The sequence below is a fragment of the Paraburkholderia sp. CNPSo 3272 genome, from assembly GCF_024206495.1.
Classification (GTDB): domain Bacteria; phylum Pseudomonadota; class Gammaproteobacteria; order Burkholderiales; family Burkholderiaceae; genus Paraburkholderia.
Window position 1 is genome coordinate 115,344 of sequence record NZ_JAMBPQ010000014.1, and the last position, 57,671, is coordinate 173,014.

At 63.1% G+C, this 57,671-nt stretch carries 47 protein-coding genes and 4 pseudogenes (1 of these 51 only partly in view); 26 read left to right on the forward strand and 25 right to left on the reverse strand.

The genetic code is table 11. From position 1 onward, the window contains the following. Window positions 1-167: 167 nt before the first annotated feature. The 3 genes from M3I53_RS18965 to M3I53_RS18975 all read left to right on the forward strand — a co-directional run bounded on the left by M3I53_RS18965 (window position 168) and on the right by M3I53_RS18975 (window position 3,198). Complete coding sequence (locus tag M3I53_RS18965; RefSeq protein ID WP_254317419.1) at window positions 168-575, forward strand: CidA/LrgA family protein; 408 nt, start codon at window positions 168-170, stop codon at window positions 573-575. Next, the gene (locus M3I53_RS18970) at window positions 575-1,291 is read left to right on the forward strand and encodes an LrgB family protein (protein ID WP_254317420.1); all 717 of its coding nucleotides are present in this window, start codon (window positions 575-577) and stop codon (window positions 1,289-1,291) included. Before M3I53_RS18965 ends, M3I53_RS18970 begins: the two co-directional genes overlap by 1 nt. 248 nt (window positions 1,292-1,539) lie before the next feature. Continuing rightward, on the forward strand, window positions 1,540-3,198 hold the full coding sequence (locus tag M3I53_RS18975; protein ID WP_254317421.1) for a penicillin-binding protein 2: 1,659 nt from the start codon (window positions 1,540-1,542) through the stop codon (window positions 3,196-3,198). A gap of 21 nt (window positions 3,199-3,219) precedes the next feature. Here the strand turns inward: M3I53_RS18975 and thiM are convergent, their stop codons facing one another. The 7 genes from thiM to M3I53_RS19010 all read right to left on the reverse strand — a co-directional run bounded on the left by thiM (window position 3,220) and on the right by M3I53_RS19010 (window position 9,765). Beyond that, window positions 3,220-4,005 carry a hydroxyethylthiazole kinase gene (gene thiM / locus M3I53_RS18980; RefSeq protein ID WP_254317422.1) on the reverse strand — a complete coding sequence of 262 codons (786 nt, stop codon included), beginning with the start codon at window positions 4,003-4,005 and terminating at the stop codon, window positions 3,220-3,222. 71 nt (window positions 4,006-4,076) lie between these two features. Then, the gene (locus M3I53_RS18985) at window positions 4,077-4,274 is read right to left on the reverse strand and encodes a rubredoxin (RefSeq protein ID WP_254317423.1); all 198 of its coding nucleotides are present in this window, start codon (window positions 4,272-4,274) and stop codon (window positions 4,077-4,079) included. A 173-nt stretch (window positions 4,275-4,447) separates the two neighbouring features. Next, window positions 4,448-5,377 carry an NAD(P)-dependent oxidoreductase gene (locus M3I53_RS18990; RefSeq protein ID WP_254317424.1) on the reverse strand — a complete coding sequence of 310 codons (930 nt, stop codon included), beginning with the start codon at window positions 5,375-5,377 and terminating at the stop codon, window positions 4,448-4,450. 214 nt (window positions 5,378-5,591) lie between these two features. After that, window positions 5,592-6,935 (reverse strand): chloride channel protein, encoded by a 1,344-nt coding sequence (locus tag M3I53_RS18995; RefSeq protein WP_254317425.1) that lies wholly within the window; start codon window positions 6,933-6,935, stop codon window positions 5,592-5,594. 122 nt (window positions 6,936-7,057) lie between these two features. Next, window positions 7,058-8,005: a cupin domain-containing protein gene (locus M3I53_RS19000; protein ID WP_254317426.1), complete on the reverse strand. Its 948-nt coding sequence runs from the start codon at window positions 8,003-8,005 to the stop codon at window positions 7,058-7,060. A gap of 362 nt (window positions 8,006-8,367) precedes the next feature. Beyond that, complete coding sequence (locus tag M3I53_RS19005) at window positions 8,368-9,294, reverse strand: LysR family transcriptional regulator (protein WP_254317427.1); 927 nt, start codon at window positions 9,292-9,294, stop codon at window positions 8,368-8,370. Window positions 9,295-9,498: 204 nt separating this feature from the next. Further along, on the reverse strand, window positions 9,499-9,765 hold the full coding sequence (locus M3I53_RS19010) for a LysR family transcriptional regulator (protein WP_254317428.1): 267 nt from the start codon (window positions 9,763-9,765) through the stop codon (window positions 9,499-9,501). A gap of 481 nt (window positions 9,766-10,246) precedes the next feature. Between M3I53_RS19010 and M3I53_RS38220 the strand changes: the two genes are divergently transcribed. Then, a complete protein-coding gene (locus M3I53_RS38220; RefSeq protein ID WP_302057731.1) occupies window positions 10,247-11,785 on the forward strand; it encodes a methyl-accepting chemotaxis protein in 1,539 nt (512 codons plus the stop codon). A gap of 78 nt (window positions 11,786-11,863) precedes the next feature. On the opposite strand, the gene M3I53_RS19025 is transcribed toward M3I53_RS38220, so the two are convergent. Then, window positions 11,864-12,109 (reverse strand): hypothetical protein, encoded by a 246-nt coding sequence (locus tag M3I53_RS19025; RefSeq protein ID WP_254317429.1) that lies wholly within the window; start codon window positions 12,107-12,109, stop codon window positions 11,864-11,866. Window positions 12,110-12,429: 320 nt separating this feature from the next. On the opposite strand from M3I53_RS19025, the gene M3I53_RS19030 reads away from it, so the two are divergent. The 7 genes from M3I53_RS19030 (at window position 12,430) to M3I53_RS19060 (ending at window position 21,071) form a co-directional block, all read left to right on the forward strand. Next, window positions 12,430-13,851: a cytochrome ubiquinol oxidase subunit I gene (locus M3I53_RS19030; RefSeq protein ID WP_254317430.1), complete on the forward strand. Its 1,422-nt coding sequence runs from the start codon at window positions 12,430-12,432 to the stop codon at window positions 13,849-13,851. A 13-nt stretch (window positions 13,852-13,864) separates the two neighbouring features. Further along, window positions 13,865-14,854 carry a cytochrome d ubiquinol oxidase subunit II gene (gene cydB, locus M3I53_RS19035; protein ID WP_254317431.1) on the forward strand — a complete coding sequence of 330 codons (990 nt, stop codon included), beginning with the start codon at window positions 13,865-13,867 and terminating at the stop codon, window positions 14,852-14,854. 31 nt (window positions 14,855-14,885) lie between these two features. Further along, window positions 14,886-15,629 (forward strand): (Fe-S)-binding protein, encoded by a 744-nt coding sequence (locus M3I53_RS19040; RefSeq protein ID WP_254317432.1) that lies wholly within the window; start codon window positions 14,886-14,888, stop codon window positions 15,627-15,629. Beyond that, a complete protein-coding gene (locus M3I53_RS19045; RefSeq protein WP_254317433.1) occupies window positions 15,626-16,999 on the forward strand; it encodes a lactate utilization protein B in 1,374 nt (457 codons plus the stop codon). Before M3I53_RS19040 ends, M3I53_RS19045 begins: the two co-directional genes overlap by 4 nt. Further along, window positions 16,996-17,595: an LUD domain-containing protein gene (locus M3I53_RS19050; protein WP_254317434.1), complete on the forward strand. Its 600-nt coding sequence runs from the start codon at window positions 16,996-16,998 to the stop codon at window positions 17,593-17,595. Before M3I53_RS19045 ends, M3I53_RS19050 begins: the two co-directional genes overlap by 4 nt. A 13-nt stretch (window positions 17,596-17,608) precedes the next feature. Further along, window positions 17,609-19,705, forward strand: coding sequence for an FUSC family protein (locus tag M3I53_RS19055; protein ID WP_254317435.1), 2,097 nt, complete (start codon window positions 17,609-17,611; stop codon window positions 19,703-19,705). Window positions 19,706-20,069: 364 nt separating this feature from the next. After that, window positions 20,070-21,071 (forward strand): LysR family transcriptional regulator, encoded by a 1,002-nt coding sequence (locus M3I53_RS19060; protein ID WP_254317436.1) that lies wholly within the window; start codon window positions 20,070-20,072, stop codon window positions 21,069-21,071. Window positions 21,072-21,158: 87 nt separating this feature from the next. Here M3I53_RS19060 and M3I53_RS19065 read toward each other — a convergent pair whose 3' ends face one another. From M3I53_RS19065 to M3I53_RS19085, 5 genes are all read right to left on the reverse strand, one after another. Next, the gene (locus M3I53_RS19065) at window positions 21,159-21,926 is read right to left on the reverse strand and encodes a response regulator (protein ID WP_254317437.1); all 768 of its coding nucleotides are present in this window, start codon (window positions 21,924-21,926) and stop codon (window positions 21,159-21,161) included. 232 nt (window positions 21,927-22,158) lie between these two features. Next, window positions 22,159-24,597 (reverse strand): PAS domain-containing sensor histidine kinase, encoded by a 2,439-nt coding sequence (locus M3I53_RS19070; protein WP_254317438.1) that lies wholly within the window; start codon window positions 24,595-24,597, stop codon window positions 22,159-22,161. Further along, window positions 24,594-24,992 (reverse strand): response regulator, encoded by a 399-nt coding sequence (locus M3I53_RS19075; protein ID WP_309249529.1) that lies wholly within the window; start codon window positions 24,990-24,992, stop codon window positions 24,594-24,596. Before M3I53_RS19075 ends, M3I53_RS19070 begins: the two co-directional genes overlap by 4 nt. 190 nt (window positions 24,993-25,182) lie before the next feature. After that, on the reverse strand, window positions 25,183-25,410 hold the full coding sequence (locus M3I53_RS19080) for a hypothetical protein (protein ID WP_254317440.1): 228 nt from the start codon (window positions 25,408-25,410) through the stop codon (window positions 25,183-25,185). A gap of 135 nt (window positions 25,411-25,545) precedes the next feature. Continuing rightward, the gene (locus M3I53_RS19085; protein WP_254317441.1) at window positions 25,546-27,645 is read right to left on the reverse strand and encodes an FUSC family protein; all 2,100 of its coding nucleotides are present in this window, start codon (window positions 27,643-27,645) and stop codon (window positions 25,546-25,548) included. Between the two features lie 417 nt (window positions 27,646-28,062). Here M3I53_RS19085 and M3I53_RS19090 point away from each other — a divergent pair, with 417 nt between their 5' ends. Further along, window positions 28,063-29,025 (forward strand): LysR family transcriptional regulator, encoded by a 963-nt coding sequence (locus M3I53_RS19090; protein ID WP_254317442.1) that lies wholly within the window; start codon window positions 28,063-28,065, stop codon window positions 29,023-29,025. 35 nt (window positions 29,026-29,060) lie between these two features. On the opposite strand, the gene M3I53_RS19095 is transcribed toward M3I53_RS19090, so the two are convergent. Continuing rightward, entirely contained in the window at window positions 29,061-29,981 is a 921-nt protein-coding gene (locus M3I53_RS19095; RefSeq protein WP_254317443.1) for a LysR family transcriptional regulator, read from the reverse strand. A 96-nt stretch (window positions 29,982-30,077) separates the two neighbouring features. Here M3I53_RS19095 and budA point away from each other — a divergent pair, with 96 nt between their 5' ends. From budA to M3I53_RS19115, 4 genes and pseudogenes are all read left to right on the forward strand, one after another. Then, window positions 30,078-30,860, forward strand: coding sequence for an acetolactate decarboxylase (gene budA, locus M3I53_RS19100; RefSeq protein ID WP_254317444.1), 783 nt, complete (start codon window positions 30,078-30,080; stop codon window positions 30,858-30,860). A gap of 71 nt (window positions 30,861-30,931) precedes the next feature. Then, complete coding sequence (alsS, locus tag M3I53_RS19105; protein WP_254317445.1) at window positions 30,932-32,617, forward strand: acetolactate synthase AlsS; 1,686 nt, start codon at window positions 30,932-30,934, stop codon at window positions 32,615-32,617. A gap of 90 nt (window positions 32,618-32,707) precedes the next feature. After that, window positions 32,708-33,325: an NAD(P)-dependent oxidoreductase gene (locus M3I53_RS19110; protein WP_254317446.1), complete on the forward strand. Its 618-nt coding sequence runs from the start codon at window positions 32,708-32,710 to the stop codon at window positions 33,323-33,325. A gap of 343 nt (window positions 33,326-33,668) precedes the next feature. After that, a pseudogene (locus M3I53_RS19115) lies at window positions 33,669-33,848 on the forward strand (IS6 family transposase); the annotation flags it as partial. A 140-nt stretch (window positions 33,849-33,988) separates the two neighbouring features. Here the strand turns inward: M3I53_RS19115 and M3I53_RS19120 are convergent. Next, window positions 33,989-34,165 (reverse strand): rubredoxin, encoded by a 177-nt coding sequence (locus M3I53_RS19120; protein ID WP_309249530.1) that lies wholly within the window; start codon window positions 34,163-34,165, stop codon window positions 33,989-33,991. 514 nt (window positions 34,166-34,679) lie between these two features. On the opposite strand from M3I53_RS19120, the gene M3I53_RS19125 reads away from it, so the two are divergent. Both M3I53_RS19125 and M3I53_RS19130 read left to right on the forward strand, forming a co-directional pair. Continuing rightward, complete coding sequence (locus tag M3I53_RS19125) at window positions 34,680-35,696, forward strand: beta-propeller fold lactonase family protein (protein WP_254317448.1); 1,017 nt, start codon at window positions 34,680-34,682, stop codon at window positions 35,694-35,696. Window positions 35,697-35,704: 8 nt separating this feature from the next. Further along, window positions 35,705-36,667: a sterol desaturase family protein gene (locus tag M3I53_RS19130; protein WP_254317449.1), complete on the forward strand. Its 963-nt coding sequence runs from the start codon at window positions 35,705-35,707 to the stop codon at window positions 36,665-36,667. A gap of 64 nt (window positions 36,668-36,731) precedes the next feature. Here M3I53_RS19130 and M3I53_RS19135 read toward each other — a convergent pair whose 3' ends face one another. From M3I53_RS19135 to M3I53_RS19160, 6 genes are all read right to left on the reverse strand, one after another. Continuing rightward, the gene (locus M3I53_RS19135; RefSeq protein ID WP_254317476.1) at window positions 36,732-37,658 is read right to left on the reverse strand and encodes a LysR family transcriptional regulator; all 927 of its coding nucleotides are present in this window, start codon (window positions 37,656-37,658) and stop codon (window positions 36,732-36,734) included. Between the two features lie 853 nt (window positions 37,659-38,511). After that, window positions 38,512-39,267 carry an OmpW family protein gene (locus M3I53_RS19140; protein WP_254317450.1) on the reverse strand — a complete coding sequence of 252 codons (756 nt, stop codon included), beginning with the start codon at window positions 39,265-39,267 and terminating at the stop codon, window positions 38,512-38,514. Between the two features lie 118 nt (window positions 39,268-39,385). Continuing rightward, a complete protein-coding gene (locus M3I53_RS19145) occupies window positions 39,386-40,990 on the reverse strand; it encodes an AMP-binding protein (RefSeq protein ID WP_254317451.1) in 1,605 nt (534 codons plus the stop codon). Window positions 40,991-41,064: 74 nt separating this feature from the next. Beyond that, window positions 41,065-42,306, reverse strand: coding sequence for a thiolase family protein (locus tag M3I53_RS19150; RefSeq protein WP_254317452.1), 1,242 nt, complete (start codon window positions 42,304-42,306; stop codon window positions 41,065-41,067). Window positions 42,307-42,382: 76 nt separating this feature from the next. Further along, window positions 42,383-43,498 (reverse strand): trans-acting enoyl reductase family protein, encoded by a 1,116-nt coding sequence (locus M3I53_RS19155; protein WP_254317453.1) that lies wholly within the window; start codon window positions 43,496-43,498, stop codon window positions 42,383-42,385. Window positions 43,499-43,546: 48 nt separating this feature from the next. Then, the gene (locus M3I53_RS19160; protein WP_254317454.1) at window positions 43,547-44,803 is read right to left on the reverse strand and encodes an acyl-CoA dehydrogenase family protein; all 1,257 of its coding nucleotides are present in this window, start codon (window positions 44,801-44,803) and stop codon (window positions 43,547-43,549) included. A 277-nt stretch (window positions 44,804-45,080) separates the two neighbouring features. Here M3I53_RS19160 and M3I53_RS19165 point away from each other — a divergent pair, with 277 nt between their 5' ends. Next, a complete protein-coding gene (locus M3I53_RS19165; RefSeq protein ID WP_254317455.1) occupies window positions 45,081-47,801 on the forward strand; it encodes a LuxR C-terminal-related transcriptional regulator in 2,721 nt (906 codons plus the stop codon). Window positions 47,802-47,988: 187 nt separating this feature from the next. Continuing rightward, a pseudogene (locus tag M3I53_RS19170) lies at window positions 47,989-48,126 on the forward strand (transposase); the annotation flags it as partial. 42 nt (window positions 48,127-48,168) lie between these two features. On the opposite strand, the pseudogene M3I53_RS19175 reads toward M3I53_RS19170, so the two are convergent. Further along, a pseudogene (locus M3I53_RS19175) lies at window positions 48,169-48,339 on the reverse strand (aminotransferase class I/II-fold pyridoxal phosphate-dependent enzyme); the annotation flags it as partial. Between the two features lie 114 nt (window positions 48,340-48,453). Between M3I53_RS19175 and M3I53_RS19180 the strand changes: the two are divergent. Both M3I53_RS19180 and M3I53_RS19185 read left to right on the forward strand, forming a co-directional pair. Then, window positions 48,454-49,524: an SDR family NAD(P)-dependent oxidoreductase gene (locus tag M3I53_RS19180; protein WP_254317456.1), complete on the forward strand. Its 1,071-nt coding sequence runs from the start codon at window positions 48,454-48,456 to the stop codon at window positions 49,522-49,524. Between the two features lie 595 nt (window positions 49,525-50,119). Next, window positions 50,120-50,695, forward strand: coding sequence for a GNAT family N-acetyltransferase (locus tag M3I53_RS19185; protein WP_254317457.1), 576 nt, complete (start codon window positions 50,120-50,122; stop codon window positions 50,693-50,695). A 405-nt stretch (window positions 50,696-51,100) separates the two neighbouring features. On the opposite strand, the gene M3I53_RS19190 is transcribed toward M3I53_RS19185, so the two are convergent. Next, window positions 51,101-52,489: an aldehyde dehydrogenase family protein gene (locus M3I53_RS19190; RefSeq protein WP_254317458.1), complete on the reverse strand. Its 1,389-nt coding sequence runs from the start codon at window positions 52,487-52,489 to the stop codon at window positions 51,101-51,103. A 90-nt stretch (window positions 52,490-52,579) separates the two neighbouring features. After that, a complete protein-coding gene (locus tag M3I53_RS19195; RefSeq protein ID WP_254317459.1) occupies window positions 52,580-53,500 on the reverse strand; it encodes a LysR family transcriptional regulator in 921 nt (306 codons plus the stop codon). 112 nt (window positions 53,501-53,612) lie between these two features. Here M3I53_RS19195 and M3I53_RS19200 point away from each other — a divergent pair, with 112 nt between their 5' ends. Continuing rightward, window positions 53,613-54,464, forward strand: a complete 852-nt coding sequence (locus M3I53_RS19200; protein WP_254317460.1) for an alpha/beta fold hydrolase — start codon at window positions 53,613-53,615, stop codon at window positions 54,462-54,464. 165 nt (window positions 54,465-54,629) lie between these two features. Here M3I53_RS19200 and tatA read toward each other — a convergent pair whose 3' ends face one another. After that, the gene (gene tatA, locus M3I53_RS19205; RefSeq protein WP_254317461.1) at window positions 54,630-54,860 is read right to left on the reverse strand and encodes a Sec-independent protein translocase subunit TatA; all 231 of its coding nucleotides are present in this window, start codon (window positions 54,858-54,860) and stop codon (window positions 54,630-54,632) included. Between tatA and M3I53_RS19210 the strand changes: the two genes are divergently transcribed. The 3 genes and pseudogenes from M3I53_RS19210 to M3I53_RS19220 form a co-directional block, all read left to right on the forward strand. Beyond that, window positions 54,837-55,094, forward strand: a complete 258-nt coding sequence (locus M3I53_RS19210; protein WP_254317462.1) for a hypothetical protein — start codon at window positions 54,837-54,839, stop codon at window positions 55,092-55,094. The two genes, tatA and M3I53_RS19210, sit on opposite strands and share 24 nt — an antisense overlap. A 196-nt stretch (window positions 55,095-55,290) precedes the next feature. Next, window positions 55,291-55,758, forward strand: a pseudogene (locus tag M3I53_RS19215) (transposase); the annotation flags it as partial. Between the two features lie 1,541 nt (window positions 55,759-57,299). Continuing rightward, on the forward strand, window positions 57,300-57,671 hold the 5' portion of the coding sequence (locus M3I53_RS19220) for a PilZ domain-containing protein (RefSeq protein ID WP_254317463.1). Its footprint extends 321 nt past the window's final position; only the first 372 of its 693 coding nucleotides appear in the window; it begins with the start codon at window positions 57,300-57,302; the stop codon falls past the right edge of the window.

Here is a 57,671-nt window from a genome sequence, read left to right on the forward strand (position 1 = left end):
CTATGGCCGCTTGCGGCAACGCTTCCGGATCCGTCAAGCCCCTTTGCGCAAAGGTCAATTCGACGGTCCGGCTTTCGGATGACTTCGTCGCGCCATACGTTGGAGCTTGCAATCCGGAAATCCACGAGCAATGCCATTCCCGCTACCTTGAACGGAAGAGCCCACTCATGCCATTCGCACTGACCATCCTGGTCGGAACGCAACTCATAGCCGAAGTGCTGCGACGTGTTCTGCATTTGCCCTTGCCGGGCCCGGTAATCGGCATGTTCCTCCTCGCACTCGCGCTCATCGGCCCGGCGCGCCGGTGGCTGGCCCCCACCGCGGACAAGCCATCCGCCCTCGAGCAAACGGCGACGACATTGATTTCGAATATGGGGCTGCTGTTCGTGCCGGCGGGAGTTGGCATCGTCGCGGAGCTGGGCGTGCTGCGACGCGAATGGTTTCCGATCGTGGCGGGACTCATTGTCTCGACGGTGCTTGGGCTCGTCGTGACGGGAGTCGTCATGCACCGGATCATGCGCCGCTCGGAAATGCGCGAGCTGAGCACCGCCGGCAGTCAGGAGGAGGCCAACTGATGTTCCGCAACCTATGGACCCCGCTCGCCCTGACGCCGCTGCTGTGGCTGACGCTGACGCTGGCCGCCTACGCGATCGGCCTCCTCGTCCAGCGCGTATGCCGGAAATCGCCGCTCGCCAATCCAGTCCTGATTGCGATCGTCATTGTTGTCGCGATACTCGAATCGACGAACACTCACTACGAGGCGTACTTTGCCGGCGCCCAGTTCATCAACTTCCTCCTCGGCCCGGCAACGGTGGCGCTCGCGATCCCCCTTGCACTCAATCTGGCTCATATCCGCCGCAGCCTCCATGGCCTCGGCCTCGCCTTGCTCGCCGGATCGCTCACGTCGACGGTGAGCGGCGTCGCCATCGTATGGTTCCTCGGCGGCGGCCGGGAGGTGGCGCTTTCGATGGCGCCCAAGTCCGTCACGACGCCCATCGCGATGGCCCTCGCCCAGGAAGTGGGCGGCGTGCCCGCGCTCACGGCTGCCCTCGCTATCGCAGGCGGCATCGTTGCCGCCGTGATCGGCGGCACGGTGCTGCGCTGGTTCCGCGTTGACGACTGGCGTTCGCACGGTCTCGCCGCCGGCGTCGCGGGCAGCGGCGTCGCCGCTGCTCAGGTTGCGCCGCTGAGCGGGCTCGCCGCCGCCTTTGCGGCCATCGGCATCGGCCTCAATGGTCTCGTCACCGCACTCGTCGTGCCGCTCCTCGTCATGCTTTGGCCGATGAAGTGACATTCATTCGTTATCCATATCAGTAGGACGGGCTGGCCACATTTCGCAAAGCTGATTTCCCGCATCGGCCATTGCGCCCCACGCGTTGCGCCAGTAATTTCGCATCCACGCCCGGGCTTCGCACCGGGCGGGCGTATTGCCCAATGCACGCCCAACTGGCCTACCGATCACGCATGCCCCGCCACCTCCCCTTTGATCAAAGCCCGGTGCTCAATCGCACCACCCACCGCGGACGCTCTACGATTGTGATGGCGCTCATCACTGTGGCGTTTGCAGCCTGCATCGTGCGCGCGTTCTGGATTCAGGTCGCCGCCAATGGCTTCTATCGCCGGCAGGGAGACTCGCGCGTCGATCACGTGATCGACGTGCCCGCGCAGCGCGGGCGCATCCTGGACCGTAACGGCGCTGTTCTGGCGGCGAGCGTACCCGTCAAGGCGATCTGGATCGACGCAACGGCAGTGCCCGACGACCTGCCGCCCGGCAAGCTTGCAACGCTTGCCCGCCTGCTGGACCTCGCACCGCAGCGGATCAACGCAGCCATCGACCATGACCGTTCATTCTTTTACCTGAAGCACGACGTTCCGTTGAGCGTCGCCGATCAGGTCGAGTCGCTGCGCATTCCTGGCATCCATGCGAGCCCCGAATACCAACGCGTTTATCCGGAAGGCGAGGTCACGGCGCAGGACGTGGGTTTCACAGGACTCTCCGGCAACGGAGAAGACGGCATCGAACTCGCGGCCGATGCCACGCTGCGCGCCGAGGATGGGCAAAAGCTGGTCGTGCGCGACCGCGTGGGTCACGTCGTGATGGATCTCGGCGATATCACGCCGGTGCGTCCGGGAACGGATATCCGCCTCGCACTAAATAGCCACATCCAGAGCGCCACGTGGTTGGCCTTGCGCGATGCGGTCACGCAAAGCGGTGCCGAAAACGCTTCGGCCGTGGTGGTGGACGGCAAGACCGGCGAGATCCTCGCGCTCGCAAATTACCCGAGCTACGACCCCAACGACCGGACCGCACTGCGCGGCGCGGCGCTGCGCAATCGCGCCGTGACCGACGTCTTCGAACCGGGGTCCATCATGAAACCGTTCACGGTATCGCTTGCGCTCGATTTGCAGCGCGTGAGCCCGGATTCGCTCGTGCAGACCAATCGCAGCTTGCTGCTCGACGGCGCAACGATCACCGATGATGCGAACTTCGGCACGCTCACGGTTGCCGGCGTGATCCAGAAGTCGAGCAATATCGGCGCCACGAAGATCTCGCTGACGATGAAGCCTGAGGAAATCTGGGGCATGTACGACTCGCTGGGCCTCGGTCATCGTCCGGCGCTGGGATTCCCCGGTGCCGCCCCCGGAATCGTGAGGCCATGGCGGCACTGGCGGCGCATCGAGCAGGCGACCATGTCGTACGGCTACGGGCTTTCCGTCTCGCTGGTCCAGCTGGCCCAGGCCTATACGGTCTTCGTCGATGACGGCACCATGATGCCGCTCTCGATATACAAGCGTTCAGGCCTGTTGCCCGCCGGCACGCGCGTTTTCACGCAGCGCACGGCCGACGAGATGCGCGCCATGCTGGAGAGCGTCGTCGCGAAGGGGGGCACCGCCCCGCAGGCACAGGTGCCGGGCTACAGTGTCGGCGGCAAGACGGGCACGGCGTACACCGCCACGGCCCATGGCTACGACCACAGCGCCTACCGCGCGTCGTTCGTCGGGATTCTTCCCATTCGAGAGCCCCGGCTCATCATCGCCGTGTCGGTCAACAAGCCGAAGGGCGCGCGGCACTTTGGCGGCGACGTATCGGGCCCGGTGTTCGCGCGCATCGCGCAGATAGCGGTCCAGGTGCTCGGTCTCGCGCCCGACAAGCCAGTGAGCCAGGTCATGAAAGACGGGAAACGTCAGGACACGTAGCCGCAAGCGCGCGCCGCACACTCAGGCTGCGTGAGGGTCGAGTTCGGAGAGCGCGTCGAGAAAGGCCACGCCAAAGCTGCCGGTGCCGCGCACCCCAGCCGCACGCTCTGCCGCAACGGCATAGATCGCGTGAGCCGCGCTCGCGGCCTGGATGGCGGCAGGCGTCACGGGAAGCAGCGCGGCGATCAGCGCACCGAGGCTACAACCCGCGCCGGTGACACGGGCAAGTCGAGCGTCGCCACCACCGATCGCAACCACTTCGCTGCCATCCGTCACGTAGTCGGTTTCGCCGCTGACCGCGACGACCGCGCAGGTCTGCTGCGCGAGCCGCTGGATGTAAGGCAGCGCGTCGATAGAGCGGGCTTGCGTCTCCACGCCTTTGCCCGGCGCCGCGCCGCCCGCGAGCGAAATGAGTTCGCTCGCGTTGCCCCGAATAACCGCTGGCTTGTACGTCAACAGCGAGCGTATCGTCTCGTCGTACGCGGCGCTGCCCGCGCCAACGGCAACAGGATCGAGCACCCAGGGTGTGCCTGCTCCATGGGCCGAGCATGCCGCGGCGCGCAGCGCATCCGGCCCGTCGCTCACGAGCGCGGCACCGTTTATCCATAGCGCACGGGCGCCGGCCGCAAAGCACGCAGGCCAGTCGAGCGCGGCGCCGATGGCCGGCGCCGCGCCGACCGCGAGGAGCACATTGGCACTCAGACTGGCCGCAATGTAGTTGGTGAGGCCGTAAACAAATGGCTGCTCACGCCTTAAAGCCGCCAGCGCATCTCGCACGGGCGTGTCGTTCCAGGCAATAGTCTTCAAGATTCCTAAGTCTCTTCGAGCGGCTATGTCATGCCGCCTTTTTCGTTCCCGGGGCCGGTTGTCCCCAAGGGCTACAGGCGCACCATTTCAAAATCGCGCTTGCCGACACGGCACAATGGGCAGACCCAGTCCTCCGGCACGTCTTCCCAGGCCGTTTGAGCGGCAATGCCGTCTTCGGGCACGCCCTCCGCTTCGTTGTAGATCCAGCCGCAAATGATGCACACCCACAGCCGCGCGGCCGGCGGGTGCGCCGGGCTTCTCGTATTCATGATCTTGCAAATTCGTTGAAAGCATCAGTGCCGTGCTGTTGGCTGCCACACGCCCCTCACCCGCGTTCGCGGGCGGTGCTGCGGGCGGCAGGCCGCATGGCGCCGCCCAGCCGCCGCGGGTGCGAGTCGCGCGGTAGTCGCGCGGTAGCCACGCCACAACGCGCGACGTCGGCTCAGAGGCCGGCGCTGAACGCAGCCAGCTTACCGAGCGCCGACCAGTCGAGCGCGTCCCAGCCGCGCGCCGAAACCGCGACGAGGCGATCACGCACGACGCTCGCCACGGGCATCGGTGCCCCGACCTTTTCGGCATGGCTCAGCGCGAGGCGCAAATCCTTGACTGCGAGGGGCACGGTCATGCCCGGCGGGGAATACCGCTCATCGACGATCTTTCCGCCATAAGCCTTGTGCACCTTGCCGTCGAACAGCGACTCGGTCAGCACCTCAAAGGCCGCTTTTTGATCGATGCCCGCCTTGCGAAGAAACGCGAGCACCTCGCCCATGCTCTGCATCGTGGCTGCGGTTAGTACATTGCCTGCGAGCTTGAACGCGTTCGCAAGCCCCGGTTGCTCGCCCAGCGGAAAGACGCGCTGGCCGAGCCGTTCGAGCACCGGCATGCAACGCGCGAGCGTTGCGCCTTCACCAGCGGCGAGCACATAGAGCCTGCGCGCCCTGGCGAGATCCGGGTTGCCCAGAACCGGGGCCGACACGTATCCCTGACCGTGCTCGCGATGCAGGTCGATAAGCGCGCCCGCCGCGTCGGGGCTGATCGTGCTCATCGAAATGTGCACGGCTCCCTTGGCGAGCACCGTCGAGAGATGCGCCCCAACTTCCTTCGCCGCATCGTCGTCGGGCACCATGCTGATGACCACGTCGCATGCAGCGAGCGCTGCCCAGTCGTCAGTCGCCACAGCGTTGCCGCTCACCGCCGCCTCGGCGCATGCCCGGTCGCGGTCGAACACCACCACGGACAAGCCGTCCTCGATCAGATTTCCGGCGAACGCCGCACCCATCCTCCCCGCGCCCACCACGCCCACCGTGGCCGGTACGCTCGCTGTGGACTCGACGTTTCCGTTCTGGGAATCCTGCTTTGAAACCATAACCATTTCATACTCCAAATCAAATTAATGGCAGCTTGTCCCGCCGGATTCGCCTTGAGCTCCACCGTCCGCTCGCGCGAATGTGAGCCGCATTGTGCCGCTATGGATTACATGTTGTCGAAGGCAGGCCGCGTCCGAAAGCCCGGCCCGACAAGACTGTTTTGCAGGCATGGGAGGACCGGCGCCCCCCTGAGCGAATGCGCAATATGCGCCGCGCTGCTCATTCGTTGTGAAGCGCAGGCACCTTTTCGAGCGCGGGCTTCGCGCTCACACGCTGGCTCTTCGACGTCGGACTCGCGCTCCCGGCCAGCGCCTTCGACATCAGTCTGAATGTCGATACCGAGCCCGCGATGCACAAGAGCATCGGAACCAGCGCATCTTGATTCACGCGAGTGAACTCGAGCATGAGCACGACTGCCGTAAGCGGCATTTGCATGGAGGCGGCGAGAAAGGCGCTCGCTCCGACCATGGCGAAACTGCCCGCGGAGGTTCCCGGCCAGAGCATGTTCCACAGGCCGCCCAGCACAATGGCAAGCAACGCGCCATTCGCGAGCCCCGGCGTTAGAAGGCCGCCCTCGGCGCCCGCGCGCAGACTCGACGCTTCGATTGCCACTTTCAGCACGAGCAGCGTGGCTGCCAGTCCGATGGTGAGATGGCTGTCGAACGCGAGGCCTGCCGGGCCCTTTCCATTGCCCGCCAACTGCGGGTAGTAGATCACGAGAACACCGATCACCGCGAAATTGAGCACCGAAAGAGCAGGCAAACGCCAGTCCTTCGGCGCGTGGGCACGCGCAGCGCTCGTGAGCCGGACGAAGCCCCACGCCGCCGCCCCGAACACCGGCCCTGCCATCGTGGACCACACGACGAGCGGCGCTCCCAGCGTCAGTTGCGCAACGCTGTACTGCTGTTCGTTGCCGAGCCCGACCCATGCCGTGACCGCGGCCAGCGAAGAAGTCACGATGGCCGGCACCGCGAGCCGCCATTCGAAACTACCCAGCAGTACTTCGAGCACAAAGAGCGCTCCGCCCAATGGCACGTTGTAGACCGCTGCGAGCCCGGCGCCCGCTCCGCATGCCACAAGAACGCGCTGATCCGCGAGCGACAGCCCCGCTTGCCGCGCGAGCCAGCCTCCCCACAGCGCGCCGATCTCTCGCGGTGCGACTTCCCGCCCGAGAGGCGAGCCCAATGCGACCGTCACGATCTGCAGCAAGGCATGCACGATGGTGCTCAGAACCGGCATGCGAGGAGCGCCGGCAGTCAGCGCCTGCTTGATGCTGACCAGTGGGCGTCCCCAGCGATAGAGTGCCCACCAGCCGAAACCGGCCACGAGGCCGCAGAGCACGAGCGCCTCGAAGCGTCGCGCAGGCGACGCGTCAGTGACACCGCTTAGAAAGGATTCCTCACTTACTATTCGACAGAGGCTATAGGCATATGCCAGATGCTGGATTTCATGAAGCAAGAGCGCCAGCATCATGCCACCGAGCCCGGCGCCTACGCCGGTGAGCGCGCTAGCCACAACAAACTTCACATAGCCGCGCAGCGCGTTACTGGAACCTGAAGTCACCACTGCAATGCATCGGAACGATGGAATGGCACGAGCCACGCAAGGCGGGCGCGCCGCGCAACCGCTGCTCGCGCGGCTGCTTTCAACGGCGCGCCGAACATCTCGTCCGCTTGCGTCACGCCTTAGCGCGCAAAGCGAATGTCGAGCGAGCGCAGGTAGGTCTGCAGACCGGCATCCTGAAGCGGAATGACGTAGGCGGCTTCGTCCGACTCGTTGAAGTGCGCATGCCAGTACCCCGGAGGCGTGACGAATGCCATCCCCGGCTTCCAGTCAACGCGTACCGGATCGATGATGTTGCCTTCCTCGTCGACTTCCGTGCCAACCAGCGTGTAGACACCAGGCTTGCAATCCGGAATGAAGTCGAGTGCGATCGACTGATGGCGGTGCGGCTTTTGCATGGATTGCGGCGCAACCGCGCCGAACATGGCCCACATCGAGTGCGTAACCGTGCGCGTCTGCGGAAAATTCGCGTTCCCGAGCAGCACGCTGATGCGGTTGCGCTGGCTTGCGCCGGGGGCTGCCGCGACCTTGTCGAGTTCAGCCTTTGCGCGCGCGGCCGGATAGAGCGTGGGCGCGAAGCGTTGGCGCGACACGCGGGTTCCCAGGTAGCTGAGCAGCGGGCCATCGTTGACGTTGTAGATGCGCGCCGTGGCATCCGCGGCCAGCACAGCCTCGTCACCGCCGGGCAGCGCGAAGAAGTCGCCGGCGCCAAAGCTGAACGCCGAGTCGCCCTGCGAGACCGTGCCACTGCCTTCCAGCACATAAAAGACCTGCGACGTGGCGTTCGGATTGACCGAAAGCTTCTCGCCCGCTTCGATACGCAGGAAATTCGCCAGCAGGCCGGGGCCCGTTGCCGGGTAATCGACGCCCAGTGCCTTCGAGAGATCGAGCGGCACGATACGCGTCGAGCCGCTGTCGTAGAGTTCCGAGAGGAACGAATGATATGGCACGCGCGAGATCAGCTTCGCGCCGATCGGGTTGGCCGAGCTGGTGTATTCGAAGTATTGGGCGTCACGCGTTGCGGCCTCGTCATCGAGACGAACGGTAGAAACTGCGGTTTTGTCGAGCATGGTAGGCACCCTAAGTAACGTTGAACTACGGTTCGGGACACAGTGCGCCGCGTCCGGTGTGCGACAGAAGAACGCAGCGTCAACGTCACTATAGGAAGGTTGCCGGCCGGCCAGAACCGCGGCGAAGGAAAATCAGCTTTGCGCAGAGGGGATAAGGCCACGGGTGAGCCGGCGTTACGCTTTGTCAGGATCGGCGGCGGCTATCAGGCTCAGCAGATCGGGGGGGACTGCAGGTCTTCGCCCAGGAATGACGTCGCGCGAGCAAGTCGCGAAGACGCATGTGACGAGGTCCATTCAACGCTGCCGGGTCCTTCGGTGCACCGCCGATGCAAAGAACCAACGACCGAGCGTGGCGGCGGGGCTCAATGCTCCCAGTAGCTTTCCTTGCTGAATAACTCCGCATAGAAGTCGATGAAGGCGCGAACCTTCGTCGACACTGTCTTCTTGGGCGGATAGACCGCCCAGATAGCGGGCACTGCGGGCGTGGGTTGGACCTCCCATTCCGGCAGCAATCTCACCAGTTGCCCGGCTTGCACCGCCTCGCCGATTGCCCAGGTTGGCAGCAGGGCGACGCCGCAGCCGGCGACGGCGAGGTCGAGCAGCGAGTCCGTGTCGTCTGCGCGGATTCGGCCATCGATGCGAACTGCGATTTGACTGGCGTCGGGTCCGGCGGACCGGTCGACGAAGATCCAGCGGTCGTCCGCGGCTAGCGGAAAGCGCAACGTCACGTGCGTCGACAGCTCCTCGGGAGACGCCGGCGCGCCATACCGCGCCACGTACTGCGGACTCGCGCAGACGACGCGGCGGTGCTGCGCCAGCCGGCGCGCCATGAGCTGCGAGTCGGGCAATGCGCCGATCCGGATCGCCAGATCGATGCCTGAGTCAATGATCTTGACGACGTCGTCGGTCATCACGGCGTCGACGTCGATCTTGGGGAAACGCTCCATGAACTCGGGCAGATGACGAATGACATGGCGCCTGCCGAACGCAGCAGGCATGGTCACACGCAAGAGGCCGCGCGGCGAGCTGTTCAAGGCCGCCGTGACCGCCCGTGCCTCATCGAGGCTCTTCAACACCTGCAGCGCCTGCTCGTAGAACACACGGCCGCCCTCGGTCAGGACCAGGCCGCGTGTGGACCGGTTGAAGAGCGCGACCGCCAGATCCTGTTCGAGGTCGGTGATGCAACGGGAAACGGTGGAGGTTTTGACACCGAGCTTCGCGGCAGCCTGACTCAGGCTGCCCAGTTCGGCTGCGTAGCGAAACGCCCGCATCGCGGAAAAATAGTCCATCAGATCGGCGTCCAGAAAACGGGGCGCACCGGGGCAGGCGTAACGCAGCTACCGTCTTGAACGAGCGATAGCGGCCTACCGACGGTGCCTTGCGAGCCGAGTGTACGACTCCGCGCACGCCGAAGCTATCCCTTTTTTGCAAAGCTGATTTTCTCCGAAGGCAGATCTGCCCGGTCAGCTACGCAGGCTCGACTTCCATCCCTATCACCGCGCACGGTCTGAAACAGCGCGACGCGCCTCGCCGACGGCCCGAAAGGCAACATTCACTCGTTCTCTGAACATGGCGCCACTGTCGGTCAGTTCGACGCCCCGCGCGGAACGATAGAAGAGGACGATACCCAGATCACTCTCGAGGTTGGCGATGTAGCGGGAGACCGTGGAAGCCTCGATGGACAGCCGCTGTGCAGCGAGATTGAAGCTGCCCAGCTCGGAAACCAGCAGAAAGGCTCGAACCGCTGCATAGTAGTTCATCTCATGCGTCCTCCAAGCTCGCATTGCTTCCGCTACGGCGACAACTATCCGCCTTATCGGCGCAAACCCGGCGGCCAACACCTGGCGCCAAGGCTATGCTGTCACCCGTGGGCCGGACGCGCATACACCTCCTGCCGCAAAACTCCTTTTTTGTTGCGGGCGTTCCGCGGCCGGCCAACGCTGGAAGCGCGAGTACACATCGGCGAATGAAGCAAAGAGCACAAAGTCACGCGAGCAAGAAGCCCATTTCGTCGAAAACTCCCTTGCAATTAGCGCCATTAACGCCGACCGACCTGAGCCGAAATCCGAAATACGTCACGCAGATGCGAATCATCTTCGCGGCAAGCGTCATCGCACCACGCGTCGTGCATGAACGCCCCATCAACGTGTGCGCTCCTTTCGTGGTGCACGCCGACGTAAGGCCGGGGACCGCGCCATAAGCCCCGCCAATTCACTCGCGAATTCAAACAGGTGATGAAGCATGAAGCTCAAGATTGGTGCACGACTAATGGCCACATTCGGTGTGGTTCTGGCTTTTCTGTTCGCGATTTGCGTGACAGCCACCGTGCAGATGGCGCGCATGAGCGCAACGACGCAAACCATCGTCAACATTCGCGCCCAAGAACTCAAACTGGTGAACTCGATTCGAGAAGCGACGCTCAAACGGACGGTCTTGCTTTACACAGCGCTCGACGAACCCACACCTGAAGCTCAACAAGCGGCCCTCGAACAGGCGCAGGAAATTGGCGATCAGCTCCCCCCGATCTATCAAGCCATCCCTAGTCTGCTCACGACGGCCGCCGGCCACGCTAGCTTTGACCGCCTGATGCAGGCGCGTGAGCTTTATCGGGAAGCAACGAAGCCCGTGTTTGCCCAATTGGCGGCGCACGATCTTGTGGCGGCGCGCGCGGCGCTCGCGAAGGCAAGGTCGCTGCGAGTCGCCTTTTTGCAGCAGCAAGATGAGTTTCTGAATTTGGCCCAGGGCTTGATGGACAGCGCCGCGAAAAGCACCAGCGACGCGTATGACATGGCCCGCGCCATCCTGTGGGGCGCGGCCGCACTCGCGTTCGTCGTGGCATTGGCCCTGTGCACGGCGGTGACGCGTTCCATCGTTCGCCCCTTGCAGCGGGTGGTCGACGGCGCGCATGCCTTGGCGCTGGGTGACCTGCGTATCCAGATAGCCGTGAAAAGCAACGACGAACTCGGCGATCTGGCCCAGTCGGTGAACAGTGCAGTCAGCAAGCTGGCGACGCTCGTCGGCGGAGTCAAGCAAGCAGGCTTGTCCATCGCGGCCGCCACCGGGCAGGTAGCGGCAGGAAACACCGACTTGTCGCAGCGTACGGAGGAGCAAGCGGCCTCGCTCGAGGAAACGGCATCGAGTATGGAAGAGCTGACCGCGACGGTCCGGCAGAACGAGGACAATGCTCACCAGGCCAGCGCGCTGGCAAGCAGCGCATCGGCGGTCGCAGAGCGCGGCGGAGAAGAGGTTGGCCGCGTGGTCGAGACCATGCACGAGATCTCCGACAGTTCCGCCAAGGTCGCCGATATCGTCAGCGTGATCGAGGGCATCGCGTTTCAGACCAACATCCTCGCGCTCAATGCAGCAGTCGAGGCGGCCAGGGCGGGCGAGCAGGGTCGAGGCTTTGCCGTGGTGGCCGGCGAGGTCCGCACGCTCGCGCAACGCAGCGCGACGGCCGCTCGCGAGGTCAAGCAACTCATCAGCGCATCGGTGGAGCGCGTGGGTGTCGGTTCGCAACTGGTTGAGAAAGCCGGCAACACAATCCAGGAAGTCGTACAGTCCGTCAAACGGGTGACGGCCATCGTGAGCGAAATCTCGGCGGCGTCGCACGAGCAAAGCGCGGGCATTGAACAGGTCAACCAGGCTGTCAGCCAGATGGATCAGGTGACGCAACAGAACGCAGCGCTCGTTGAAGAGGCCGCTGCGGCCGCGCAGTCGATGGCTGAACAGGCCCAGGCCCTGCGCGACTCCGTGGAGGTGTTCAAGCTCGACGGTCGGTAGTGCGCGAGGCGATGATGTTGACACCTTGGGGCCGGACCTGGCACCGATACGGGGCCGGAGACGCGGACTGACAACGATTCAGACGCCATCTAGCAATTGGAGTAGCGCCTTGCCCGAGTCGCTCAGCGCAAAGCGCGTATCCACGATATCCACCAGCCCGGCGTTCTGCAGCGCGAAATAATCGGGCGTGCCTGCCGTTGCCTCGACAGGTGCAGACGCAAGCAGCAGCAGGACGGCGATTTCATGCAGACTCAGCGCCCGCCGCAGACGCGGCGCGGCGTGGGAGCGCGGCTTTGGAGTTTTCCCTTCGCTTTTCATAGACATTCAGCGTGTACGGCCGACGGTTTGCAGTGGCTTCGTCGGTCAGTGCCCGTGAATAATAGGTCTGCGTTGTTTCGCATGCGTTGCAAGGGCCGAGTCCTCCGTTACGCCTGTAACCTGCGTCTGCCATTGCGCCGCCTGACAACTGGCCCACACACTGCAAAGGGCGTCCGCGTGCGCGAGGCGGCTCCGCGCCACGTTGACTACGACCGTGGTTTGCTACACCAGCGGTTACGGATGTAATGCACGAGCGCCGAATCGCAACCGGCCAGCAATACGCGAGACCCAAACTCCAGCAAACCCCACCTGACTGGAGCAAGCACGTGGAAGCCTCTGCACTCCTGCTATCGCGGATACAGTTCGCCGCGACGGTTTCGTTTCACATCATCTTTCCGTCCTTCACCATCGGCCTCGCCGCCTGGTTGTCCGTGCTCGAGGCCATGCGCCTCGCGACCGGCAACCCGGTCTACCGGCGCGTGTTCGACTTCTGGTTGAAGATCTTCGGCGTCGCGTTCGGCATGGGCGTCGTGTCCGGCATCGTCATGGCGTTCCAGTTCGGCACCAACTGGAGCGAGCTGTCGCGCACAAGCGGCCCGATTCAGGGCCCACTGCTCAGCTACGAATCCTTTACGGCGTTCGCGCTCGAAGCCACCTTTTTCGGGGTGATGCTGTTCGGACGTAACCGCGTCAAGCCGTGGTTCTATCTGATGTCATGCATGCTCGTGGCACTGGGAACCACGCTCTCGGCTTTCTGGATCCTCGTCAACAACTCGTGGATGCAGCATCCGGTGGGCTATATCGTGCAGAACGGTGTCTACGTGCCAACCGACTGGGCCGCCATCGTCTTCAACAGCGTCGTCTGGGTTCGCTTTCCGCATATGCTTCTCGCGGCCTATCTGACCACGGCGTTCTGCGTCGCGGCCGTCGGCGCGTGGTACCTGCTCAAGGACACGAGCCGCGTCGAGGCCACCGTCATGTTCCGCATGGCACTTGGCCTTGCCGCCGTGCTCGTGCCGCTGCAAATCCTGTTCGGTCACCTGACAGGCGACTACATCCATGACGACCAGCCCGTGAAGTTCGCGGCCGTCGAAGGCCGCTGGGTCGACGAACAGCCGGCTGCCGAAGTGATCTTCGCGGTGCCCGACGTCAAGGCCGAACGCAATCGCTACGAATGGAAGATTCCGGTGCTGGGCAGTCTCATCGCCTCCAGCACGCTCGATTCGCGCGAAGTCGGCCTCAAGGACTTCCCCCTCGCCGATCGCCCGCCGATCCTCGTTCCCTTCTTCGCATTCCGGATCATGGTGGGTTGCGGGATGCTGATGCTGGCCCTCGCCTGGATCGGCACCTATATGGCGCGGCGCGGCAAGCTGGAGGAACGCAAGTGGCTCCTGTGGCCAGTCGCCCTCAGCTTCCCGCTTGGCTTCGCCGCCGTCCTCACCGGCTGGTTCACCGCTGAAGTCGGCCGGCAACCCTGGACGGTCTGGGGCGTGCTTCGCACTGCGGACGCGATGACGCCCGGACTCTCGGCTCACTTCGCCCTCGCGTCGCTCATCATGTACGTGGCCGTCTACGGCTTCATCTTCTGCTTCGGCGTCCACTACATCCTGCGCATCATTCGCGGCGGCGTTTTCAGCGGCAAGGTGCTCACCGTCTGGAACGGGCACGTCATTCCGCAGACGTACGAGCCGCGCTTGCAGACGAGCGCCGTGCACGCTTCGTCGCGCACCTCGTCGTCCAACCACTGATCAGGAGAAAATCATGCTTGACTGGTTCTGGCTGGTCGAACTCGCCTTCGCCCTCGCCGCCTACATCGTGCTCGACGGCTTCGACCTCGGCGTCGGGATTCTCAGCGGCTTCGCCGCAAGCGCCGCGCGGCGCGACCAGATGGTCGCCTCCATCTCGCCCGTCTGGGACGGCAACGGGACCTGGCTCGTGATCGCGGGCACCATTCTGTTCGGGGCGTTCCCGGCGATCTATTCGATCGCGCTCCCGGCGCTCTATGCACCGCTCTCGGCCATGCTGGCCGGCCTCATCATGCGCGGCGTTGCGATCGAATTCCGCCACAAGGCGCACGGTTCGCGCTGGGTGTGGAACCTGCTGTTGTTCGCAGGTTCGCTGCTCGCCGCGTTCGCGCAGGGCGTCGCGCTCGGCGCCTACGCCAGGGGCGTGCCTGTCGAGAACATGCACTACGCCGGCAACGGCTTCGAGTGGGCCACGGCGTTCCCGTTGTGGTGTGGTCTCGGCGCAGTGCTCTGCTATGGCCTCCTCGGGGCCGGCTGGCTGGTGCTCAAGGGCGAGAGCGACCTGCGCCAGTTTGGCTGCTCGGCTCTGAACCGCCTGACGCCGATGACGGTCCTTGTTCTCGCGGCGATGTTCGCCGCCACGCTCTTCGACCACCACGTGATCGAAGCACGCTGGCAGCTTCACCCGGCGCTTTTCGTTCTTCCGTTGCTGAGCCTTGCCACGCTGATCGGCCTGCCACTCGCCGCGCGCCGTGGCGAGGGACGCACGCCCTTCGTCCTCGCGGCGCTCAGTTGCGCGCTGCTCCTCGTTACGCTCGCGGCGTCCTATCTGCCTTACGTCGTTCCGTTCGATCTCACGATCGACCAGGCGGCCGCACCGGCCTCCAGCCAGACCTTCATGTTCTGGGGCGGCGGTCTCTTCGTCCTGCCCATCATCGTCGCCTACACCTACGTGGCGTACGCGGTATTCCGCGGCCGCGTGTCCAGCGACCATGCCTATCACTGAACCGACCATCTTGTTTGAGGAGACTGCTGCCATGAAGGTCGCCCTATTCATTCCGTGTTTCATTGACTCGTTTTTCCCCGATGTCGGCATCGCCACGCTCGAGCTGCTCGAGCGCCTCGGCTGCGACGTCGACTATCCGCTCGACCAGACCTGCTGCGGTCAGCCCATGGGCAATAGCGGCTGCGAGAAACAAGCCGCAGCCACCGAAAACCTCTTCGTGCGCAACTTCACCGGCTACGACTACATCGTCGCGCCGAGCGGCAGCTGCGTGCACCATGTCCGCGATAACCTCACGGCAGCCGATAAGACCAGCGACGCGCAAAAGGTGCGCCGCAACACCTACGAACTCGTCGAGTTCATCCACGACGTTTTGCAGGTGCGCGAATTCCCCTGGGCCGAATTTCCGCACAAGGTGGGGCTGCACAACAGCTGCGGCACGCTGCGCAGCCTGAAGACGGCAAGCATGTCGGAAATCGCGGGGCCGTTCTTCTCGAAGCCGATGACGCTCCTGAACGGCGTCAAAGGCATCGAGTTCATCAAGCCGGACCGGCCCGACGAATGCTGCGGTTTCGGCGGCACGTTCTGTGTCTCGGAGGCGCCCGTGTCGGCCCGCATGGGCGCGGACAAGGTGCGCGATCACAAGCGCAACGGCGCCGAGTACATCGTCTCGGCCGACTCCTCGTGCCTGATGCACCAGAAGGGCTGCGCGGACCGCCTCGGACTCGGCCTGAAGTTTATCCATATCGCCCAGATCCTGAACGGAGCACGAGCATGAAACGCGTCGATCATGTGGGTTTTTCGAAGAAGTTCATCGCGGACGAAAAGCACATCGAATTCCACGACAAGCGCCTGTGGGGCTTGCGCAGTGCCCGCGACATCGAAGTCCACGGTATTCCCGAGTGGGAGGAAATGCGTTCGCTCGCCTCCGCGATCAAGGAGCACACGCTCACGCATCTGCCCGACTACCTCGAGCAGTTCGAGCGCAACGCCACCGCCAATGGCGTGACGGTTCACTGGGCGAAGGATGCCGAGGAGCACAATCGCATCGTGTACGAGATCCTGAGCGGCCGTAACGCCCGGGTTCTCGTGAAGAGCAAATCGATGCTGACCGAAGAGTGCGAGATGCGCCCGTATCTCGAGGAGCGCGGCATCACCGTCGTGGAAACCGACCTCGGAGAGCAGATCCAGCAGCTCGACGACGAAATGCCTTCGCACATCGTCGTACCGGCCGTCCACAAGCTCGCGACGGACGTCGCAAAGATCTTCGCCGACAAGCTCGGCACGGATCCGAACGAAACCGACATTCCGAAGCTCGCCGAAGCCCAGCGCAACGCCACACGCCCGCTCTTCCTGAACGCGGACGCAGGCATGACCGGCTGCAATTTCGCCGTGGCCGAAACCGGCGGCATCACGGTCTGCACGAACGAGGGCAACGCCGACCTGAGCGCGAACGTGCCGTCGCTGCATATCGCCTCCATCGGTATCGAGAAGCTCATTCCGAAGCTGGAGCACCTGGGCCTCTTTATCCGGATGCTGTCGCGCAACGCGCTAGGCTCGCCCATCACCCAGTACACCTCGCATTTCCGTGGGCCGCGCGAGGGCGGCGAAATGCACTTCGTGCTCGTCGACAACGGCCGTTCCGAACGCCTCGCGATGGACGACTTCTGGTACTCGCTCAAGTGCATCAGGTGCGGCGCGTGCATGAACACCTGCCCGGTGTATCGGCGCAGCAGCGGCTTGAGCTACGGCGGCGTGTACTCCGGTCCGATCGGCGCCATCATCAACCCGACTTACGACCTCAAGAAGTACAGCTCACTGCCATTCGCATCCACCATGAACGGCAGCTGCACCAACGTCTGTCCTGTGAAGATCAACATTCACGAACAGATCTACAAGTGGCGGCAGATCATCGCCGAAAAGCACGAGCTCCCATTCGTCAAGCAGGAAGCGATGAAGGTCGCGGGCCAGGTGCTGTCCCACCCGAAGCTCTACCGCGCCGCCGTCAAAACCGCCAACAAGGCCGTTTCAACGCTGCCGCGCGTCGTTCTTTACAACCCGCTCAACGAATGGGGCAAGCAACGCGAGGTGCCCGAAGCGCCGACCGAAACCTTCCGTGACTGGTACCTGAAGAGGAACAAGAAATGAGCAGCCGTGACCTGATTCTCTCCCGTCTTCGCGAAGTGGCGCCCGCGCCGCGTCCACTGCCGGAAGTGCCGTTGTTCGACCAGCATCTGCCGCCCACGCTCGAGACGTTCAAGAAGTCGCTCGCGCGCCTTGGCGGCACCTGGTGCGATGCACCCGCCAGCGGCGATCTCGAAGCCCTGATCCGTTCGCGCTTCCCGCAGGCCCGCGTGGTCTGCTCGGCCGTGCCGGAAGTCGAGGGCACCCGCCGAATCGAGGACGTGGAGCGTCCACACGATCTCGAAGATGTGGACGTGGGCATCGTCCGTCCCGCCTTCGCGGTCGCGGAGACTGGCTCGATCTGGCTGAGCGAGCACGAGTATCGCGTCAATGCGCTCGGCTATCTCTCGCAGCATCTCGTGGCGCTCGTCGATCCGTCCGATATCGTCGACAACCTCCATCACGCCTATCACCGCCGGGAGTTCTTCGAGGCGCGCTACGCGTGCCTCATGAGCGGGCCGTCGGCGACGGCGGATATCGAGGGCGTGCTGATCCGCGGGGCGCAGGGCATCCGGTCGCTGACCGTGATTTCCGTGCCTCGTGTGAACGCGGCACGATAACCGGACCCGCAAAATGCAGCTCTTCGCGAGCGGCCGCGACCAACTGCTGCGTTTCTGGCACCACGGCCGCCACCAGCTACCCATGGCGGACGCCTTGCGGGGCGGCGTGATCTGCGTCGCGCCCGCCGTGCTGGCCGTCACGCTGCACATGCCGCTGCTGTGCTGGTCCGCGATCGCCGCGTTCTGGACGTGCCTCGCAGACGAACCTGGCCGGCCCGGCTTTGAACGCCATTGCAAGGGGCTCGTGTTCGGCGTGGCCGGAGCGCTCGCGTCGGCCTGCGCGATCGCGGCGCATGCGCTCCCCGTCCTGTCGATTGCCGTGGTCGGCGCGGTCGCCTACGCGGGCGCGTCCGTGCGTGCGCGAGGTCCGGCGTCGGGCCTGCGCGGCCTGCTTACCGCAACGGCCTGTTCAGTATCCGCTTGTTTCCCGGCGCATGGCATCGACGCCGCTACTCGCTACGCCGGCTTCTATCTGGTCGGCAGCGTATGGGCGACGCTCGCGGGCGGCAGCCTTTGGCAGACCGGCCGCACGAAGCGCGCGCAGCAGGCAACGCTCGCGTATCTTCATGCGATGTCTTTGCTCGTCAACCGCCTCGGATATGCAGCCCAGGGCAACCGGGCGCGCCTCGAACAAGGGCGCGCCGAGCTGCGCACGAAGCTCGATGCGATGACGGCGGCCATCGCAAATTGCTGCGGCGAAGCGCCTTCGGCGTGCACGCGGTGGGTCGACGACGCGGAGCAGGCGATAGCCCTGCTCGCGGGCCTGGAAACGTTGCTCGCCGGCGGCCACGATGCCGCCCGGCGTGAAGCAGCCCGCCTCCTCGCGCCCGGCTACGTCCAGCTCGCCTTGCAGATCGACGCGAGTGCGGCACACTTGCGGGACGGTCCTGGCGCATTGCCGAGCGTCGTCGAGCAGCGCCTGGCGCGCGTGCAACAAACCTTGCGTGCCTGTGAGCCGGCCTGGCTGTCGACCCACGGGCCCGGCGAGGGATTGACATGGCTGCGGGCCAATCTCGATCTCCTCGAGCGCCTCGCCGTTCTGCTCGCTCGCGACGTGCGCATGCATGCTGCGCGGGTAGTCGCAGCAGGCGCACGCGGGGCGCCGCCCGAGCGTCCACGCCCAGGCCGTTTGACCGCGCGGATCGCGGAACTCGCCGCCCGCAATGCGTACGCCCGGTACGCTGCGCGCCTGTCCGTTGCAGCCATGCTCGCGGTTACCTTCGCACGCCTCTCGGGCCTGCAACAGGGTTACTGGCTGGCGCTCACCACGATGTTCATCCTTCAGCCCACGCTTTCGCAAACGGTGAAGGTGTCCGGGCTGCGCATCGGCGGGACGCTGCTGGGCGCAGTGCTGGCCACGGCGCTTTCGTTTCTGGTTCACGACCCGCTGCTGCTCGCGCTCGTTGTGCTCCCGCTCGCCACCGGAACGTTGGCGGCGCGCGCAGTGAGCTACTTCTCATACATCCTGTTCCTGACCTCGCACTTCATCCTGGTCGCGCATCTCGGCACGCCCGCCGGGGCGCCCTGGGCTCTGGCTATCGCGCGGGCCGAGCTCAGCGTGGCGGGTGTGCTCGTCGGCTTCGTCGTCAGCCTCTTCGCTTGGCCCGATCGCGAGCGCCATCGGCTCGGCAGCAGCGCGGCGCGCGCGCTGGAGGGCACGGCCGCGTATCTCGACGCGGTTGCGCGCCGTCTCGCCCAGCCCGTGCCGCGCGGGGGCGAAACGCTCAGAAAGCTGCGGCGACGCGCGTGCCTCGATATCGACACGCTCGAAGCCACGATCGGCGCCACGCGATTCGAGTCGCTGGTCGTGGATCAACAGGTTGCGTGCGCCAGTGTGCTGATGCAGCGTCTGAGAACGCTGGTCGGCGCGCTGTGCCCGCTCGAATATGTCGATGCGATGCTCGATGACACGGAACGCGCACGGCTCTCCGGACTCGCCCAGAGGGCGCACGCGTGGCTCACGCACGATGCCTGCTCCGGCGACCTTCTCCAGCACCCGGGCGAGGACTCGCGACCTCGGGCATCGTCATGCCACGTGCGCGAGATCGAACGCGAAGTCAGCGAAAGCGCGTGTGTCGCGCACCTGCTGCGCTCCCGCGTGCTGCGCTGAGGCTAGCGATCCTTGGCTTTCCGGCTATGCGTGCGACCCATCCGGACGCAGCCCATACCAGGACCGTTCACAGGGCACGGTGACCCTCAGTGGTCTGATCGACGGCGGCCTCGCCTACGTGGACGATTTCGGAGGCAGCCGGGGGCACGCGCTCGCTGCAGGCGAAATCGGGCGATATCAACGTCAACCGCCCGTCTCTCTCGCCTGAAGCCAGATTTCAATTGCAACATCGCCGCGGCGGCGCGAAACAACGCAGTAATGGCGCACTCGCACAATCCGTGGCACTTCGCGGCGATTCACAGGGCAAGCCGGCACTGCGCCGGGGCCGAACGCGCCGCCAACCTCCAGCCTTCGGATACGGTTTATGAACCTCTTGCAGAACATGCGGACATTCGTGCGCGTCGTGGACACGGGCAGCTTCACGGCGGCGGCGGATTCGCTTGAGTCGAGCGCGGCGTCGACATCGAGAGCAGTCAGCGAACTGGAGCAACACCTCAAAGTCCGGCTGCTGACGCGCTCCACGCGCCGCATCGCATTGACCGATGCGGGGCGCACCTACCTCGACCACTGCCGGGAGATCGTACGCGCAGTCGACGAAGCCGAGCAGGAGGTCTCCGAGGCAGGCAGTCTCGCCCGCGGCATGTTGCGCGTCCATAGCTTCGCGAGCTTCGGACAGCACTACATCGTTCCCGCCATCCACGCGTATCGCCGCCTGTACCCCGAAGTGAGGATCGATCTGCAGCTCTCACAAACCTTGCCCGATCTGTTCGACGGCACCTGCGACACGTCGATTCTCGCGGTCTCCGGCCTGCCGGACTCGGAAATCGTCATGCACCGGCTGGGTTCCAGCTGCAGCATCCTTTGCGCGTCGCCACGGTATCTGAACGCGCACGGCACGCCCCTGCATCCCGGCGACCTGATCGACCATGACTGCCTCGCCCTCAGCACACCCACGTTCTCGTCCCGCGAATGGGTGCTCGAAAAGGCGGCCAGCGGCAAAACCGAAAACATCGCGATCAACAGCGTACTTCGCATCAATATCGCCGAGTCGCTGGCAGCGGCAATCCGCGCGCACATGGGCATCGGCCCGTTGCCCGTCTACTCGGCCCTCGCCGGCTTGCGCGCAGGCACACTCGTGCGCGTGCTGCCCGAATACACGCTGCAGAGCAAGGACATCTGCGCGCTCTTTCCGTCGCGCCGATACGTCGACGCAAGAACGCGGACATGGTTGGACTACATGCGCGAGTATCTTCCCTCTGCGCTCGCACGCGATCAAGCAGTGCTCGCGAGCCTCAGCAACAATCGCGACTCGCAGCCGGCACGCCCAGCTTTCACGCCCGAACACGGCGCACTCGCGATGTCCTAAGCCGACCACGAGGAGCGGCCTCTCTGACCGGCGAATGAAGCGCGCCGGGCGTGACGAAAGCCTCGCCACGGACCAGGTGCGCCGCGCTCAAATCTCCACCGCGCCGCCGTCATCCCAGGTGGCGGCCTTGCTCAGCCTTTCCACCGCGACGGAGAAAACATAGCCCGCGCCCCGTTCGGTCTTGATGTATTTCGGCCGCGACGCGTTCTCCTCGATTTTGCGGCGCAGGCGCAGAATCTGCACGTCGATCGAACGGTCGTAGACGTCGTCGTACAGCCGGCTCGCTTCGAGCAACTGTTCGCGCGTCAGCACGCGGCCCGGCGAAGCTAGAAGAGCACTGAGAAGCGAGAACTCGCCGTTGGTGAGCGGCACGTTCTCGCCCGCAGGCGAGGTGAGCTTGCGCGTGCCGAGGTTGAGCTCCCAGCCCGAGAAGCGGTATGCGCGCGCGTCGAGCTGACGCCCGCTCGCGGCAACCGCGGCTGCCGAGCGGCGCAGCAGTGCGCGCACGCGCGCGAGCAGCTCGCGGGAACTGAAAGGCTTGGTCAGGTAGTCGTCGGCGCCGAGTTCCAGCGCCATCACGCGGTCCGCTTCGTCGCGACGGCCCGACACCACGATGATGGGCAACGTGGACTGTTCGCGAATCCTGCGTGCGATTTCGATGCCATCCTCGCCCGGCAGGCGCAGATCGAGCACCACGAGATCGATCGCATGCGCTTTCAGCGCCTCGGCCATTTGCTTGCCGTTGGCCGCGACGCTCACGCGCATTTCGTTTTCGCGCAGATAGGCGGCGATGAGATCGCGCACCGCCTCATCGTCGTCGACGACAAGTACGTGAGGAAGATTGATCTCGTTCATAACGTAACGCGCAAGTCTTCGGTTAACCGGGCAAATTATAGCGGCATCGGGACGCACGGCGACCGGCCTCCCGGCACGCAATACGTCTGATGATTGCTCCCGCTTTCGCGCAATGTCCCGATGCCTCGAGGGCAATGCGGATGATTAGTGGTTCTTATCAGGCCAGAATCCCGCTTTTCACCACGGCACCCACGCGGCACCGGGGCGACACGCAAATGACCGAGGTCCCCGCTCAGCGCGACGACTCGCGTGTCAGGGCGTCGGTGACTGCCTCGGTCAAATCGGCACGCAACACCGGTTTCTTGAGCACCGCGCGTACGCCGAGCGAGCGCGACTCTTCCTCGACGAGGTGGGTGCCGTAACCGCTCATGAGCAGGACCGGCAGGTCGGGGCGCACCGCGCGGATCTGCCGGATCAGGTCGATGCCGGTCATTTCCGGCATCGCATGGTCCGTCAGCACGAGATCGAAGCGCTGCGGCTCGGCGAGGAACGCCTCCAGCGCCTCGCTCGGCGAAGAAAATCCGAGCGGCTCGTAGCCGAGTTCGGCCAGCAGATCCTCGCACAGCTCCACCAGCGCACGTTCGTCGTCCACCAGCAGCACCGTTTCCCCGTTTCCGCGATGCGCCTCGATGGCGGGCGCCGGTGGCGCGGCCGGCCGCTGCGCCGACACGGGCAGATAGATGTTGAATTGCGTGCCGCTCCCGAGCTCGCTGCGCACTTCGATCGCGCCGCCATACTCCTTGACGATGCCGTCCACGAGCGAAAGCCCGAGACCTGTTCCGCCTATGGTCTTGCGGGTCGTGAAGAACGGATCGAACATCCGCTCCTCGACCTCCGGGCTGATGCCCGCTCCAGAATCCGCGACCCCAATGCACACGTAGTCGCCAGGCTGGAGCGTGCCCGAATGCAGCGCGCGGGCTTCACCAATAGCGACTTCGCGCGCCGACACGGTGATCGCCCCCCGCCCCTCCAGCGCATGACGCGCGTTGCTGCACAGATTCATCACCACCTGATGGAGGTGCGTAGGATCTCCCAGCACATAGGCCTGCGGCGCATCGAGCCGGAGAGCGACCTGCACCTCGGGCGACAGGCTCGCCTTGAAGAGATCCACGGTCTCGACGAGGACCGGCTCCACATGCACCGGCAGCCGCGCCGTCATGCCGCTGCGGCTGAATGCGAGAATCCGCTCCACCAGCAGGCTGGCGCGCATGCCTGCGTTGAGCACCTGCTGGGCGTCGCGCCGCAGCGGCGAGTCTGCGCCGAGCGCGCGGAAGACGCGCTCGCCGTAGCCCAGAATCGCGCTGAGGATGTTGTTGAAATCGTGTGCGATGCCGCCTGCGAACGTGCCGAGCGCCTCGAGCTTCTGGGATTGGCGCAATTGCGCCTCCAGTCTCAGGCGTTCGGCCTCGGCCTCGCGGCGCGCACTCACGTCGTCGATCACGGCGACCAGCGTCCCGCCCAGCGCGCCGGTTTCGGACAGCCGCGAGATGGTGATTTCTGTCCAGATCACCCGGCCGTCCCTGTGGAGATAGCGCTTCTCGAACTTGACAGTGGAGCGCTCGCCGCGCTCGAGCTCCGCGACTTTCGCGCGCGTGAGCTCGATGTCGTCGGGATGCGTGATATCGGAGGGGGCCAGTTGATGCAGTTCATCCAGCGAATAGCCAACCATGCGCTTGAAAGCAGGATTCGCGACCATGTAAGGCTGATGGGGCAACAGCATCACGATCCCCACCGGTGCCTCGTCGAACACGGCGCGCCAACGCTGCTCGCCGGCCCGCAGTTCGCGGTTGGCCAGTGCCTGACGGCGAACCTGACGCACCATCACATACAGCAGCACGAGAACGAATGACGAGATTGCCAGCGTGCGCGCAAGTGTCGCCCAGGTGTTGCGGCGCCACTCGCGCAGGATATCCGCGCGCGGACGGCCTACATCGATGGTCAGCGGATAGCCCGGCACCGCGGATTGCGCGGTCTCGAAGTCGTTCAACGCCTCTTGCCCAAAGGAAGCGCTCACCGCGCAGCGAAAGCCTTTTGCGGCGTCCTTGCCTGCCACCGTGATAATCAGGTGTTCATCGCGCGCTATGCCCGCAAGCCGGGCGAGCAGCGCGGCGCAGTCGATGTTGGCCACGATCGGGACGACGCCCCGTCCGTTCTTTGCGGCGAGGCGAACGAGCAGAGGGAACGTCGCCTCGCCGGCAGGCGGCGAGGCGGCGGCCTGCGCAGTCGACGGCCAGCACGAGCGTTCCCATGCGGCGCCTGCGTGCGCCTCGTCGACGATGTCGTGCTCGAACCCGCAGCCACCAGCTGCGAGCGAGCGAATTTGCGGAATGCGCGCCCGTGCCCGCTGCTCGAAGGCCGCGAACGCGTCATTGGCGGTCGAGCCGGGCCTCAAGTCGGCCTCGTGCTGCAGCGTCGCCGGGATACGGTCGATCGTGCTGCCGATCTGGTCCGCCAGCAGGCGCGCGACGAGTTCCACCGTGCGCTGGCCCGCGGCAAGGCTGGTTTGCCGGTCCTGGCGAACGTTGTAGAAGGCGGCCACGCAGACGAGCGCGACAAGCAGCAGGCCGCCCGCGACGGTCGTGCGGTGACGGCTGTGCATCGGCCAGCCGTCGTATGCACCGTCGGGTCCGCCGGGGTCCGGCGTGAACGGAGTTCGCGCAGCAGGCTTCACTGGACGGGTTCGCCCATGAGTTGTCTTACATTGGCGACGAGCGCGTCGCAGTCGAGCGGCTTCGCAAGCACCCGGTCGGCGCCCAGTTGCCGCGCGACGGAGGCCGCTGTGGCCGCATTGAACCTGAAACGGCCCGAGATGGCAATAATCCGCGCATCGGGATGACGCGTGCGCAAGGCGCGCAGGCTTTCCGCGCCGTCGGTCTTGGGCTCGCCAAGGTCGACCACCAGCAGCCGCGCTGGCGCGCCCGCATGGGGCCCAGCGAGCGACGCTGTCGCCGCGAAGCCTGCATCGTGCAGCGTCGCGACGATCAGATCGCGCATCACCGGATCGTCCTCGATAACAAGAATTTCGTCCGCGCTCACAGTTTTCCCTTGCCTCGCCGCCACGCGCACCTAGCGCAGGCTGGCAACACGATGCTAGATGAGCGCGGTTAGCCGCCGGTTTCGGGCCGCACACTGCAAGATTACAACTGAAACATTCTCCCGCCGAGCCTCGCGCGCAGCGGCCGCGCATGGCGACGCACCGGGGGAATGCCCCGGTGCCGCGCCATCATGCGGTGTCGACTGCACGACTTCAAGCCGCTCAGCTGCCGAAGTAGATATTGCAGAACGACACGGGACCGACGCATTCGTCCTTCTTCGGGGCCTGCTGTTCCGGCGCGGCGCGGCCCGCCGACTGCGCCACCGATTGTGCGCCGTTGTTCGACGCGGCCTGGGCGCTCGCGGCGGCGGCCTGAGGCTGGTTGCCCTGAGCGTGAGCGACGGCGGCGCAGAGGGACAGTGAGAGAACGAGGTATTTCAGGGATTTCATGACTGGACTCCAGACAAGCAGCAAAACGTGCTGCAACGGGAAAAACTATAAGACGTCGCGGCGTCCTAATTAAGTGAGCACTACGGAAAGGATTCTTTCGCATGCGTCGCACATGTCGCATGTGGCGCAATGGCGTCAGCACCGGTTGCCGTCCTGACGGTGAAACGGCGCGTCCGGGTCGAGCAGCGCACTGCGCATCAGGTAGAGGTCGGCCGAAAGCTGCTGTAGCGCGGCCTGACGCGGCCCTTGCGCGGCCGTTTCCAACTCGCCTGCCACCTCGTCCAGTGCGCGGCCCGCTGCGCGCACGGCCAGCGCGGTGCGTCGTGCATCGGGGCGTTCGAAGACGTCCGCGGCCCGCCGGCCGGCCTGTTCGACCCAAAGCAACCAGCGGGGCCGCTCCGATGGGCGCAGGGGGACCAGCGTTACGAGGTCCCTGCGCAGATCCAGCAACGCCTGCCCCACTTCGAGCGTGGCTAGAAGCCAGTGCCGGGCTTCGTCGTAGCGCCGCGTGCCCGGTGTCAGGAGCAAGCGCAACTGAGACGAGAGATCGTGAGTGCGCGAACGAAAACGCGCATCTGCCCCCTCCAGCCGGGTTTTCCATGCGAACGCCACTTCGCGGCGCAGATCGCGCTGGATGCGGCTCACGACCCACGGCGCCTGAAACGGAAACACGATCATCACCACGATCACGCCGACGAAGAGCGCGGCGACAGCGGCGAGCCCGTTGTTGAGCAGTGCGTCCGGCGCGTAGCCCATCAGGTTGTCCGGGCCGGCGAAGACCAGGAAGAACACGCCCAGCCCGATGCCGTAACCCGACGTGGCCGGCCGGCTCGCGAGGAATGCGCTGCCTGCGACGATCGGCAGGAGCGCCACGCAGAGCAGTGGAAAACCATCGATGGCGGGGTAGACAAAACAGACATAGAGGTAGCCAAGCGCCACGGCCGCCGCGGCGCCCAACGTAATCTGCAATGCAAGCTTTGCGGGGCGCGGAGCGGCCGAAGTCAGACCCGCGACGATCGCAGCCGCGATCACAGCGAATCCGCCGCTCGGCCATGCCGTGAACAGCCAGAACGCACCAGCGGCGCCCACGGTCAGCGCGTTGCGCACGAAAGTGAGCGCGACCACGTAGGAGCTGGTCCGCACAGACGTGGCGGCAGCGCGCGGCGAGGGCCCCGGGCCCGCGCCCGTGGCGCCCGCATCGAGGTAGTCGAGCAGATTGCGCAGAAGCCGGCGCAGCGCTTCGCGCGCGGTCCGCGCCTCCACGGCCGAAGAGCTCGGCCCACGACCAGCTGCCGCCGCCACTTCCTGCGCAACGGGGGCGAGCGAGGCGGCAAGACGCGCCAACGCCGTTACGGACTGCGGATCGGGTGCGTCGTCGGAAAAACCATCACGCAACCGGTCGATCAGATCCGCCGCCTGCAGCAGCGACGGCCGCACCCCCTCTATCAGCGCAGCCGCGCCCGTGCTCTCGAGTCGTTCGATCTGCTGCTGCAGCATGTGCAGCCGTGAACAGATCGCTGCATATTCGCTGTCGACCGTGGCGAGCCGCTGGCTGCGCAAGCGCAGGTTCGGGTCTTCGTATGAGGCGAACGTCCGCGCGGCTTCGAACCCCGCGATGCTGCCCGCGAGCCGCGCGAAGCGCTGCTGGAACACGGTATCGTCGCAACGGCCCGCAAGCACGTCCGCGCACAGTTCGAGAATCGCACTGCGGCGCTGGCGCTGGCCGTGCATCAGCGCGGTGCTCGCACGAACCGGGAAGACAAGCGCGCTAATCGCAGCCGAACTGAGAATGCCGATGGTCACTTCCGCCGCGCGCGTGAGCGACGCGATGAACAATGCATAGGGATGCGTGACCACTGGTATGCCGACGAGCACCGCCGTATATCCGGCGAGAACGAACGCGTACCAGCGAAAATGCCGGAAGCGCACGGCGAGCGCCGTGCACGTGGCGGTCCACAGCGTCAGCACCGTCAGATACAGTTCGGGCTGCTGAGGAAACAGCGCACCGAAGACCACGGCGGCCGCCGCGCCCGCCGCTGTGCCGAGCACGCGGTAGAAACTCTTGGCGAGCACCATGCCGGTCACAGGCTGCATGAGCACGAACACAGTCACCATCGCCACGCGCGGTGCCGGCAGTTCGAGCGCCATCGCCACGCCCAACGCGATGAGCGCCGCACACGTGGTCTTGAAGAGATGCAGCCAGATCAGGCCGTCGCGGGCGGCGAAATCGGCCATGGCGCGGCGCAGACGCGTCGAAAAGAACTGGTTTGGGGCGCGGGGCGCTGGCGATTCGGAGACCGGTCGGAAAGTCACGATTGTATTCAGGGGCGTCGCCTGGCGCCGGGCAAGCCGCGCGAATCGACTCTCGATGCGCCCGGTTCGCGTCGGCACAGGGGGATGGAGCCGAACGCACGCCCCGTCTCTCGCGCGGCGTGCACTGGCAACAGAGAATCGGCCGCCACCGTTGCAGCGCGATTTCGGGGGCCAGGAGCTTTCGTTACAGTTGAAACAACGGAGGAGCAATGCCTCGGTCGGCGCGCGCGGCCGAACTTCGTTTCATTTGAAACGCGCCGCATGCGGCGCTGAAACGGCCTCGAAACTGCAGCCCTGGAGAATCCGCACACTGACAAACTCACGATTGCACACCGTCGCATGAACACCTTCCACAACATGCAGATCCTGGTCCGTGTGCTCGATACGGGCAGTTTCACCTCCGCCGCGGCGTCGCTCGACGTGAGTCTCGGTACCGCGTCGCGGGCAGTCAGCGAACTAGAGGAGCATCTGCGCACGCGCCTGCTGCACCGATCCACGCGCCGCATCTCCCCGACGCCCGAAGGACTGGCCTACGCCGAACATTGCCGAAGGATCCTGGCCGACGTGGTGCGGGCCGAAGACGACACCTTACGCGCCGCCGACCACCCGAGCGGACTCCTGCGCGTGCACAGCTTCGCGAGCCTCGGACATAGGCACATCATGCCTGCGCTCCAGGCCTACCGGGCACGCTATCCCAATGTGCAAGTGGAACTGAGCCTCTCGCAGACGCTGGCAAATCTCTTCGACGGCACCTGCGATACATCGGTCGTCGCTTTTTCGCCGCCACCGGACGCCAACCTCGCGTCGCACCGCCTGGGCTGGTCGCACAGCATACTTTGCGCCTCACCTGACTACCTCGCCGCGCACGGCGTCCCGCAATCGCCGGACGATCTGAGGTTGCACGACTGCCTGACGCTTCGTACCACCACTTCGTCCTCGCAACCGTGGCGACTTGAAGGTCCCGACCGGGTGCCCGTTACGCTCGCGGTCGACAGCGTGGTCAGCATTAATATTGCCGAATCGCTTGCAACGGCTGTGCGCGAGAGTATGGGTATCGCGCCGCTGCCCGCCTACGCCGCACTCGACGAGTTGCGCGACGGCACGCTCGTGCGCGTGCTGCCCCAGTACACCATCGATACGCGCGAAGTCTGCCTGCTTTATCCGTCGCGCCGGTTTGTCGATGCGCGCACACGATCGTGGATCAATTTCATTTGCCACTGGCTCCCCCCTCGTCTCGAGAAAGACGATTCGGCATTGATCGAACTCGCATCGGACACCGAAGCAACAGGCATCGCGGCCTGAACGGAACCATCGATACAGCCCCAGTCCCTTCCCCCTCACGCAAGCAGCAACGAAGCGCCGCCCCGGTGCCGCACGCCCGCGCACTTCGCCGCATCCACGAAATCGCGCACCACCTTCGAGTGGTCGTCGTAACGGTAAGCGAGCAGTACGCGGGCCGTGGGCTGCGTACCCTTGATCTCATGGTACGTCACGCCTTGGTGATGGAGATCGCGAATCGAATTCGGCACGATGGTCACGCCGAATCCCGCCGCAACCATGCTCACGGCCGACGCCACCTGCGTGGATTGCTCGCCCAGCTGCGGACTGAAACCGCAGTGCTGACAGGCGGCGATCACGTCGTCGTACAGCAACGGCGCGATGGCGCGCGGGAACATGATCAGACGCTCCTGCGCAAGCGCATCGAGCGGCACGCTGTCCTCGTGCGCCAGCGCGTGCCGCGCAGGCAGAACGATCAGCATGTTCTCGTCGAGTAGGGGCTCGAGCTTCACGAGTTCCGTTGTCTGCACGGTCTGGCGAATGATGGCGACGTCGATGCGCTTCTCGGCGAGGTCTTCCATCAGCGCCGAAATATTGCTCTCCGACGGCGAAATCGACACCTGTGGGTGCGTTTGCCGGAAGGACGCCATGACATCCGGGATGACCGGATGAAATACGATCGAGCTGGCCAGGCCAACCCGTATGCACCCGCTCTGCCCTCGCGCCGCACTCAGTGTGCGGCACTTCGCCTGCTCCACGAGTTCGAGGATACGCACGGCGTCTTCGTAAAGCACGCATCCCGCGTCCGTGAGTTCGACGCCCCGCGTGAGGCGCCGAAAGAGCGGCGCACCCATTTCCCGTTCCAGCTTGTGAATCTGTTGGCTGATCGGCGGCTGCGCCATGCCGAGACGCTCTGCTGCACGCGTGAAGTGCCGCTCTTCCGCAACGGCGACGAAGTACTTCAGATGGCGAAACTCCATATCGAACTCATATCAAAAACGACTGTTCGCAATATTAGACGCCACAGCGCCTGGGAAACATACTTTCTCCATCGCAACACTCTTTCAGGAAACCGCATGATCAACCCGAATCCATGCTCGTGTGTCAGCGACATCGCACGATCATTCACACGTTTTGTGCGCGACGGCCAAACGGAAAGCGAGTTGTACCAGACCTCGCTGATGAGCGCCCTCATCGACGGCGTGTATGACGGCGACATGACGATCGAAGAACTGCTCAAGCATGGCGACTTCGGCCTCGGCACTTTCAACGAACTCGACGGCGAACTCGTCGCATTCGACAGCGAGGTGCACCAGTTGCGCGAAGACGGCAGCGCCCGCGCGGTCAGCCCCGATCAGAAAACCCCGTTCGCCGTCGTAACCCACTTCCGTCCGACGATGTTCGGCTCGCTGAACGAGCCGCGCACGAAGCACGAGGTTCAGGCCGTCATCGATGAGCTGATCGGCTCGCCCAACGTCTTTTGCGCGTTCCGCATCGACGGTCAGTTTTCGCGTGTCGAGACGCGCACGGTGCCGCGCCAGACCCTGCCGTACCGTCCGATGCTCCAGGCGATCGAGCGTCAGCCCATCTTTGCGTTCGAGGAAACCTCCGGCACGCTCGTCGGCTTCCGCTGCCCCGAATACGTCCAGGGCATCAACGTTGCCGGCTTTCACGTTCATTTCATCACCGACGACCGCAAAGGCGGCGGCCACGTGCTGGACTACCGCCTGATCGAAGGCAAGGTCGAGGTGGCGCGCATCTCGAGATTGCGCATCGATTTGCCCAGGACGGACCACTTCGAGCGCGCCACGCTGCACTCCGAGGACATGGCAAGCGCCATCGAAGCAGCGGAAGGCTAAACGCCGAACACGAGAATCGCGCATCGGCACCGGTGGCGCGACCCGATTCAACATCTGATATGGATAGCATTATGCTCAGGAAAACTAATCAAGCAAACCAGACATGGACTTGCGGCGCCGACCTCGTCGTCGCCAACCTCGAAGCCCGAGGCGTCCAGCACGTCTTCGGCATTCCCGGCGCGAAGATCGACCGCGTGTTCGACTCGCTCGTCGACTCGACGATTGAGACCGTCGTAGTCCGCCACGAAGCGAACGCTGCGTTCATGGCAGCGGCCGTCGGCCGCCTGACGGGACAGGCGGGCGTCGCGCTCGTCACCTCGGGCCCCGGCTGCTCGAACCTGGCCACGGGCCTCGCCACGGCCACCTCCGAAGGCGACGCCATGGTCGCGATCGGCGGCGGCGTGAAGCTCGACGACCGCCTGAAGCAGGTTCATCAGACCATGGACACGGTGGCGATGTTCAAGCCCATCACGCGCTACGCCGCGGAAGTGGTCACCGGCTCGACGATCTCCGAGGTGATGAGCAACGCGTTCCGCGCCGCAGAGGGGTCCCGCCCGGGCGCTTCGTTCGTCAGCCTTCCGATGGACATCGTCAATGCGCCGACGCAAGGCGACGTGCTGACCGAATACGTGCCGCCGGCGCTTGGCGCCGCGGCCGCCGAGGCGCTCAGCGAGGCCGCCGGGCTGATCCGCAACGCACGCAATCCCGTGCTGCTGGTCGGTCTGCTGGCGAGCCGCCCCGAGAACGCCGACGCGATCCGCGAGTTCGTGACCCGTACCAACATCCCGGTAGTGGGCACGTATCAGTCCGCAGGCACCATCGACGCTGAAAATTTTAGCCGCTTCGCGGGACGCGTCGGCCTCTGGAACAACCAGCCGGGCGACGTGCTGCTCGAACAGGCCGACGTGATCGTGACTGTCGGGTACAGCCCCGTCGAGTACGATCCGCCACTCTGGAACAAGGACGCGAGCCGCCCGCTCATCCATGTGGACGTGCAACCCGCCGACACCGACCGCTATTACCGGCCTGCGGTAGAGCTTATCGGCGACATCGCGAAAACGATGACGCAACTCGCCGCGGAAGTCCCGTCGCGCACGACCTCGCCGCAGTTCGAGAGCGTGCTGACGACGCTGGCCGGCGCGCGTCTCGCGCTTGCACAAAAGGCAGCCACGCTCGGCGGCAGCCCCGTGCACCCGCTTCGCATCGTCAAGGAGTTGCAGGACGTGGTGGGCCCGGACACGACGATGTGCGTCGACATGGGCAGCTTTCATATCTGGATCGCGCGTTACCTCTATAGCTTCCGTGCGCGCCAGCTTCTCATCTCGAACGGCCAGCAGACGATGGGTGTCGCCCTGCCGTGGGCCATTGCCGCGTCACTCGTGCGCCCCGGCCAGAAGGTGATTTCCGTGTCGGGCGACGGCAGCTTCATGCAGTCGAGCATGGAGCTCGAAACGGCGGTGCGCCTGAAGAGCAACATCGTCCACGTCATCTGGGTCGACAACATGTACAACATGGTCGAGATCCAGGAAGTGAAAAAGTACAAGCGCCGCTCCGGCGTGGAGTTCGGTCCGATCGACTTCAAGGCCTATGCCGAATCGTTCGGTGCCAAGGGCTTCGCGGTCGAATCCGCCGATTCGCTTCGCGCGACGCTGCGCGCTGCCATGCAGGTGGAAGGTCCCGCCGTGGTCGCGATTCCCGTGGACTACTCAGACAACCCGAAGCTCATGGAGCCGCTGCGTACGGACTACCTGATCTGAGCGCTAACGTGACAACGGCCGGCCTGCGAGAGCGCGCCGGCCGTTGCTGATTATTCAAGTTGAAGCAGCGCTGTGAGCGCAATGAGAAGCATGAGTACAACATATGCCGCATCGCCCGCCCCTGCCGCGGTGGCAACGGCGGGTAAAACGCGTGTAGGCGTGGTCTGGCTCGGAAGCATGGGGGCGGCCATTGCCGGGAATCTTGCCAGCGCGGGATTCGCGACGGTCTTGCTCGACCGTGACCTGCGCAAGGCCGAGCGAGCCGCGCGAGGCGACGCAGTCGCGACGAACGACTGGCAAGACCTCGCCGACTGCGAATTCGTCATCACGATGCTGCCTGGCGACGGCGCGGTCCTCGACGTCGCCCTCCAGCTCTCGAACGTGCTGCCAACCTACGCGGTCCACGTGTCGATGAGCACGGTCGGTGGGGAAACGGCGCGTGAACTCGCCGATCTGCATCACGCGCTCGGTCAGCAATATGTGTCGGCGCCGGTGCTTGGCAATCTGCGGCTCGCGTCTTCGCGCGATCTTCTCGTGCTCGCCGCCGCCGACAGCGAAACGCTGGAGCGCTGCATGCCGCTCCTCGAGTGCCTCGGCCGGCACGTCGTCGTCATCAGCGAGCACGCCGAAGAAGCAAACCGCATCCAGCTCGTCATCGATCACGCTCCTGAGGTGGCCGGAGTGGAGACCGGGCACGCCATCGTTTGATGACCTAAGGGGTGTCGCATTGGGCTCGCTCACTTGAACGAAGCGTCCAGTGGAACTGGTCGCTTCGTTCGGTATCGCGAGACTGGCACCACCGAGCGCGACAACCCGGACACATGAAATCCTGAATTCGCTCATTACCGCGATGAGTCGACTCCCCGACCCCCAGGAGGTAGTGGGTGACATCGAAATCGGGGTGGCTTTGCAACAGCCTGCAGGACACACCAAGCTGGGCTTTATCGATCGCCATGCCGGTTCCCTCGCGAAACACGACTTGTTGTGGTTGTGTCGCAGTAACGCGGGAGCGCCAGAATGCGTGTCTTGTGAAACGGCACTGGTCCCACGAATGAAGAAGGCATCACCAACGCGGCGAACGGCCCTTGCTCCAGCAATAGCGAAGGCTCTGAAGCGACTGCACCATCCGCTCGATGTTATTCTGAGGTGCGTGCGCTGGTACGTGGCCTACGGGCTGAGCCTGCGAAATCTCGAAGAGGTGATGGCTGAGCGTGGCATCGATGTTGATCATTGAACCGTGCACAGGTGGGCGATGAAGCTGCTGCCCGTTCTGGAATCGTTCCAGATAACAGTGTTCACGATTCTCGAGTTCCCTCAGGCGGCCGTATTGCGCCGCCCTTTCCCTTCCCGGGTTGCGTTCGCCTACGCGAACTACAGGCGCACCATTTCAAAATCGCGCTTGCCGACACGGCGCAACGGACAAACCCAGTCTTCCGGCACGTCTTCCCAAGCGTTTCCCGCCGCAATGCCGTCTTCTGGCACGCCCTCGGCTTCGCTGTAGATCCAGCCGCGCAGACCCACAGCCGCGTGGCCCTGCGCGCCGCGCACGGTGTGTGACAGATGACCGCAGCGTCAACATCACTATAGATACATTGCTGACCGGCCAGAACAGCGCCAGCAAAAATCAGCTTTGCACAAAGGCGATAGCGCCACTGGCGACCCGGCGGTACGCTTCGACCAAATCGCATCCATGAAACCCATGACATTAAGCGCACCGGCAACACCGGCAAGGGCGCTAGCGAGGCCGGCCTCTACGAATGACGAGTGGCGGGTATCGGCCCCATCCGGCGTCGTCGTGAAGAGATTGATCATGAAACGGCTTTAAGAGCTTCAGCTGGGCATAGTATCGGAGTCGTTGTCGGTTTGTGGGCAGCGGAGGTTGTACTGCGGGATATGCGCCCCAGCGCTCACCATGTTGCCAATATGTCGACTGCCAATGGAATGCCCTGCCGGGTAAAGGAGAATTGCGCGACTGGGGCAACGCAATTGGTCGATTGGCTCTGCTTTTGTTGTTATAAATGCAGTTGAATATCAGCATTCCGATGTTTTTTTAAGAGTATTCATGAAGCTTTCACGACGTACCTTGCTGGGCCATGGTTTGGCACTTCCCTTGAGTTTTGGCCTTTCGCCGCTCCTCGCCCTCCGGTCCGCGAGGGCGAGCGCCGCCCCAGCATCTCTCGCGATTGTGATGAATTCGGGTGAGGCCAGCGTATCCGTGATTGACATGACCTCGCGCGAAGTCATCCGCACCCTGCCGACGATGCGTGAACCAAGCCACTGGGCCCTTTCTCCGGACAGAAACAGGCTATATATCGCGGACGCGAGTGGCAACGCGCTATTCATCGTCGATCCGCGCAACGGCACATCGCTCGGACATAAAGTCATTGCTGACCCCTATCAACTGGGCTTTACACCCGACCACCGTTATCTGGTCATCAACGCGCTGCGCATCAACTACGTCGACGTCTACCGTGCCGACGACCTCACACTGGTCAAGCGCTTCTCGCCAGGGGAAATGCCAAGCCATCTCGACTTCTCACCGGATTCCCGCTGGAGCTTCAACTCGATGCAGGAGTCCAGCACGCTGGTCTCCTTCGACTTGACGAACATGACCATACGCTGGAAGGCGAAACTCGGCTCGACGCCTGCGGGCGTACTCTGGCACAACGGCAAAGTGCTCGTTTGCGTCATGGGTGCAGACCACGTGGCCGAGGTCGACCCTGTCACGGGCAACGTGCTGCGACGTATAAAAACAGGCATCGGCCCGCACAACCTCTTCCTGACACCGGATCGCCAGACGCTGTATGTCACCAACCGCGTTGGCGGCTCGCTGGCTGCGCTCGACGCGACCACGCTCGAGCTTCGACGCACCTACCCGCTGCACGCGGGCGGCCCCGACGACCTCAGCGTTGCGCCAGACGGCAAGGTCTGGGTCACGCTGCGATTCCGCGAACAGGTTGCCGTTCTTGATCCCGTCAGTGGCCATTACGACACGATCGACGTGGGCCGCTCGCCGCACGGTATCTTCCTCACCCCGCAATTGAACCATCCCGGCTACGTTTCGGCCGAACTTCTCTAGGATGCACGATGCTCGTATTTCTCGACAGATGGTTCAGCATGCTAGCCGGCGTGATCGATACCTATGCCATTCTGCCGGTGCTCTACCATTTCGGCTGGATGGAATGGGAAGAGTTGTCGTTCGACTGGGCACTCATCGGCGTCTACGGCTTCTTTGCCGTCGTCGTCACGTATGCGGTGTGCTGGCCGCTCGAAGCATTCTTTCCCATCGAGCGATGGGAAAGCAGGAAAACCGTCTTCGTCGATGCGCTCTATACCGTCGTTAACCGCGTGGGCGTGCTGCCCGTCTTCAGCTTTCTGCTCTTCTATCAGGTTCAGGTGTGGGTGAACGGCTTCGTGGTCGCGCATGGCTATATTCCGCCGACCCTCGAAATGCTCATCCCGCCGCTCCTCGGCCACCCCGTCATCACCTTCGTTGCCTATGCGCTCATACTCGACTGTGCCGATTATTGGCGTCACCGCCTGTCGCACACGTACCGCAGTTGGTACGCACTGCATGCGTTGCACCACGCACAACGGCAAATGAGCTTCTGGTCGGACGACCGAAACCATATGTTCGACGACGTCATCGCCGGTGTCTGGTTCGGTGTGGTGGGTCTCGCGATCGGTATTCCGCCGCTGCAGTTTCCGTTGCTGTTTCTCTTCATGCGCTTCATCGAGAGCCTCAGCCACGCCAATATCAAACTTTCGTTCGGGCGGTTCGGGGATCGTATTATCGTTTCGCCGCGTTTCCACCGCCTGCATCACGGCCTGCGTGCAGCCGGCCGGAACTCATGCAATTACGGCGCCGTGTTTCCGATTTGGGACATCGTGTTCCGCACTGCCGATTTCTCCGATGAATACCCTCCCACGGGGGACAGACGCGCGCCCGAATCGATGGCCAGTGGCGGCTACCTGGCTCAGCAGATGGGAGGACTGCAGTTTTTTGTTCAAGAATGGCGTCGCGCGAACCGGTCGCGACGCCGCACGTGACGTGCAAATGAGATGGGGTTCCCGGCGCACCGCCGTGAGCTCCGCTGACGCGTACCGGCAGCGCTCAAAGATCCCAGTAACCTTCCTTGCTGAATAACTCCGCATAAAAGTCGATGAAGGCCCGCACCTTCGTCGAGACCGTCTTCTTCGGCGGATAGACTGCCCAGATAGCGGGCATTGCGGATGTGGGTTGGACCTCCCACTCCGGCAGCGGCCTGACCAGTTGCCCGTTGCGCATGGCGTCGCCAATTGCCCAGGTTGGCAGCAAGGCGACACCGCAACCGGCTATTGCAAGGTCGAGCAGCGCTCCCGTGTCGTCCGCGCGAATTCGCCCCCGAGGCGCACCGTGACGTGACTGGCGTCTGCCCCAGAGGTGCTGGCCGACGAAAATCCAGCGGTCGTCCGCCGCGAGTGGAAAGCGCAGCGTCACGTGTGTCGACAGATCCTCAGGAGAAGCCAGCGTCCCGGTCCGCGCCACGTACCGCGGACTGGCGTAGACGACGCGCCGGTGCGGTGCCGGCCGGCGCGCCATAAGTTGCGAGTCGGGCAATGCGCCGATTCGGATCGCCAGATCGATGCCTGAGTCGATGATCTTGAGGACGTCGTCGGTCATTACGGCGTCGACGTCGATTTTGGGGAAGCGCTCCAGGAACTCGGGCAGATGGCGAATGACATGGCGCCTGCCGAACGCAGCAGGCATGGTCACACGCAAGAGGCCGCGCGGCGAGCTATTCAAGGCCGCCGTGACCGCTCGTGCTTCTTCGAGGCTCTGCAGCACCTGCAGCATCTGCTCGTAGAAAACCCGGCCGCCTTCAGTCAGAACCAGGCCGCGTGTCGACCGGTTGAAGAGCACGATCGCAAGATCTTGTTCGAGGTCCGTAGCGCTGCGGGAAGCGGTTGAGGTCTTGACGCCGAGCTTAGCGGCAGCCTGACTCAGGCTGCCCAGTTCGGCTGCGTAGCGAAACGCCCGCATCGCGGAGAAATAGTCCATCAGATCGGTGTCCTGATAACGGGTGCGTACCGTGACAGGCGCAATCGCTACCGTCTGAAACGAACAGTAGCGGCCTACCGCCTCTGCCATGCGCCCCGAATGTGCGGCGCCGCGCGCACCGAAGCTATTCCGCATTTGCAAAGCTGATTTCCTCTGTTGGCAGATCTGGCCGGTCAGCGACGCCGGCCCGACAACGATCGACATCCCCGTGCAAGGTCTGAGACAGCGCGGCGCCGACCGCCCGAAAGGCAACGTCCACCCGCTCTCTGAACATGGAGCCACCGTCGGTCATCCGGCGCTCGATACGCTGGTGCTCGCCATGCCCGTGGCATGGAAAGGCACGCTGCAGCAGTACGCTGGCCGGCTACATCGCGAACATTCTGGCAAAACCGGCGTACGGGTGATTGACTATGTCGACGGAGGTCACCCGGCGTTAAACCGTCTGTGGGAGAAACGCCAGCGGGGGATACCGCGCGATGGGCTACCAGGTACGCCTGGCCGGAGACAGGCAGCAACTGGCGCTGGCCCGAAGTGCGAGCGAGGCCGCATTCCCTACCCGTGCGGTTTCTTGCTTGCGCTTCCAAGCGTGCACTTCCCGCCTTTGACGGCCCCATTGTGCACGACCATCGTATTGCACCGGCAGTGCCGATACTCACAAACTGGTCGCGCTGTACTCGAAAAACGACCGCAACATCCTCGACCTGTGCAGACACGGAACTGGGAAGCAAGCGGGTTGTCGATTGGCTCGCGCACGAGCTCAAGGCATCGCTTCGCTGGCCGGCGTACTGTGCTTTGCGAGGTAGCGCGTTAACCAGGGTAACGGCCAAAGGCTACACACGGTCAGGGAACCGCCTCAGAATCTATATCCGACGCCAGCAAAGGTAATCCAAGGGTTCGCGGAAATGCGCGTCCTGTTGGTCAACACGGCTTGCCCGTTGGCCGCAACGGAGGTGACCGTCGCGTTCGTTTTCAGCGGCAGATACGTGACGGAAGCCGCGGCGTACCAGTTCTTGCTGAAGTTGTACGAAACGCCCGCGTTGAACGCGGGATTCCATGACGGGCTCAGCGACGTATCGACATGACCGCCCGGACCTGCGACCTGCTGCAATGCGCCGCCAAAGGTCGGGTTGAGTTCGGTATGCGAGAACCATGTGTAGTTCACACCGACGCCGGCAAACGGGCGCAGCTTCGACTGCGCCGTTCCAAAGTAGTATTTCACGAAGAGAATGGGCGGCCATGACCGCGTGGTGGCCAGCGGCTGCAGATCGCCCAGTTCGAGCGACGGGCCGTGCGAGCCGAACGGGGCCGCCGCGCCCTGCGCGTAAAGCTTGAGCTTGGGCGGCGCACCGCTCGCCAGATCGAGCGCGATGTTGTCGGTGGTGAACCACGCCATCGACAGTTCGGCGGTGAATGTGTTATGGATCTGGCCACCCGTGCCCGCCGACGTAAAGGTGCCAGCGGCCGAAGTGCTTTGCAACGGTGCTGACGACGATTGCCCGAAATCGAGCCACGCCGCGCCTAGACTTGTCACGATGCTTCCCGCGCTCTGGGCCATCGCTTTGCCGGATATCGCCCCGACCATCAGGGCGAGACATGCGAACCTCTTCATCCCGTCCTCCAGTTCACTTATTCGTAGTGCATAGTAAAGGGAATCGTCTGCGTTTCCCGGATTCGCAGCTCGAAGCGCGTAGGCATTCGGTGTCGGCACGCCAGTGAATCGAAAAGCGTCACGCCTGCTCAGTGAACACGTTGCCGGGCTGCCCCTCGAACATTTCGACGAGATACCGTTCCAGCGGCTTTTCCGACGCGGTCTTTGGTATTTCCGGCACCACTTGCACCCACGAAATGACCGAGCTCGCTTCCAGCTTTGCGCGACAGGCGCGGAACACCTGCTGCGGGTCGAAGTCGCTGGCGCGCTTGGGCACGATGGCTGCCACGACGTCTTTCTCGCCTGGCGCACCGGACGCGCCCCTCACGCCATAGACGTAGACGTCCTCGACGGCCCCCGATTCGGCAATCACCTTTTCGATTGGCGCCGGGTTGATGAACTCACCGTTGTGGCGAATCCCCCCGCCCTTGCGGTATTCGAAAAAGAGCCAGCCGTTCTCGTCCTCACGCACGACGTCGCCCATGTGCAGCCAGCCGCCCTCGCACTTCTGCGCCGAAGCCTCCGGATTGCCGAAATATTCGACGTTGAACGGCAAGCCGTCCGCCGGCCTGAACAGCAGTTCGCCCGGCACGCCCTTCGCGCAGTCGTTGCCGTCGTCGTCGATGATCCGATGCTGGAGGCTGGGAGCCGGCTTGCCGATGCTTCCAATGGGACCCACGCCGAGCGGCTTCACGGTGATGCCGCCTTCGGCCGCACCGTAGAACTCGACGATCCCCACGCCGAAGCGTTTCTCGAACGCCTCCCAGATCGCGGCCGGCATCCCGGCGGAGATCACGAAGCGCACGGGGTTGTCGGCGTCATCAGGTTTCGCGGGTTCGCTGTAGATTGCCGTCGTCATGCCGCCAAGCAGAGTGAACGTGGTGCAGCGATATTGACGGGTGATGTTCCACAGGCGCGACTTCGTGAAGCGGCGCGACAGCACGGCGCGCATGCCCGCCGTGAGCGATGCGCCGAGCGTCACGATCTGGGCGTTGGCATGTGTAAGCGACAGTCCGGAGTACGGTCGGTCCCCGTCTGCGTAACCGAACAGCGCCGAAACCGCCGCGGACGTCGCGCAATAGCGTTGATGCGTCATCACGATGCCCTTCGGGTCGCCCGTCGTGCCGGATGTGAAGATCAGTTGCATCGCACCTGCCGGGTCGCGAGCCATGACGGGAAAATCAGGAACATGCGCCGGCAGCAACGCATTCAGGGACGCCACTCCATGGAAATCCGCAAGTGGCTTGCCACCCTCATCCGTTTCCAGTGCGATCACCCAGGACAGCCGCGCAAGTGAGCCGCGGACGGCCATGAGATTCTCGAGCGTATAGTCCGCGGCGATCACGCCACGGCATTGCGCCTGTTCGAGCATGTACGCGAGCTTGTCGCCTTTCGCGCGCGGATCGATCGGCACGAACACGGTGTCCGAAATCGAGGCGGCAACCATCGCATCGACGAATTCCGCGTGATTGGCCATCAATAACGCGAAATGATCGCCGGGACGCATTCCCTGATCGATCAAGACCTGTGCGAGCCGCTGGCCGTTTTGCCAAAGCTGTCGGTAGGTGCGCACTTCGTCGGGCCGCACGCCAGCGCCTTCGACAGTGAGCACGTCGAGGTCCGGCATGGTCTCGACGCGGTTGGCGATCAACGCCGCCAACGTGTTTTCAGGTCTCGTGCTCATGGCACCCAGTCTCCTTGCTGATTCCATTCTGTTTCGGTTGGGCTTTGCGCGACTCGCCGGCGCGGATGGGTATTTCAGCGGCCGAGAATCGTGATGCTAGCCACGGCCTCTTCCACGCCACACAGACCGCCGCCGTTTTCAGCAATCGCGATGCGCGCGCCCTCTACCTGCCGGGCCCCCGCATCGCCGCGCAGTTGCGTGACGAGTTCATGGATCTGGCCCAGCCCCGTGGCGCCTATCGGATGTCCCTTCGATTCAAGGCCCCCGGACGGATTGATCGGAATCCGTCCTCCGATGGTGGTCTCGCCGCGCTCGGCGCACACGCCGCCCATCCCGAGTTCGCACAGTCCCAGCACCTCGGACTGGATGATTTCGCCGATCGCCGTCGCGTCGTGCACCTCGGCGACCGACACGTCACTGGGCGCGACGGCGGCCTGGTCATATGCGCTCGACGAACCGAGCCGCACCAGATGCCGGTCAAGCGCCGCGGCCGGCCGATCGGTGCCCGTCTGGAGCACGGAGGCGAGCACGCGAATCGCCCGCGAGCGCCGGCCCATGAGCATCGCGAGCCCAGCCTCGCTGCAAACGATCGCCGCTGCCGCCCCGTCGCTGACCGGCGAGCACATCGGCAGCGTGAGCGGATACGTGATCGGCGGCGCGCCCAGGATATCGTCAATCGTGTAGGGATCCTGATATTGCGCCAGCGGATTGTGAACCGAATGCCCGTGATTCTTCGCCGATACGGCGGCGAACTGCCGTTGCGTGGTGCCGAACTCGCGCATGTGCATGCGGCCCATCGAAGCGTAGATGTCCATGAATACGCTATAGGGCTTCGTCGATACGCTACCCGCGGGCGGCTCGATGCCGTAGCCCATCTCCAGCAGCCTGCGCTTGCCGTTCTCCGTGTCGTGCACATCCCACGCGCCGTCGAACGAACTGAACGTGCGCGCCTTGTCTGGCGAGAACATCTTCTCCGCGCCCACCGCCAGGACGATATCAGCGGCGCCTGCCTTGACGTAGTTCACGGCAAGATGAAACGCGGTGCTCGCGCTCGCGCAGGCGTTTTCGACGTTGATCACAGGAATCCTGTCAATACCCATCGCACGCAACGCAAGCTGGCCGCGAATCATGTGCTGGCCCTCCATATGCCCCTGCGTGGAGTTGCCGAAAAACGCCCCCTGCACCTGCCTGCTGTCACAGCCCGCGTCAGCAAGCGCAGCTTCCACCGCTGCGCGCGTCAGTTGCTTGACACTCGTGTCCAGATGCTTGCCGAATGACGTCATGCCAACGCCCGCGATGTACACTTCGCCGCTCATCTCTTCTCTCCTACGCTGAGTTCCCGGCGCCACGTCCACCCTGTAAGCCAGGCGCACGTGGCGTTCGCCGCTGCTGTCAAACGCTCTTCACTTCGTACGACAGGTAGCCTTCCTCCGCCAGCGCGGCGACAAGGTTGCGCGCACCGAATGCCCGTGCCGGCGAGACAAAGCCGACCGCGTGCAATTGGTTTCGCAGCACGCGGCGCGCGGCTTCCGCACCGAGCACACCCGTTTGCACATACGGAGAATTGCCACGCAGAATCACGCTGACTGAATTCGTATTGCCCCTCCCCTGGCACGAAAGCGTGCAGCGATTCACGTCCGGGTTCTCGCGCGCGGGTTCGACCTGGGTCACGGCCTTGCCCCATTCGTTGGTGACTTCTTCCTGTTTGGCTTCGTCGAGCATCCGGCACTCTGCCTCGAACTTCTTCAGCAGGCCGACCACGGCGTTAAAGCGCTCCTGGTTGCGGAACGAGACGAGCGTCTGGCAATTGCGCACGCGCGGATCGTCTGCGTACCAGATTGGCTCGCCACCGCCGCCCCACGGCAACGCGTTCAGCAGCACGTGCTCGCCGGGCACATGAACCTGGTACGGCGTGGCCCATGGCCATTGCACCAGCTCGTTGTTGCGCAGGAAGAACTGCTGCCTCGTGCACATCCGCAGAAAGGACATCGTCGACGCGACACTCACTTCGGAGTCGCCGAGATACACCACGTCGAGGGTATCGATGCCCTGCGTTTCCAGCGCAATCTCGGCGGCCAGATTGCCTTCGGTCCACATGTACGAGTTGCCCGGACACAGCGCCAGACCTTTCGCCGCAAAGGCCTCGCCAAAATCTTCTTTGAGCAGCGACATCCAGTCGGTTTCGCCGGTCGTGTCGAAGTAGTGGCAGCCCGCTGCAAGGCTTGCTTCGACTACGGGCCGCCCCAGCTGCATGAACGGCCCGACGATGTTGATCACCGCTTTCCTGCCGTGAAAGAGTTCGGCCAGCGCCGCCGTTTCATGCTCAACGCTAACGCACTGGTAGTCATGCCCTGCCAGCTCTGGCACCTTCGCCATCTCCTCCTCGAGCCGCGCCTTGTTACGACCGGCGGCAATAAACGGAATTCCGCGCTCGGCGAGCTTCCACGCAGTCAGCTTGCCGGTATAGCCACTCGCTCCGTAGAGCACCACGTCGTATTGCGTTGCCATTTCCTTGTCTCCTTCCGCTTTATTCAAATGTGTGAGCACAACCTGTCGTCAAAGCAGTTCCGGGTCGATCAGGTAATAGCCACCCTTGATCGCAAGGACTTCGTTGCAGCCATCCTCGATCAGCGAAGCGCGTGCATCGCGCCAGATCTTTTCGATCGGATACTCACGCGTCAGTCCGTTGCCGCAAAAGATCTGCAGCGCGTCGTTGGCGACCTCGAACGCGGTCTGGGTCGCCGTGATCTTCGACGTCATCGCTGCGTGCAGCGACGGCTGCTGCGCCGTGAAGTTGTAGTGCACGACGCGCTGTGAGAGCGCGCGTGCCGCCTCCACCTTCCGGAACATGTGAAAGAGCCGCGACGCGACTGACTGGTGGCGGATGATCGGCAAGCCGCCCTGCTTGCGTTCATGCGCATAAGCATGGGCAAGCTCGAAGGCCGCGCGCGCGGTGCCGGTGAACACGGCGCCCATGATCGCGTTGGCAAATGTGTGGATCGCGTAGACGGCGTCGAGATACTGGTCGGGGCCCGCGAGGACGTGATCCTTCGATAACCTGACGTTCTCGAAGAAGAGCTCGCCCTGGTTGAGCGCGCGCTGGCCGATCTTGTCGAGTGGCTTGCCACGCGATACGCCTTTGGCGTCCAGCGGAACGATGACCACCGCGCCGCGCTTCGTGTCGACGCCCTCGCCGCTGTCCGCAGCGCAATAGAGAATGCACACTTCCGCTGCAATGCCGTTGGACACCCACGCCGACTTTTGCCCGTTTATGATGACTTCGTCGCCGCGCAGCGTCGCGACGCAATTGGGGCGGCCGTACGTACCCTGCGGATGGAAGATCATGCCGTTCGCGTCGAGCATGTCGGAGCCGTGATCGGGCTCCGTGATCGCCCAGCAGCCAAGCTTGTCGTCCGGCGTGAGCGAGCGGCAGAACGTGTTGCCGAACACTGCGCTCAACAACGCGGGAAGGAGCCCTGCGCCGTGGGTGATGGCGAGCCCGGCGTCGCCCCAGCCCAGTTCCTCGAAGAGGATGCACATCGTCTTCGCGCGCTCGGCAGGTTCGAGCTCGAGTAGCCCATCGACGCCGAACCCGAGCCCGATGATCTTATTGCGAGCCTCCCAGTACGGCGAGCCCGGTGCGATGACCTGTTCGGGCGTCATGCGGTCGAGCTGGATGCCCGTGGGGCGCATCACTTCCTCCGCAAAACGATGAACCGTCTGTTGGACCATCTGGCCCATCTCGGACAACTCCGGCTCCGCGCCGAGCGGCCCGAGCTTGTGAACGGCGATGGGTTGATTCGTGGCTGACATGTCTCCTCCTTCGAGGCTAGTGGGAGTATCATTTTTTGAACGATGCATCGATCCCGTTGCGCGCTGACCGAACTTCAAGGAGTGACCCATCCGCGGGTTGCCTGAACGTTGGTGCTTCCATGAGTTGATAGTCGCTCTGCGCGGCGCTTGACCCTAGCCCCCGTATGGGGGAGCACGACCGCGCAAACAGGGGTCGCAGTCAGGGTGAACCCGAATACCCGCAGGTACTCCCGCAATTACTCAATACAGTCCGGAGACAGCCCTGAACACGTCAGCTTTGTTCCCCGCCACGAAGGTTTTGCCGCCACGTGCGCCCGCGCGCCTGGTCGACCGTCCGAGGTTGATTTGTCTTGCTGACGAGGCCGAAAACAAACGGCTCGTCGTGATCAAGGCGCCCGCCGGCTTCGGCAAGACATCGCTGGCGCTGGCATGGTTCGAGCGATTGCGCATGGGCAACGCACAGGTCGCATGGCTCTCACTCGACTCCGACGACGACGAACCGGCGCGGTTCCTCAATCATCTGGCGCATGCACTCAGGCATGCCTGCAGTGGTGTCGGTGCATCAGCGATCGGCCTGACGGCCCAGGCATCGCTCGTTCCCGCGCAAACGGTCCTGTCCACGCTGATCAACGAGCTCGTCGACGTGGGCGATGAGGTGTATCTCTTCCTAGATGACTATCACGTCATCAGCCTTTCTGCGGTTCACGATGCCTTGTCGTTTTTCGTCGAGAACGCTCCAGCCAATGTTCACGTGGTGATATGCACCCGCACAGCTCCCGCGCTCCCGCTCGCACGACTGCGTGCGTACAACGAGATACTCGAGATCGAAGCGCCGATGCTGCGCTTCACTTTCGACGAAACGCAGCGCTTCGTCGAATCCGAATGCCCGGGAAAACTCGCCGCCGCGGACGTCAAGTCGCTCCTCGCCAGCACCGAAGGGTGGGCCGCCGCGCTACGCATTTCCACATCGGCGCTCTCACGCGAAACATTCAAGCCGGGGCGTGAGTTCATCGCGCCATCTGGTGCCTCACGACACTTCGCGGCCTATCTGGAGGACATGCTCGAGCGCCTGCCAGCAGAAACGGTCGCGTTCATGCTGCGGACGTCTATACTTGACCGGTTGACAGCGTCACTGTGCGAGGCCGTAACAGGCGTGGCGGCGAGCCAGCGCACACTGGAAGACGTGGCCGCGCACCAGCTATTGCTTGAACCGATAGATCTCGAAGGACATTGGTTCCGCTATCACCATCTGATGCGCGAGTACCTGCGCCAGCGGCTTGAAAGGCAATATCCCGTTGAAGTGGCTGAACTTCATCGCCGCGCTTGCGCCTGGTACACGGACCATGAACTCTGGACGGACGCGGTCCGACACGCCATTGCTTCGGGTGCTACCGAAGACGCGCTTGCGTTGATGGGCCATTGCGCAATGGCCCTCGTCAGGAATGGAGACCTGCTTACGCTACTTGGCTGGCAGCGCCACTTTCCTGTTCAACTGATGCGCGCGCAAACAAGGGTTTCGCTGGCGATCGCATGGGGCATGGCACTCGCAATGCGCTTCGAGGAGGCGCTTTTGATGCTCAAGGAAGTTGAGCACGACGCGCAAGACGGGTGTGCCGATTCGGGAGCGATTCTTCTGGAATGCCAGGCGATTCGCTCAGTTGTCGCCGCGCTTCAGGACGATGCGCTAAAGGCGCTCGTGCTGGCTCAGGGCTGTCTCGCGCAGCCGTCAACCGATGTCTGGACAACAAACGTCGTTTCCAACGTCGTGCGTTTCGGGCAGTGGAAAGCGGGCAACCTCGAAGCGCTCTACGCGACTCCCTGGATCCCCTATTCAATCGACGAAGATCAGCGCAACATGTTTTCCTCGGTCTATCGCCTTTGTCTGCTCGGCCATGCCGAAATGCAGCAGATGCACTTCCCACTGGCTGAGCGGTACTTCCTCGATTCCATGCAGCTCGCCGAGCGATACGCCGGTCCCCAATCCACCTCGGCGGCGTTGTGCGCGCCGATGATCAGCCAGATACGCTACGAACAAGGCCGGCTGGACGAAGCGGAAGCCCTGCTCGTCGATCTCATGCCCGTTATCGACGCCGCGGCCTTTCTTGACTGCGTGTTGATCGCGTACCGGGTACTCGTGCGAATCGCGGTCGACCGGTCCAACCCTGGTCAGGCCTATGCTCTCCTGGATCGTGCCTATGCACTGGGTCATGCGCGCGGATGGGACCGGCTGAAAGCCGCCGCTCTTGTGGAGCGGACACGGCTCTATCTCGCCGAAGGAAGGATCACGGAGGCCAGCGTGTGTGCCTCGCAGCTTCATCAGCTTGCCGCGTCGGTAGGTGAGCGCACGCAGTTGGTTTCGCCCGAGATCGAGACGTACCGGGCGATCGCCGCAGCGCGTTTGTCGATCGCGCAGAAACGGACGGAAGATGCTGTCGGGTTATTGAATACCGCGTTGCGCAGTGTCGAAAATCGTCGCAATGATTATCTCGCGTTGCATCTACGAATTGAGCTATCACTCGTCGCGATGGCGACGGGAAAGCGAAACCTCGCGATCGCGGCGTTTCGCGGTGTGGTGACCACGGCGGCGTCCGCAGGCATCTTTCGGTCTATTCTCGATCAGGGACCGGAAATCGGCCCGCTGCTACTCGCCCTGCGCGAAGAGGGGCCGAGCCCCGCAAGTACGGCCGACGCAGCGCCCTATATCCATGCTCTGCTCGACGGCTGGCGCGCGCGGTATGAGCCTGAGAGCAAACCTCACCGCGACGCGCAAAGGGACTCATTAAGCCCAAGGGAACGCAGCATCGTCGCGTTGATCGCCCAAGGACAGTCGAACAAGGAGATTGCACGCACCATCGGCATCACGCCAGAAACCGTCAAGTCTTATTTGAAGAACATCTTTGTGAAACTGGGCGTCGAAAAGCGTGCGCAAGCGGTCGCGCGCGCGCAGGAACTCGGGCTAATGGAAGGTATCTCGACATCACGCATGGGTGCGACGTGAAGTTGCATAGGAGATTGTTTCTGTTGGTCTCGGCCAGCATGCGTTCTCGGTATCGAGTTGGTATGAAGCCGCCGGGACAATATAGAACCTATCCGGTTTTTTGTGTGCAAGGCGGTTTAACAGACCCTAACCAGGGTCATGCGCTCCGGTGAGTCGGTCAAAATGGCCGGCGACAAGGAACCAGAGGATGACGAAACGAAACCGACGGACACGCTCACCGGCGTTCAAGGCAAAGGTGGCACTTGCGGCGCTCAAGGGCGACAAGACGCTTGCAGAGCTGGCCCAGCTATTTGATATCCATCCGAACCGGATCACGGACTGGAAGAAGCTGCAGCAGCAGGTTTGCCTCCCACCGTTCGATCAAGCTGACCGTGCCTAGCGCGAAGAGTTCGCTCTGAGTGTAGACAGCGCCGGTCGGATTGTTGGGCGTATTCACGACAAGCCACTTCGTGCGAGGCGTAACCGCTGCCTCAAGCAATTCGGGCGTCTGCTTGAACCCATCCTCCTCAGCGCCCGCGACCCCGCTGTCGCAAATCAGATTTGCGGCGCCGAGCCTTCCTTTCCTCGCGTGTTCCCCGCAAGATTATCCGCTGCCTCTACCGTCGTAGGGTGCGGCACGTCGAAAGGACGGTTCATCGCTCAGGAGCATTGCATGGCAACAGTCAAAAGCGAAACGAATGATAGTACCCAGCGCCCCGATTCGTCCCGGCGCAAGATGATCATGGGGGGCGGCATGGCCGCTGCGACGATGCTCTTTGCCGGGGTTGCGAAAGCCGAACCCACATCCGGTCGGAACGCAACCGTCGACGGTATTCCGGTGCCGATGCCGCCCGAGGATAAAACGGCCGGACCGATCGTCGCCGGGCGCGACACCAAACTGGCGGGCCGCGTCGCGGTCGTGACCGGTGCCGCGCGCGGCATCGGGCGTGCGATCGCTGTCGAATATGCGGCGAACGGTGCGGATGTGATCGCCATTGATATCGCGGCGCCCGTAACCTCGGCCTCGAGCGCCGTACCGGCGACGCCGGACGATCTCGCGGAAACGGTCAGGATGATCAAGGCGTACGGTGGCCGCGCGGAAGGCATTCGCGCGGACATCCGCGATATTGCAGCACTCCGTGCCGTCGCGGACGGTATCAACGAGCGCTTTGGAAAGATCGACATTGTCGTTGCTAATGCCGCGGTGCAGTATTGGAAGCCACTTCTCGAGCTACAGGACTCCGAATGGCGTGATGTCATCGACAACAATTTGAACGGCACGGCGAACACGATCCGCGTATTCGCTCCGAAGATGGTGGCGCGCAACTACGGCCGCATTATCGTCATCTCCTCGATGCAAGGGCGCCACGGCTCGAAGGACGCTGCAAGCTATTCGGCTTCGAAGTGGGGTATCTTTGGCCTGATGAAGTCCGCCGCACTCGAACTTGGCCGCTACAACATCACCGTTAACGCGATCACTCCGGGGCTCGTCGGCACCGCGCTTACGTTCTACGACGCGCGGCTTTCGGAGAGCATCGGCGAAACCGGCTATCACAAGCCGAACGGTCCGTTGACGCCGCAAGAGGCCTGGGACCGTCGCGCAGCAACCATGCCGCTCGGTGTTGCATGGCTGCAGCCGGAGGACATTTCGCCGGCCGCCGTCTATCTTGCGTCAGAAGGTGCCGCCATGATCACCGGAGCAGAAATCGAGGTGACGGGCGGTGACAGCGCGAAGAGTATCTGACGCCCCGGCGCGTAGTCATCATCCGCGACAGCGCTCGTTCCGCGGGAAGCGGCAAGATCCGCAAACTCGTCGTTCGCCTTCGCTCCATCGCACTCCGAATAGTGAACCTGGCCGCCCAGTCATTGAGCTTACGCACCTGCGAATGTTTCGCTCATGCGTACGCACCGCAGATCCGCAATACAGGCTCATTTCCGGCATGGCCGCAATTAAGCGGTATTGAACAATACGTCATCCGGCTGACGGCTGCTCACCACACGGCCCGTGGCGTGCTGCATCGCCCTCTGGTTACAATAGGTTACATAGAGTGGTCTTCGTAAAAGATGGTAAGTATCCGCGCTGAGGCGCCGAAAAAGTCGGCCGACTTGGCTGCTATGCTCCATTCAGTCGCGCAGTTCTGCCGTGTTTTGCCCGCGTAACCCAAAAACGGACTCTGAATTCCGCTCCACAGACCCGCACGCGCGCACTCTGATTGCCTCGTGATCATGCTGTTGCAAGTCGCGAACTATGACAGTGGTGGGCGCTTCTATCCGAGTGCCGAAAGCTTGCTGCACTGTGCCGGTCCTTTTCATCGAAGCTAACAACGCGCGACGAACCAATGCCTCCACTCTTTACCAAGGTCGAAGTCTCTAAGACAGCCCGGGTTCAGCTTCGCCCGATCGAGATGTCCGACGCCCAAAGGATATTCGAAATCTGGTCCGATCGCGAAGTGATGCGCTTTTACGACATAGCGCCACTAAACAGCATCGAAGATGCCCGGCTGCTTGTCTCAGCTATGGTCAAAGAGCTGGCGGAAGGATTAAGTGTGCGCTGGGCCATCGTATCGAATTGCGGCATGCATTTCATTGGCTCATGCGGGTTTAGATTCGATACCAAGTTCTATTCAGCAAGTATTAGCTTCGAATTGGAACGTCACTCATGGCGACAGGGATTAATGCGCGAAGCTCTAAACGCGGCGATCGCCCATGCATATGACCACTGGCAAATCAACCGTATCCAGGCGGTAACGAACCGCGACAATTACGCCTCGATTGGACTTCTAAGAAGCCTGGGATTTGTGGAGGAAGGTGTTATGCGGCAATGGGGCTACTGGAAAGATGCATTTCACGACGTCCATCTTTTCTCCCGGATCAGGGCCGATCAACGGGCAATGCAGACATCGCTGCCTGCATGAGGGTCACATGCCGACGGTCGCGCGCAGGACTGTTCCAGTGCGATGCTCACTCTACAGGCTCAATTCATTGCGAGAAGTGTCACACGTACTGCTGGGCTAATGGAGAATCGGAGTCCCTTCAAGGTGATTACACGTTCGTTTACCAGTGCGATCCACCGTCGAGACTTACTGCTACGCCGCCCTCAGGAAATTCTCGCGCCTATGAAAGGACAGCGACAAATAACCGATCTCGATTGACGAGGAAAGGCATATCAGTCCCTCGGCCAGTTTCGGACGTTCGCTAGCTTCAGCAGAATGGTCGACAACGTGGCCGAGACCTTTGACGCGTCAGTTGACCCATCAAGCGGCTGATACATCCGCTTTACGCGAAGACCGGCTCATGAATCTCCTGGTTTCCGCACCCAATCAACGGCGGTCAATCCAGACCGTCTGGATGTTGGAGAATTCATGCAAGCCGAAGCTCGAGAGTTCCCGGCCAAACCCGCTCTTCTTGACCCCGCCGACAGCAACCCGGGGATCGCTTGCGACATAGCCGTTAATAAATACGCCGCCGGTTTCCAGCTGCGCGGCCATCTCGTTGGCCAGTCCCATGTCTGCGGTCCAGATCGTTGCACCCAGGCCGAATTCACTATCGTTAGCGAGCTGCAAAGCATGTTGTGCGTCGCGCGCAACGATCAGGGACGCGACTGGCCCAAAGAGCTCCTGGCTGAACGCCGTCATGCCCGGCTTGACATCCGCCAATACGGTCGGCGCGTAGTAGTTGCCTTCGCCCGCAATCTTTTCTCCACCCAGCACCAGCCGCGCGCCTTCGGCCACCGTTGCCTGCACCTGGCCATCGAGTTCGTCGCGCAGGTCGTAGCGGGCCATCGGGCCGATATAGGTGTCCTCGCACAACGGATCGCCCACCTTCAACGCCTTGACGGCCGCCACGAACCCGTCTTCGAAAGCCTTCGCAACCGATTGTTCGACGATGATGCGCTTGGCGGCGAGGCACACCTGGCCGGTGTTCTGGAAACGACCGACGACGGCGGCCTTGATCGCTGCGTCAAGGTCTGCGTCGGCAAGCACGATAAACGGATCCGCACCGCCGAGTTCGAGAATGCACTTTTTCAGCGCGGCGCCGGCTTGCCGGGCGATCGCCGAACCCGCCCTTACGCTTCCCGTGACGGCAACGGCCGCGATCCGGGCATCTGCGATGACTGCGGAGACATCGTCAGGCGTGATGTTCAAGACCTCGAACACGCCTTCCGGCAGGTCCGTCGCCGCGAACGCGTCGCGCAGCAGATACGCGCTGCCCATCACGTTCGGCGCATGCTTGAGCACGTATGAGTTGCCGGCGAGAATCATCCCGACGGCTCCGCGCAGCACCTGCCAGATCGGAAAATTCCATGGCATCACTGCAAGGACCGGCCCCAGCGGGCGGAACTCCTGCCGCGCCTGCCCGCGATCGACTGTCACGGTTCGCGGTGCGAGAAAGCCGGGGCCGTTTTCGGCATACCACTCGCAAAGATGGGCGCACTTTTCAATCTCGGCACGCGCCTGCGCGATCGGCTTGCCCATCTCCCGGGCCATCATGGCGGACATTTCCTCACTGCGTTGGCGCAGCGCGCTCGCCAACTGGACCAGGATATTTGCGCGTTCCGCTACCGGCACATCACGCCACCGGCTAAACCCGGCAACGGTGCGGGCGAGCGCCCGCTCGACCTCCTGTGGATCCTGGAACGGGTGACGGGCGAAGACTTCGCCAGTCGCCGGATTACGCGAGACTGCATGGGTGATGGCTTCCGCTTGCACGTTTGCTCTCCTTGATCAATGGTGGGATGAGCGAAACGATACGGGCTTTACGAGCCAGAAAAAAGTGAATAATTTTGACCAACTTATTCTCTATTTGAGAACGGGCAGGAGCGGCGATTCCGCGGCTTCGAGACAGGTATCGACGGTGGAACCGGGGCGCGCCAGCACCTCCAGCAATGCGTTGAGGCTGGGCATACGCAATCCGGCACGGCGGATCAAATAAATCTGGACGTTTCGATACCGCTCGACGAGCTCATGAGCCTTGACGTTTTCTCTGGAGGGCATGTTTTGCAGCATGCTTCGCGGCAACAGCGCCAGTCCTGCGCCCGCGGACACGCAGGCCAGCATGCCGTGGTAGGACTCCATTTCAAATATCTTGCCCGGTGAGCTGCCGTCGTCGCGAAACCAGGCTTCGAACAGGCGACGGTAGGAGCAGTTCGAGCGGAAGGCGTAAATGTTCCGCCCGTTGACGTCACGGGCTCTCCTGATCGCAGGATGATTGGCCGAGGAAACCAGCACAAGCTCCTCTTCGAAAACAGGTGTTTCCTCAAGCGATGGATGACTCACGGGGCCGTCGACGAACGCCGCAGCAAGCCGCCCAGCCAGGACGCCATCGATGAGCTCCCCCGATGCTCCCGTCGAGAGATCGAGCACGACATCCGGAAAGCGCCTGTGATACTCAGCCAGCACGGCCGGAATTCTCACAGCAGCGGTGCTCTCCAGCGATCCAAGCGCCAGGGGTCCCCTCGGCTTGCTATCCGTTACCGACTGTCGCGCTTCATCAGCCAGGTCCAGCAGGCGTCGCGCGTAATCGAGGAAGGCCCAGCCATGGGTGGACAAACGAAGCCGCTGCCTTTCTCGTATGAAGAGATCGACACCCAATTCGTCTTCGAGCTGTTTTATGCGCGCGGTGAGGTTGGAAGGCACCCTGTGCAATCGCTGCGCGGCGGCCTGGATGCTGCCTTCCTCCGCGACGGCGCGGAACATCGCCAGCTGGGAGAAGTCCATCATTCGCTTCCCGTGAACAAGTTCGTCAATATTATTCGCTTTTTACTGCGAGCAACAGGCGTTATCGTGAGTTACCTCTTTCCGGAACCAGGAAGCATCCAGCTTTACCGCGACCATGAACGCACGCATCAATTCGTCCATTCTCCTGCGCCCGGACCTGCGCTTTGCAACCCTTCCTTCCGGCGTTTCCATGCCGTACGTGCAGCGCGGAACGGGCGAGACGCTCCTCCTCGTACATGGATCATTGTGCGATTTTCGGTACTGGGAGTCGCAACTCGGGCCCCTTTCCGCCCGTTACCGCTGTATCGCGCCAAGCCTGAGCCACTACTGGCCGGGCATCGACGCGGGGGCGTGCGATGAGTTCAGCTGGCGTGCGCACGTCAACGAACTGGCCGAATTCATCATGGCATTGGATGTCGGCTCCGTTCACCTGCTAGGGCACTCGCGTGGTGGATGCATCGCGTTTCACGTTGCGCGCGAGTATTCTCGGCTGGTTCGAACGCTGACGCTTGTGGATCCCGGCGGTCCGACGAGCAGCGGCACTAGCGGCCACTCGGCGCTTCCGCCGGCCATCAACGCGCTACGACAGAAGGTCGCGCTGTTGATCGAGCACGGCGCGATCGAGACGGGCTTGGAGTTGTTCGTGGACTCCGTGAGCGCACGGGGGGTGTGGAAAAGGAGCAGCGCCGCATTTCGCACGATGGCCATCGATAACGCGAGCACACTCTCCCGGCAGTTCCGTGACCCGCTGCCGCCATATACGGGAGAGTTGGCGGCCGAGGTCAAGTGCAGAACGCTCCTTATTGAAGGCGCAAAAAGTCCGCGGATGTTTCGCAGCAACGTAGACAGCCTCGGGCGGTGGATTTATCAGGCAGAGCGGCGCTGTATCGAAGGCGCCTCGCACGGGATGAACATCACGAAGCCTCGCGCTTTCAACTCGCTGGTCGGCTCTTTTCTCGGCGGATGACCGCTTTCCCAAAACATGAATGTCAGCATCAAATCACATTTATTGCGAACTATGCCACTGCATTCGGCAATGCTATGCCGTGCTTCTTGAGCTTTGTGTAAATATCTTCTCGATCCAGGTTGAACCTGTTGAAGATGAAATTGCATCGATTGCAGATGCGCCCTATCAACGCGCCTCATCCACACCGCGCGCGGTGTCCGCGTCGTGCGCGGCCGGCCCGAATAACTGGTCGACCTTCATTGAATCGTGGAGCGATTCGCCGTCCTTCACACCGTCCTTGAAGCCTTTTATGGCAAAACCAAGGTCGCTGCCGATATTGCGGAGCTTGCTCGTGCCGAATACGAGAGAAACGATGGTCAGCACGACAAGCCAATGCCAGATACTGAGGGAACCCATGACAAACAAACTCTCCCTGAAAATGTATCGAAACTGCGCTGGTCACGACTTGAAACGTTCCGCTCCTTCGCGGCCATGCAGGCGCTGGATGGATTTCACCAGCGCCCCATTACTCGACCATTGCATCTCGGCCCTATCGTGATTACGATTGAAACGTTCGACAACGCAGCTTCACGATTCATCGCACGAATTGCGGGAAGCGCGCTGTCCAGCTGGGGTAACCGGTTTATCTGATACTCTTTTTATCAGCTCCATCGGGCACCGTCGTCGATGTCTTTATGGAACATTAGAACTACGTTAAATAAAAAGAAAAATGTGGCCTTCCGATGGGTATGGCAGCAGCGTAACCCTTGGTCGTCAATACGACTTCATGGTCGACTACGTTGCGCCTCTTAGCGCAATCGGCTCCGGTTTTGCTGCCAATCAAAAGCACTACAAGTACCAGGAGCGGCAGATCGGTGAGATCGACCTCGAGGTCGCGCAGCAACTCGCCGACGACGATGTCGAACAAAAGACTGTTGAGCATCCCGGGTATCGGGCCGATCACTGCTAGTGTGCGTGCCTCAGAAATCGGCGATGGGCGGCAGTTCAGATGCAGTCGCGATTTCACGGTCCCCTCGGCCTTGTTCCCTGCCAGTACAGCACGGGCGGCAGATCCAACCTTCCCGGCATCAGTCGACGCGGCGACAAGAAAATCCGCAGTCTCCTCGTCCAGTTCGCCAAGGCCTACATGCGATGCCTGCAGAAGCGATCAGGACGGACCCAACGCTGCTGACACGACGCCACTCGAACGTGGTGGCGTGCGCGCTGGCCAAAACAAGCTGGCTTGCACCGCCTGGCCGATCGTTGCTCGTCATACCACGTATCTGATCCAGAACTTGCGACAGCATCGGCTTGAACGAACGCAGGCTAACTCTGGCTAACTCTTTCTGGTTCTGACGCCGGTCGTCTCCGCGCGCGGCGGCAGTTATGGCGACGCGCAGGGAAAAATCGACTGGCTGGCCGAATGCTTTGAAAACCTCGCGCCGTCGACCGCGCCAGTTCCCGTGTGCCGGCGTTTGCGGACGTCCGTCGCAAGCGATCCCGGCGATCTGGGCTTTCGACGTTACGAATCCGGCCTTGAGCTCGAGCGGGCGAGCACCCTGTTCCTGTCGCACTATCGGCCAACCGCATCGATCCGCGAGGAAGTCGGTCGCGAGCCTGCTTCTCTCAAATTGCGGATATCTGATCAAGACGCCTTCATATCTCTCGGTCTGGGCGAAAATCTTCAACCCGTCCCTGCGGGTGAAGCTCGTCGCGCCTCCACGCGAAAACGCATTCTGGTTTCCCGATAGCCAGATCTGGACCGAGCAGACAAAGCGCGGAATCGACCTGGCCAATCCGGGCATCAGATTCGAGGATTCTGATTCGCTTTTTAAGGGGACGACTGCGTGAGAGGGTCTCCCACCCGCCCTTCCTGTTTTTTTGGATACCTTGTCGAACGTTATGACCCGTTGTGACGTTCTCCCCGGTCCGCTTCTCGAACAGCGCTCGTCTTTCCGCCCTCGCGTACGACGGCCCTTGCAAGTTTGTCTAGACGAAGGCCCTTGAACGATGCCTGGCGCACGACGCCATCGGCTGTCCATTCGGCGAACTACACCTCCGCGACCATTCGGGGCTCGGCCCGTCGCTCACCTGCGGCGGCGCGTCGTGACCATCGTCGTGACTTCGTCGCGGCGACGTCACAGGGCGCTGCCATCGTTTCCAGCGGTACGAGGCGCCCCCAGAGATCGCGCGGTGCGCGCATTCAAGCCGGTCCCCACGCTGCCGGCGTCGTGCAGCTTTCCGCCGTCATGCTACCCAAGCGGGAGGCTGCCAATTTGCCCTCTTTCCCGCCGCGGGCCGTAGAGCCGCAGATCACCATTTCCTGACCCAGTCGGTTCGCACTGCCCGGCGCCATGCGTCTGCCGGGCCTGCGAGGAAAACCGCCGAACATTTAACGCTGCCGTCGGTTTCAACACGGCCGATGGTATCCAGGAATAGCCAGTCATTCCTCCACCTGCTTTCTATGCGTACTCACAGGCACGAAAAATGCTGACTGGCTCAGCCGTGCAGTCTCCCGAGTTTTTTTCTCCTGGGCGCTACGACCTGACGCGCCTTCGTTGACTGCGCGGCGGCGCACAGAGAAACGTCGCATCATCGCTCTATATTGACCCCGCGTCGTAGCGTCGAAGAGAAATATTAAAACCCTAACCAGATCGACCACTGCTCATGGCTCTAATAAAAGTCAGCGTTGGCGAAGTGCGGATAAACAAACCGGTACGATTCCCGATTTATTCGAGCAGCGGCAAACTGCTCCTGAACGAGGGGCACCGCATTGAGTCCGAGCGGCAACTCGAACGCCTTTTTGCCGAAGGCGCATTCCGCGAGGACGGCGCCGGGAGGCCGGCACCGGGTACGATGGCAGCAGACTTGCTGCTGCTTTCCACTGCGGAACATCGTGCTCATGCGGAAAGCCACGCGCTTTCGGGTACCGGGAGTTTTCCCAGGCTCCCGCAGGTTTTCGAGGGGTTCCAGCTAACCGTCGACGACGCCCCACACCTCGCCATGACGGTCGCATTCGTCGGCATACTCGAGGGCAAGGGACTGCTCGTCAGCGCACCCGATTGCGACGCGCTGGCGCCTGGCGTGGCGGTGCACGGCAGGCTGCTCTTCGGTCGCGACGTCTGCGCGTTCCGCACGCGTGTGGCGGCGCGAAGCGTGGAGTTGGGTGGGCTCGTTTTACTGGACTCTCCGCAGAACGTGCGCAGGCATCCGGTCAGGCGCCATCGC

Bases quoted from the DNA above. Each gene is read 5' to 3' on its own strand.
- M3I53_RS18965 (WP_254317419.1), top strand. From the start codon at position 168: ATGCCATTCGCACTGACCATCCTGGTCGGAACGCAACTCATAGCCGAA.
- M3I53_RS18970 (WP_254317420.1), top strand. From the start codon at position 575: ATGTTCCGCAACCTATGGACCCCGCTCGCCCTGACGCCGCTGCTGTGG.
- M3I53_RS18975 (WP_254317421.1), top strand. From the start codon at position 1,540: ATGGCGCTCATCACTGTGGCGTTTGCAGCCTGCATCGTGCGCGCGTTC.
- M3I53_RS18985 (WP_254317423.1), bottom strand. From the start codon at position 4,274: ATGAATACGAGAAGCCCGGCGCACCCGCCGGCCGCGCGGCTGTGGGTG.
- M3I53_RS18990 (WP_254317424.1), bottom strand. From the start codon at position 5,377: ATGGTTATGGTTTCAAAGCAGGATTCCCAGAACGGAAACGTCGAGTCC.
- M3I53_RS19000 (WP_254317426.1), bottom strand. From the start codon at position 8,005: ATGCTCGACAAAACCGCAGTTTCTACCGTTCGTCTCGATGACGAGGCC.
- M3I53_RS19005 (WP_254317427.1), bottom strand. From the start codon at position 9,294: ATGGACTATTTTTCCGCGATGCGGGCGTTTCGCTACGCAGCCGAACTG.
- M3I53_RS19010 (WP_254317428.1), bottom strand. From the start codon at position 9,765: ATGAACTACTATGCAGCGGTTCGAGCCTTTCTGCTGGTTTCCGAGCTG.
- M3I53_RS38220 (WP_302057731.1), top strand. From the start codon at position 10,247: ATGAAGCTCAAGATTGGTGCACGACTAATGGCCACATTCGGTGTGGTT.
- M3I53_RS19025 (WP_254317429.1), bottom strand. From the start codon at position 12,109: ATGTCTATGAAAAGCGAAGGGAAAACTCCAAAGCCGCGCTCCCACGCC.
- cydB (WP_254317431.1), top strand. From the start codon at position 13,865: ATGCTTGACTGGTTCTGGCTGGTCGAACTCGCCTTCGCCCTCGCCGCC.
- M3I53_RS19040 (WP_254317432.1), top strand. From the start codon at position 14,886: ATGAAGGTCGCCCTATTCATTCCGTGTTTCATTGACTCGTTTTTCCCC.
- M3I53_RS19045 (WP_254317433.1), top strand. From the start codon at position 15,626: ATGAAACGCGTCGATCATGTGGGTTTTTCGAAGAAGTTCATCGCGGAC.
- M3I53_RS19050 (WP_254317434.1), top strand. From the start codon at position 16,996: ATGAGCAGCCGTGACCTGATTCTCTCCCGTCTTCGCGAAGTGGCGCCC.
- M3I53_RS19055 (WP_254317435.1), top strand. From the start codon at position 17,609: ATGCAGCTCTTCGCGAGCGGCCGCGACCAACTGCTGCGTTTCTGGCAC.
- M3I53_RS19060 (WP_254317436.1), top strand. From the start codon at position 20,070: ATGAACCTCTTGCAGAACATGCGGACATTCGTGCGCGTCGTGGACACG.
- M3I53_RS19065 (WP_254317437.1), bottom strand. From the start codon at position 21,926: ATGAACGAGATCAATCTTCCTCACGTACTTGTCGTCGACGACGATGAG.
- M3I53_RS19080 (WP_254317440.1), bottom strand. From the start codon at position 25,410: ATGAAATCCCTGAAATACCTCGTTCTCTCACTGTCCCTCTGCGCCGCC.
- M3I53_RS19085 (WP_254317441.1), bottom strand. From the start codon at position 27,645: ATGGCCGATTTCGCCGCCCGCGACGGCCTGATCTGGCTGCATCTCTTC.
- M3I53_RS19090 (WP_254317442.1), top strand. From the start codon at position 28,063: ATGAACACCTTCCACAACATGCAGATCCTGGTCCGTGTGCTCGATACG.
- M3I53_RS19095 (WP_254317443.1), bottom strand. From the start codon at position 29,981: ATGGAGTTTCGCCATCTGAAGTACTTCGTCGCCGTTGCGGAAGAGCGG.
- budA (WP_254317444.1), top strand. From the start codon at position 30,078: ATGATCAACCCGAATCCATGCTCGTGTGTCAGCGACATCGCACGATCA.
- alsS (WP_254317445.1), top strand. From the start codon at position 30,932: ATGCTCAGGAAAACTAATCAAGCAAACCAGACATGGACTTGCGGCGCC.
- M3I53_RS19110 (WP_254317446.1), top strand. From the start codon at position 32,708: ATGAGTACAACATATGCCGCATCGCCCGCCCCTGCCGCGGTGGCAACG.
- M3I53_RS19125 (WP_254317448.1), top strand. From the start codon at position 34,680: ATGAAGCTTTCACGACGTACCTTGCTGGGCCATGGTTTGGCACTTCCC.
- M3I53_RS19130 (WP_254317449.1), top strand. From the start codon at position 35,705: ATGCTCGTATTTCTCGACAGATGGTTCAGCATGCTAGCCGGCGTGATC.
- M3I53_RS19135 (WP_254317476.1), bottom strand. From the start codon at position 37,658: ATGGACTATTTCTCCGCGATGCGGGCGTTTCGCTACGCAGCCGAACTG.
- M3I53_RS19140 (WP_254317450.1), bottom strand. From the start codon at position 39,267: ATGAAGAGGTTCGCATGTCTCGCCCTGATGGTCGGGGCGATATCCGGC.
- M3I53_RS19145 (WP_254317451.1), bottom strand. From the start codon at position 40,990: ATGAGCACGAGACCTGAAAACACGTTGGCGGCGTTGATCGCCAACCGC.
- M3I53_RS19150 (WP_254317452.1), bottom strand. From the start codon at position 42,306: ATGAGCGGCGAAGTGTACATCGCGGGCGTTGGCATGACGTCATTCGGC.
- M3I53_RS19155 (WP_254317453.1), bottom strand. From the start codon at position 43,498: ATGGCAACGCAATACGACGTGGTGCTCTACGGAGCGAGTGGCTATACC.
- M3I53_RS19160 (WP_254317454.1), bottom strand. From the start codon at position 44,803: ATGTCAGCCACGAATCAACCCATCGCCGTTCACAAGCTCGGGCCGCTC.
- M3I53_RS19180 (WP_254317456.1), top strand. From the start codon at position 48,454: ATGGCAACAGTCAAAAGCGAAACGAATGATAGTACCCAGCGCCCCGAT.
- M3I53_RS19185 (WP_254317457.1), top strand. From the start codon at position 50,120: ATGCCTCCACTCTTTACCAAGGTCGAAGTCTCTAAGACAGCCCGGGTT.
- M3I53_RS19195 (WP_254317459.1), bottom strand. From the start codon at position 53,500: ATGATGGACTTCTCCCAGCTGGCGATGTTCCGCGCCGTCGCGGAGGAA.
- M3I53_RS19200 (WP_254317460.1), top strand. From the start codon at position 53,613: ATGAACGCACGCATCAATTCGTCCATTCTCCTGCGCCCGGACCTGCGC.
- M3I53_RS19210 (WP_254317462.1), top strand. From the start codon at position 54,837: ATGCCAGATACTGAGGGAACCCATGACAAACAAACTCTCCCTGAAAAT.
- tatA (WP_254317461.1), bottom strand. From the start codon at position 54,860: ATGGGTTCCCTCAGTATCTGGCATTGGCTTGTCGTGCTGACCATCGTT.